Below are 57,500 nucleotides of genomic sequence, written 5' to 3' on the forward strand. Positions count from 1 at the left end.
TCTAAATAGTGTATACAATATCCGTTTTAAGGGGAGGCTAATTGTACGGAGGTGGAGAAGATGGACGAAACAGGTAAACTTAATCATACATGTGTGATTTGTGATCAAGAGAAGAATAGAGGCATTCATCTTTATACGAAATTCATATGCTTAGATTGTGAGAGAAAAGTAATTTCTACATCAACTTCTGATCCTGACTATGCGTTTTACGTAAAAAAACTAAAGAGCATTCATACACCGCCATTATATTCATAGACCTGAAAAGGTCTTTTTTTGTACTCTTAATAATAAAAAGAAGATGAAACTTGTTTAAGGATTGAACGTAGTAGATAATAATATTAAAACTGATTATAGACACAGGAGTCGATTATCTCATGCAGAGATTTTTTCACTTTTTGATGTGGAGTTTAACTAGCAGTGCGACTTTTGTTTTCATAGGAATATTGAGCTTTTTCGGTTTAAACCAGTCGCTTTTTTTATCTATTGTTTATGGGCTTGCTTCTGGAGCAGCCGTATATATAGCTGGCATCTGGAATGCAAGACGGTTATTTCTTAAAAAGCATGAGTTGACAGGAAGAGAGTATGCTTACATTAAGAAAAACTTAGAGGAAGCAAGGCAGAAAATGATCCGTCTTAGGAAAGCCTTGTTTCAGGCTAAAAGCATTCAAATGTTTAAGCAAAATGCAGAAATGCTAAGGATTGTGAGAAGGATTTATCTCCTCACCAAAAAAGAGCCAAAGCGGTTTTATCAGGCAGAACGATTTTTTTATCAAACTCTCGATTCGGTTGTTGAATTGACAGAGAAGTATGCTTTTCTATCATCTCACCCAAAAAAAAGCAAAGAACTGTCGATGTCGTTAAGTGAGACACGTATCACTCTTACTGAATTGAACAAGCGTTTAGAGGAAGATTTAACTCAAGTAATGGGTGATGAAATTGACGAGTTGCAGTTTGAAATAGATGCAGCAAAACATTCATTAAAGAAATAAGGGAAGAGGGTAAGAGCGATGAACCGAGACCAAAGCGACCTTCATATAGATGAATTATTGGCAGATCCTTTTGGTGGTAACATAGAGATACCAGGTTCGGAGGCTGTAAAAGCAGAGAAAGAGCAAGTAAGGCTTGTTGATGTTCTTCCTGAGGGAAACAAGGAAAAAGCAATTCAGCTTGCTGGACAGATTGATCATAAAAATATGCAAAGCATTGTCTTATACGGTTCACAAGCTCAATCTAAACTGCTGAACTTTTCTCATGATATGATTAATCATGTTCAAAAGAAGGATGTCGGGGAGATTGGCGAAATACTTGGAGAGCTGATGAAAAAGCTGGAGCAAGTAAATCCTGATGATCTCCAATCTAAGAAAAAGGGTTTTTTGGCACGCATGTTTGGAAGAGTATCAAGTTCTCTTCAAGAGGTGCTGTCTAAATACCAAAAGACCAGTGTGCAGATAGACAGAATCAGCTTGAAGCTGGAGCACTCTAAAAATGCTTTAATCAGTGACAACAAGCTGTTAGAGCAGTTATATGAAAAAAATAAAGAATATTTTGCCGCGCTGAATGTTTATATTGCTGCAGGAGAACTGAAGCTGGAGGAATTAAAAACGAAAACAATTCCTGAACTGAAGCAACAGGCTGAATCGAGTGATCATAACCAAATGGCCGTTCAAGAGGTGAATGATTTAATTCAATTTGCTGACCGGTTAGATAAAAGGGTGCATGATTTGCTGCTGAGCAGGCAAATTACAATCCAAAGTGCACCGCAAATCAGGCTGATTCAAAATACAAACCAAGCGTTAGCTGAAAAGATTCAGTCATCCATTGTGACAGCGATTCCGCTATGGAAAAATCAAGTTGCCATTGCACTGACGCTTTTAAGGCAGCGCAATGCAGTGGATGCACAACAGAAAGTATCTGATACAACCAATGAGCTTTTGCTGAAAAATGCGGAGCTTTTAAAAACCAATACAATTGAAACTGCACGGGCAAATGAAAGAGGCCTTGTTGATATAGATACCTTGAAGAAGGTGCAGGAAAGCTTAATAAGCACGCTTGAAGAAACACTGACTATACAAGAAGAAGGACGAATCAAACGCCGTCAGGCAGAAGAAGAGCTCATGATGATGGAAGGCGACCTGAAGCAAAAGCTGCTTACAATAAAGGAAAGATAGTTACCAGTAAGTCTGGCTTTAAGTTCTGTCAGAGGCACGATATAATAAGGTGTAAGAAGACACATTCAAAGGATTGTTTTCATGAACACACCTTTATATAAAGCATTAATTCAACATGCGAGAAGAAATTCTCATTCATTTCATGTTCCGGGACATCACAATGGAGATGTCTTTTTTGATGACGCTAAGTCAATATTTGATCCGCTTCTCACCATTGATGTAACTGAACTGGCAGGATTGGATGATCTCCATCATCCTTCCGGGGTGATTAAGGAAGCTCAGGAGCTTGTCAGTCAATTATATGGATCGGCGGAAAGTTTTTTTCTGGTAAATGGTACGACTGTCGGAAACTTAGCGATGATTTTATCTGTTTGTGAACCTGGTGATACAATTCTGGTTCAAAGAAACTGTCATAAATCTGTATTTCATGCTGTTGATTTGGCCGGTGCTGAGCCGGTTTATCTTGCACCTGACGTTGATTCAGCAATGCATGTGCCTACGCATGTTCCGCTTGGAACAATTAAAGAGGCCCTGGCAGCATATCCAGATGCGAAAGGCTTGGTACTGACCAATCCGACATATTACGGACATAGTGCTGATTTGACTGAGATCATTACTGAAGCCCATCATTACGGGATTCCTGTTTTGGTCGATGAAGCGCATGGCGCACATTTTATTTTAGGTGAGCCTTTTCCGGTCTCAGCTTTAAAAATGGGGGCAGATATTGTTGTTCAGTCGGCCCACAAAACGCTGCCTGCCATGACGATGGGTTCTTATTTGCATCTCAACAGCAGCTGCAGGATTAACAGGGATCGGGTGGCAGAGTATTTAAACCGATTACAAAGCAGCAGCCCGTCTTATCCGATTATGGCTTCGTTAGATATTGCCCGCGCTTATGTACAGCATATTATAGAAGAACAAAAGCTTTATGACATTCTGCAGCGGATACAAACACTTAAACAAACGTTTGATTCACTTACAAATGCAGAAGCTGTTAACCCTGCTAATCCACTGATCATCACGGACCCGCTGAAGCTCACAATTCGTTCAAAACGCGGGCATTCTGGCTATACGCTGCAAAGCATATTAGAGCGTGCCAACATATTCACTGAGCTTGCTGATGAAAATCAAGTTCTGCTCGTTCTCCCATTGGGAGGAAAACGGAGAATAAACGCTGAAACCATTAGAAGCATCGATGAAGAGATTGAGAAAACGCCTCCGGATCAGACGTTTGTTTCTGCAGAGTGGGGTGTGCAGCCTGTTACTGTCTTGCCTTATCCAAAAAAGGTCATACATTCGTTTAAGAAAGAATATGTGGACTTTGAGGAAGCAGCTGGCCGGCTGAATGCAGAAGATATCATCCCTTATCCTCCGGGTATCCCGATGATTATGGCGGGAGAAAGAATAACAAAAGAAAGTGTGCAAAAGCTCAGCCGCTTGATCAGCATGAAAACGCATGTTCAAGGGAATATGAAAATCAAAGAGAAACAACTACTTGTTTATATAGAAGAGGAGAAATCATGAGCGGTTTATTTATTACATTCGAAGGTCCTGAAGGTGCAGGAAAAACGACTGTTCTGCAGGAGATCAAAAACATACTGACAGCAGAAGGCCTTCAGGTTATGGCAACTCGAGAGCCAGGCGGAATAGATATTGCAGAACAAATTCGAGAGGTTATTCTGAATGAGAACAATACATTAATGGACCCAAAAACAGAAGCTCTCTTATATGCGGCTGCAAGACGCCAGCATTTAGTTGAAAAAGTAAAACCTGCTTTAGAACAGGGGTTTATCGTTCTTTGCGACAGATTCATAGACAGTTCTCTTGCGTATCAAGGATATGCAAGAGGACTTGGAATTGATGAGGTTCTGTCCATTAATGAATTTGCCATTGGAGATATGATGCCCCATGTAACGGTTTATTTTTCAATTGATCCGGAAGAAGGACTGAAGCGTATTTATGCAAACGGCTCACGGGAGAAAAACAGGCTCGATTTAGAAAAACTGGACTTTCATACAAAAGTACAAGAAGGTTATCAAGAGCTGATGAAGCGATTTCCGGAAAGATTTCATTCAGTTGATGCCGGGCAATCCAAAGACCTCGTCGTTCAGGATGTTCTAAAGGTGATCGATGAAGCGTTGAAAAAAATTCAATTGTGACCTGTTTCCCAATAGTTGATATAATAATGTAAACGAGATCACGTTGTTTCCAATCTAAAGGAGGCCTTCACAGATGAAATTGATAGTGGCAGTTGTACAAGATCAGGACAGCAACAGACTTTTGAAAACCTTAACGGATCACAACTTCAGAGTCACAAAGCTTGCGACGACAGGAGGATTTCTTAAATCAGGCAATACGACGTTTATGATCGGTGTCGAGGATATACGCGTCAATAAAGCGTTGAGTCTCATTAAAGAAAACGGGCAGAAACGTGATCAGATGATTGCCCCTGTATCTCCAATGGGCGGAAATGCTGATTCCTATGTCCCTTATCCAGTCGAAGTTGAAGTTGGCGGAGCGACAGTATTTGTCCTTCCAGTCGATGAATTTCATCAATTTTAAGGATCTGAAACTGTGAAAATTAATAAAGATATACGTACATTTATAGATAATAAGCAGATTCCCTCTGTGAAAACATCTGAGATCACAGCATCGTTTAAAACATCAATGGAAAACCAAAGCAGCAAAATGAAGCTTGATCAGCTTACCAGGCTGTTATCTGATATAGAGGCATTCGGAAAAAGGCTAACGAAATCTCGGAATTTTAAAGACTTAGCGAGATTTAAAGGCCTTGTGAAACGTTTTGTCAAAGAAGCTGTGGACAGCGGCCTTTCACATGAAACATCGAAAAGCTTTGACCTTTACGGGAACAGCAGAACGCTGGGACTTGTGAAAGAAATAGATGACAAATTGATACAGCTTACGGAAGAGATGATGGATCAGGAAAAACCGGCAATTGATTTGCTGGAGCGTATTGGCGAAATAAAAGGTTTATTAATTAACCTTTACACATAGAGAGTGATACAATGGCAATATCCTGGAAGGAAATGAACGAGCTTCAGCCCAGAGTGATGAAGCTTTTATATAATAGTATTGAGAAGGACAGACTATCACACGCTTATTTGTTTGAGGGAAAAAAAGGAACAGGCAAGCTTGATGCCGCGCTGCTTCTTGCAAAAAGCTTCTTTTGTCTGGAGGATGGCGCGGAGCCTTGTGAGAGCTGCCGAAACTGTAAACGGATAGAGTCAGGGAACCATCCTGATCTCCATCTTGTTCAGCCTGATGGCTTATCAATCAAAAAGGCGCAAATTCAAGCGCTCCAAGAAGAGTTTTCTAAAACAGGACTTGAATCGCATAAAAAGCTGTATATTATTTCGCACGCAGATCAAATGACAGCAAATGCGGCGAACAGCCTGCTGAAATTTTTAGAAGAACCGAACAAAGACACAATGGCCGTCCTCATCACTGAGCAGCCCCAAAGGTTATTGGATACCATCATTTCAAGATGCCAAACCCTTCCTTTTCAGCCTTTGCAGCCGAAAGCAATTGAAGACAGACTGATCGAACAGGACGTCTCGCCTTATATGGCAAGGCTTCTGGCCAACATGACCAATAATGTAGCAGATGCAGTCGAATTAAGTCGAAATGATGAGTTTGCAGAGTCTAGAGCGAAAGTGATAAAATTGTATGAAGTCCTACACCAGCGGAAAGGACATGCTTTTTTCTTTATTCAAGATCAATGGATGCCCTTTTTCAAAGAAAAAACCCATCAAGAAATGGGTCTTGATATGCTCTTATTGATATATCGTGATGTGTTGTCCATCCAAATAGGAAATGAAGATAAATTGATTTATCAAGACTTATTCCAATCAATAAAACAGCATGCGCTACAATCAACACAACAAAGCGTTACGAATCAGATACTTGCTGTTTTAGAAGCAAAGAAACGGCTTCATTCCAATGTGAATGTACAAGGATTAATGGAGCACTTGGTGTTAATGTTGCAGGAGGGATAAGCTTGTACAATGTAATTGGTGTCCGCTTTAAGAAAGCGGGTAAAATATATTATTTTGATCCGAATGGATTTCATATAGAACATGACAGCTGCGTAATTGTAGAAACTGTCAGAGGCGTTGAGTACGGCCAGGTCGTAATTGCAAATAAACAGGTGGATGAGCATGATGTGGTGCTTCCCCTTCGAAAAGTGATACGTGTAGCTGACGAGCGCGATCTTCTCATTGTAGAAGAAAATAAACAGGAAGCACTATCAGCATTTGATATCTGCCAAAAGAAAGTGATTGAGCATGGCTTGGATATGAAGCTGGTCGATGTTGAATTCACGTTTGATCGCAATAAAGTCATTTTTTACTTCACTGCTGACGGCCGAGTCGACTTTAGAGAGCTTGTAAAGGATTTGGCTTCTATCTTTAAGACAAGAATTGAGCTGCGCCAAATCGGAGTGAGGGATGAGGCAAAAATGCTCGGAGGAATCGGTCCTTGCGGAAGAATGCTTTGCTGTTCAACGTTTCTTGGAGATTTTGAACCCGTTTCCATTAAAATGGCCAAGGATCAGAACTTGTCTTTAAATCCTACGAAGATTTCGGGTCTTTGCGGACGATTGATGTGCTGTCTAAAATATGAGAACGATGAGTATGAGACGGCAAAAGAACAGCTTCCGGATATAGGAGAAATGATTACGACAGCAAACGGTCCCGCGAAGGTCGTCGGACTAAATATTCTGGAACGGGTGCTTCAGGTGGAACTGATAAACCGTGAAAAAGTGATAGAATATACTTGGGAAGAGCTCTTGGAAGAGGGCGTCGTATCCGCACAAACCACAGATTAACGAGGTGTGGAACCTTGGATAAAAAAGAGTTATTTGATACAGTCATTAACTTAGAAGAACAAATTGGTTCACTGTACCGGCAGCTGGGGGATTTGAAGCAGCATATCGGTGAGATGATTGAGGAAAATCATCATTTACAGCTTGAAAACAAGCATTTGCGCAAACGGCTGGACGATACGACGCAGCAGATTGAAAAGTTCAAAGCTGATAAAAAAGAATCAAAAACACAGAAGACAGAGCAAACTGATATAGGGGAAGGATATGATAATCTGGCACGTCTGTATCAAGAAGGATTTCATATCTGCAATGTCCACTATGGAAGTGTTCGAAAAGAGGATTGTCTTTTCTGTCTGTCATTCTTAAATAAAAAATAGGGAAAAGGCTTCCGCATAAGACGGGAGCCTTTTTCAAAGGTACTGAAAGGATAAGAAGATGGTTTCATTACATGATGATGAAAGATTAGACTATTTGCTGGCAGAGGACATGAAAATCATACAAAGCCCAACAGTGTTTGCTTTTTCGTTGGACGCTGTGCTTCTGTCCAAATTTGCGTACGTTCCGATTCAAAAAGGGAAAATCGTTGATTTATGCACCGGCAATGGTATTGTGCCGCTGCTGCTCAGTACAAGATCAAAAGCAGACATTCTGGGAGTCGAAATACAAGAAAGGCTGCATGATATGGCTATTCGCAGCGTGGAGTATAATAAGCTGGACGATCAGATCGAGATCATACATGATGACCTGAAAAACATGCCGGAGAAACTTGGACATAATCGATATGATGTTGTCACCTGCAATCCGCCGTATTTTAAAACGCCGAAACAAACTGAACAAAATATGAACGAGCATCTCCGAATCGCAAGACATGAAATCCACTGCACGCTGGAGGAGGTCATTTCAGTCAGCAGCAAGCTGCTCAAGCAAGGGGGAAAAGCAGCTCTTGTTCACCGGCCGGGAAGGCTTCTGGAGATTTTTGAACTGATGAAGGCTTATCAAATCGAGCCGAAACGTGTACAATTTGTCTATCCGAAGCAAGGGAAAGAAGCCAATACCATTTTGGTTGAAGGTATCAAAGGCGGGCGCCCGGATTTAAAAATTCTTCCTCCTTTATTCGTTTATGATGATCAAAATGAATATACAAAAGAAATCAGGACCATTTTATATGGAGACAAATAACCATTTCTTCTACGTCGTGAAATGTAAGGACAATAGCTGGTATGCCGGGTATACCAACGATCTTCATAAACGAGTGAAAACACACAATGATGGAAAGGGCGCAAAGTACACAAAAGTAAGACGTCCGGTTGAATTAATTTTTGCCGAGAGCTTTTCAACAAAGCGGGAAGCTATGCAGGCGGAATATTATTTCAAAAAACTAACTCGGAAGAAAAAAGAGCTTTATATAGAAGAAAAGCGAAACAGCAAGGAGGCTGTATATGTTAAGGCGCCAAATGAGCTTTAATGGAAAGTCGGACATGGGGATTCTTTACTTGGTCCCAACCCCAATCGGAAATCTAGAGGATATGACATTCCGGGCGATCGACACGCTGAAATCAGTGGATGCGATTGCTGCGGAAGATACGAGGCAAACGAAAAAGCTTTGTCATGTATATGAAATTGAAACACCGCTCGTCAGCTATCACGAACACAATAAAGAAAGCAGTGGGCACAAAATTATTGAATGGCTGAAATCGGGAAAAAACATTGCTCTTGTCAGTGATGCCGGTCTGCCGACGATTTCTGATCCCGGAGCGGAAATTGTAAAGGATTTTACGGATATAGGCGGTTATGTTGTTCCGTTGCCGGGAGCAAATGCTGCATTAACAGCTCTTATTGCATCAGGTATTGTACCGCAGCCTTTTTTCTTTTACGGTTTTCTCAACAGACAGAAAAAAGAAAAGAAGAAGGAGCTTGAAGCCCTTAAAAAACGGCGGGAAACGATCATTTTTTATGAAGCGCCTCACAGATTGAAGGAAACCTTGTCAGCGATGGCAGAGATATTAGGAGATCGGGAAATTGCTGTAACGCGTGAACTCACTAAGAAATATGAAGAGTTTATCCGAGGAACGATATCCGAGGTCATTGGATGGGCAAACGAGGATCAGATACGCGGCGAGTTTTGTCTTGTTGTAGAAGGAAGTAATAATGAAGAGGTAGATGAGGAAGAACAATGGTGGGAAACCCTCACTGCGAAAGAACATGTCGAGCATTACATCTCGAAAGGCGCTACGTCTAAAGAAGCCATTAAAAAAGCAGCAGTCGATCGCAATGTACCAAAGCGTGAAGTGTACGATGCTTACCATATTAAGCAATAAAAAAACGTTCTTGTGTCATAACAAGAACGTTTTTTGTACAAGAAATGATTATTTAAGGTTTTGAAGCTGGTTTTGGATTTCGCTGATGATTTGCTCAGCGCCTTCTTTACTAAGAACCAATTTACCGCCTGCAAGTTTAAGGTTATCATCAGAAACTTCACCAGTTACTTGGCAAGTCATGTTTGGTTTATATTTTTTAAGGATGATTTTTTCATCATCAACATAGATTTCAAGAGCATCTTTTTCTGCGATTCCAAGAGTACGACGCAGTTCGATAGGAATAACTACACGTCCTAATTCATCAACTTTACGTACAATACCAGTAGATTTCATAAACATTCTCCTCCCAAGAGATACTTATTTGTTTAAATTATATTTTTCTTCGTCATTATTCGACAAAATCCTTACCTTCATAGCATAACAAGGTTTCCAATAATCGTCAATCATTTTGTTTACTATTGATTGTAAGAATTAGTTCTTATAGTCAGTAATGTCTTAGAAACTACCGAAATAACAGCATTTTATAAATATTTAATAAAGCTATTATCCTACTAAAAATCCTTTTAAATCAAGACTTTCGAACCAAAGTTTTTTATTTCATTTGATTATATACGACAAAATTCGACACGAACAGACTTTTTTTATTTTCATTAAAGATTTTTAATTTTAATTATTCTTTTTCAGGGTGTATGTATATATTCTTGATCTTAAAGGCTAAGATGGTATCATAGATAAAGGATAAATATAAATAATATTCATATATGATTTGCACTTATCGCCGCTCTCGTCCTTTGGGCGGGAGCTTTTTGACATTCTGATTAGGAGGTTTCAAGATGCCGCAAGAAAACAATACATTTTACATTACAACACCGATTTATTATCCGAGCGGAAAATTACATATCGGCCATGCATATACGACAGTCGCGGGAGATGCAATGGCACGTTACAAAAGATTAAAAGGGTTCGATGTTCGCTATTTAACGGGAACGGACGAGCATGGACAAAAGATCCAGCAAAAAGCTGAACAGGAAAACATTACACCTCAGGAGTATGTGGATCGCGCAGCGGCAGATATTCAAAAACTGTGGAAGCAGCTTGAAATCTCAAACGACGACTTTATCCGCACGACAGAAAAACGTCATAAAGTTGTCATTGAAAAGGTGTTTCAAAAGCTTCTTGATAACGGGGACATCTATCTTGATGAGTATGAAGGCTGGTACAGCATCCCTGATGAAACGTTCTACACGGAAACTCAGCTCGTTGATATTGAGCGGAATGAAAAGGGAGAGGTCATCGGCGGAAAAAGCCCTGACAGCGGTCACCCAGTTGAATTGATCAAAGAGGAATCTTATTTCTTCCGCATGGGGAAATACGCGGATCGCCTTCTGAAATACTATGAAGAAAACCCGACATTCATTCAGCCAGAATCACGCAAAAACGAAATGATTAATAACTTTATCAAACCTGGACTTGAGGATTTGGCAGTATCACGTACCACTTTTGATTGGGGCGTGAAGGTGCCGGAAAATCCAAAGCATGTTGTATATGTTTGGATTGACGCACTATTTAACTATTTAACGGCACTCGGTTATGATACAGAAAATGATGAACTTTATCAAAAATATTGGCCTGCCGATGTTCATTTAGTCGGTAAGGAGATTGTACGATTCCATACTATTTACTGGCCAATTATGCTGATGGCGCTGGATCTTCCGTTGCCAAAGCAAGTATTCGCGCATGGCTGGCTTTTGATGAAAGACGGAAAAATGTCGAAATCAAAAGGAAACGTTGTAGATCCGGTTACATTAATTGAGCGCTATGGTTTAGACGAGCTTCGCTATTACCTGCTTCGCGAAGTGCCGTTCGGATCTGACGGTGTATTTACGCCGGAAGGATTTGTTGAGCGAATCAACTATGATTTAGCGAATGATTTAGGAAATCTATTGAATCGTACTGTTGCGATGATTAATAAGTATTTTGACGGACAAATCGGTTCTTACAAAGGTGCTGTTACGGAATTTGACCAAACGCTCACTTCTGTTGCTGAAGAAACAGTGAAAGCTTATGAGAAAGCAATGGAAAATATGGAGTTCTCGGTAGCACTTTCGACTTTATGGCAGCTCATCAGCCGCACAAACAAATACATTGATGAGACAGCTCCATGGGTGCTTGCGAAAGATCCGGCAAAAGAAGAAGAATTGCGATCCGTTATGTATCATCTCGCTGAATCATTGCGTATTTCAGCGGTACTGCTTCAGCCATTCTTAACAAAAACACCTGAAAAAATGTTCGAGCAGCTGGGCATTACTGATGAATCTTTAAAAGCTTGGGACAGCATTACAACTTTCGGCCAGCTGAAAGATACAAAAGTACAAAAAGGCGAGCCATTGTTCCCTCGTTTAGAGGCAGAAGAAGAAATTGCTTACATCAAAGGGAAAATGCAAGGTTCAGCACCAGCGAAAGAAGAAACAAAAGAAGAAGAGCCGCAAGAGGTCGATCGTTTACCTGAAATTACGATTGATCAATTCATGGATGTAGAGCTTCGCGTAGCTGAGGTCATTGAGGCAGAGCCAGTGAAAAAAGCAGACCGTTTATTGAAGCTGCAGCTTGATCTTGGTTTTGAAAAGCGCCAAGTGGTATCCGGCATTGCGAAGCATTATACGCCTGAAGAGCTTGTTGGAAAAAAACTCGTTTGTGTAACAAATCTAAAACCGGTTAAACTCAGAGGAGAGCTTTCTCAAGGTATGATCCTTGCAGGAGAAGCAGACGGCGTTTTAAAGGTCGTGTCTATCGATCAGTCGTTACCAAAAGGCACAAGAATTAAATAATGATAAAACAAAAGGTGTTTCACGTGTAACAATTCGTCGAACACCTTTTGTGTTTCGACAAGAAAGGAGTTTTTCACTTATGTTATTTGACACTCACGCGCATTTAAATGCAGAACAATATGATACTGATCTGGATGAGGTTATTGAACGGGCAAAAGCTGAAAAAGTTGAACGAATTGTCGTAGTTGGTTTTGACCGTCCGACGATTACCCGTGCGATGGAAATGATTGAGGAATATGATTTTATTTATGCAGCCATTGGCTGGCACCCTGTTGACGCTATTGACATGACAGAGGAAGACTTAGCGTGGATTAAAGAGCTTTCTGCTCATGAGAAAGTGGTAGCGATAGGGGAAATGGGACTGGATTATCATTGGGATAAATCACCTAAAGATATTCAAAAAGAGGTGTTTAGAAAACAAATCGCCTTAGCGAAAGAGGTCAATTTGCCTATTATCATTCATAACCGTGATGCAACGGAGGATGTCGTGACCATTTTGAAAGAGGAAGGCGCAGAATCTGTGGGCGGAATCATGCACTGCTTTACAGGAAGTGCGGAAGTGGCAAGAGAATGCATGAAAATGAATTTTTATTTATCATTTGGGGGACCGGTGACATTTAAAAATGCGAAGAAACCGAAGGAAGTAGTGAAGGAAATTCCCAATGACCGGCTGCTGATTGAAACGGACTGCCCGTTTCTCACACCGCACCCTTTCCGCGGGAAAAGAAATGAGCCAAGCTATGTGAAATATGTGGCAGAACAAATCGCCGAATTAAAAGAAATGACCTTTGAAGAGATTGCTTCCATCACGACTGAAAATGCGAAAAGACTTTTCCGTATAAACTGACAAAAAACGCTAGCGGGTTTTGTAAGAGCTTGTCCCTTACAGCGTTTTTCTATAAAAGTTCTACATGCTTTCTTCTCCTCATAGGATAGGTTTGTCGACAAGTCTTTCTTCCGTTTCTCAGTGTATTTCAGGATAATGAAGAGGACACTGAGCTTTTGGGAGAAAGAGAAGGGAGGGTTGACAGCCTTTTAGATACTCTATATAATCTCTCCGAGGAGAAGGAGGCGTTTTTCATCACACAAAAAATGAAAAAGCTGTTTTCCGTAAAGCTTAGCAAAAGCAAAGTCATTCTGGTTGCTGCTTGTTTGCTTTTGGCAGGAAGCGGGACTGCGTACGCGGCTCATGAGCTGACGAAACAATCAGTCTCAGTTTCTATCAATGGCAAAAAGAAACATATACGCACACATGCAAATACAGTCGGTGATCTTTTGGAGATGCTTGATATAAAGACAAGAGACGAAGACAAGATCACACCTGCTAAACAGACAAAGATAACAGCAGACATGGACGTTGTGTATGAGGCTGCAAAACCTGTGAAGCTTACAATAAACGGGGAAGAAAAGACGTTATGGTCAACAGCAAAAACGGTCGGTGCATTACTGGACGAACAAGATGTTGATGTGAAAGAACAAGATCAAATTGATCCCGCAATAGATACAGATATTTCGAAAGACATGAAGATTAACATAGAGCCCGCATTTCAGGTTACTGTGAATGATGCAGGGAAACAAAAGAAGATCTGGACGACTTCGACTACGGTCGCTGACTTTTTAAAACAGCAAAAGATGAACATAAAAGACGAAGATAAAATCAAGCCTGCGTTAGATGCAAAGCTGACGAAAGGAAAGGCTGATATTACAATTACTCGTATCGAAAAGGTCACCGATGTAGTTGAAGAGAAGATTGCGTTCGATGTGAAAAAGCAAGAAGACGCTTCTCTTGAAAAAGGGAAAGAAAAGGTCGTCCAAAAAGGAAAAGAAGGCAAGCTAAAAAAACATTTCGAAGTCGTTAAAGAAAACGGCAAAGAAGTGTCCAGAGAGCTTGTAAAAGAAGAAACAGCTGAGCAAAGCAAAGATAAAGTGATTGCTGTCGGCACAAAGCAAAGCAGTCCAAAAGTTGAAACGGTCAGTGCTTCAGGTGATTCAAAAACAGTTGTGTCCCGCAGCAATGAATCAACAGGCAAAGTCATGACTGTATCATCTACGGCTTATACGGCAAGCTGCAGCGGTTGTTCAGGACATACAGCGACAGGCGTCAATTTAAAAAATAATCCGAATGCCAAAGTCATCGCTGTGGATCCAAATGTCATTCCGCTAGGCTCCAAAGTCCACGTGGAAGGCTATGGATATGCCATTGCTGCAGATACCGGTTCAGCGATTAAAGGGAACAAGATAGACGTCTTTTTCCCAGAGAAATCATCGGCGTACCGATGGGGAAATAAAACAGTCAAAATTAAAATCTTAAATTAATATATACTTATGTATTCAGAGGGTTTTGCGCCCTCTGTTTTTTTCGTTATAATAGACAAAGTGCATTTTCTGCTTATTAGACGCTCGATATAAGAAAAAGTTTCATGAATATACAAAAGTTTTTATTTTGTCTTGGAGGAAATAATGAAAATTAAAGAGATCATTGTGGTCGAGGGGCGTGACGATACGGCCCGCATCAAATTGGCTGTTGATGCAGACACAATTGAAACAAATGGTTCAGCCATCGATGATCATGTGATTGACCAAATCCGTTTGGCCCAGAAGACCAGAGGCGTCATTATTTTAACGGATCCGGACTTTCCGGGAGAGAAGATTCGCAAAACCATCTCAGAGGCTGTACCCGGCTGTAAGCATGCATTTTTGCCAAAACATCTTGCCAAACCTAAAAACAAGCGGGGAATTGGTGTGGAGCATGCATCGGTTGAAAGCATTAGGGCATGTTTAGAAAATGTGCATGAGGAGATGGAAGCGCAGCCGAGTGACATTTCAGCTGAGGATTTGATTCATGCCGGACTAATAGGCGGACCTGCGGCCAAACGCCGCCGGGAACGACTGGGTGATCTGTTGAAAATCGGCTATACAAATGGCAAACAGCTTCAAAAACGGCTGCAAATGTTTCAAATTAAAAAAAGTGATTTTATGAGTGCGCTCGATACCGTTATGCGGGAGGAACAGAATGAATAAAGATATTGCGACACCGATTAGAACGAAAGAGATACTGAAGAAATATGGTTTTTCTTTTAAAAAGAGCTTAGGACAGAATTTCTTAATTGATACGAACATTTTAAACAGAATTGTCGATCACGCAGAAGTGACGGAGAAAACAGGTGTCATTGAAATCGGCCCGGGAATCGGGGCTTTAACCGAACAGCTTGCCAAGCGGGCGAAAAAGGTCGTGGCATTTGAGATTGATCAGCGATTATTGCCGATTCTGAAGGATACACTGTCACCTTACGACAATGTCACTGTCATCCATCAGGACGTGTTAAAGGCTGATGTCAAATCAGTCATTGAAGAACAATTTCAAGATTGTGATGAGATCATGGTAGTTGCCAACCTTCCTTATTACGTAACAACACCGATTATCATGAAACTGCTTGAAGAACATCTTCCGCTGAAAGGGATTGTGGTCATGCTGCAAAAAGAAGTAGCTGAGCGCATGGCGGCTGATCCTTCATCTAAGGAGTACGGCTCGCTTTCAATCGCGGTGCAGTTTTATACAGAAGCCAAAACGGTGATGATCGTTCCGAAAACCGTATTTGTTCCTCAGCCTAATGTCGATTCCGCAGTCATCCGGCTGATTCTCCGAGACGGCCCGGCAGTGGACGTGGAAAACGAATCCTTTTTCTTTCAGCTCATTAAGGCAAGCTTTGCACAGCGCCGTAAAACGCTGCTCAATAACTTAGTTAACAACCTTCCTGAAGGAAAAGCACAAAAATCAACGATTGAGCAAGTGCTCGAAGAAACAAATATTGAAGGCAAGCGCCGAGGTGAATCCCTGTCTATTGAGGAATTCGCAGCGCTGTCTAACGGATTGTATAAAGCCCTTTTCTAAAAGGGCTTTTTGTTTTGCGCACCACATGGACTGCCGCTACATAGGCTAGAGAAGGACCTTTCATTCAATGATAAGAAAAACTTGGACTCAGCGAAAAAAGGCGCTTTCTCAAGGCTCTTTCTTTCATGATGAGGCTTAGTCTATGTGTGGAGTGAGGAACGTGCAATTTCAAATAGGGGATATGGTAGCCAGAAAATCCTATCAGATGGATGTTTTGTTTCGAATTATAAGAATAGAGCAAACAAGCAAAGGAAATTCAATTGCTATTTTGCATGGAGATGAAGTCAGGCTGATTGCTGATTCGGATTTTTCTGATCTGGTAGCAGTGAAAAAAGATGAGCAGATGATGCGGAAAAAGAAAGATGAGAGCAGAATGAATGAGTCGCTCGAATTACTCCGCCAGGATTATAAACTGCTCAGAGAAAAGCAGGAGTACTATGCGACAAGCCAATATCAGCATCAGGAGCATTATTTCCATATGCCGGGCAAAGTGCTTCATCTGGATGGTGACGAAGCATATCTGAAAAAATGCCTGAATGTCTATAAAAAAATTGGAGTGCCGGTCTATGGCATCCATTGCCATGAAAAGAAAATGTCTGCTTCTATTGAAGAATTGCTCGACAAATATCGACCTGATATCCTGGTGATCACAGGGCATGATGCGTATTCGAAGCAAAAGGGCGGTATTGATGATTTGAATGCGTACAGACATTCTAAGCACTTTGTTGAAACAGTTCAAACAGCCCGAAAAAAGATCCCTCACTTAGATCAGCTTGTTATTTTTGCGGGGGCCTGCCAATCCCATTTTGAATCACTCATCAGAGCGGGTGCGAATTTTGCGAGTTCACCGTCAAGAGTCAATATTCATGCGCTTGATCCGGTATATATCGTCGCGAAGATCAGCTTTACGCCGTTTATGGAACGGATTAATGTATGGGAAGTGCTCCGTAATACGCTGACAAGAGAGAAAGGGCTTGGAGGTATTGAAACAAGAGGAGTTCTGAGAATTGGTATGCCTTATAAGTCCAATTAACAGTTGAAAACCTGCATAGGAGAGCTATGCGGGTTTTTTATTTTACATAATGATACATAATTTACCGAAACTTGCGGAACATAATTGAGGAATCATAGAATTTTGTCAAAATAATTTTATTGACAACGTCTTGTTAACGTTGATATAATTTAAATTTTATTTGACAAAAATGGGCTCGTGTTGTACAATAAATGTAGTGAGGTGGATGCAATGGCGAAGACGTTGTCCGATATTAAAAGATCGCTTGATGGGAATTTAGGTAAAAGGCTGACGTTAAAAGCAAACGGTGGCCGCCGAAAAACGATTGAGCGTTCGGGCATTTTAGCTGAGACGTACCCTTCTGTTTTTGTGATACAACTAGATCAAGACGAGAACTCGTTTGAAAGAGTTTCATACAGTTATGCTGATATTTTGACTGAGACTGTTGAGCTGACATTTAATGATGACGCCGCAAGCTCAGTGGCATTTTAACGGGCAGTGAACCTTTTGTTTACTGCTTTTTGTTTTGCCCTTTTTTGGTTTCCAATAATTTTAACGAAAGTTCCATCTGATTTAACAAAAGATAAAACAGTCACATATTATCGTGACGTGCACGAATGGCTATCACTTCTAAAAAAGGGGTTGTTTCGTTTGGGCAGACGTCGTGGAGTTATGTCAGATGAGTTTAAATATGAGCTGGCTAAAGACCTTGGTTTTTATGACACAGTAAAAAATGGCGGCTGGGGCGAAATTCGGGCTCGCGATGCCGGTAACATGGTGAAGCGTGCTATTGAAATCGCCGAACAGCAAATGGCTCAGAATCAGAATAACCGATAAGGATGTGACCCGGGGGACGTGCTGTTCCCTGGTTTTTTTATTTTGGATATAAATACATAATGGGCTGAATATGGATATGTTCATCCTGTACTTCAAATGTGATACAATGTTCATACTTATGTTTAGATGGAGAAGTAGGTGAAAGCTATGCGTATTTTAGAAAAAGCGCCAGCTAAGATCAATCTGTCACTTGACGTCACCCGAAAACGCCCGGATGGCTATCATGAAGTCGAAATGATCATGACGACAATTGATTTAGCTGATCGAATTGAATTGACGGAGCTTGCAGAGGATGAAGTGAGGGTTTCCTCCCACAACCGATTTGTGCCTGATGACCAAAGAAACTTAGCTTATCAGGCTGCCAAGCTGATCAAGGACAGATACAACGTGAAAAAGGGAGTTTCCATCATGATTACGAAGGTAATTCCGGTGGCTGCCGGTCTTGCCGGCGGAAGCAGTGATGCGGCGGCGACGCTCAGAGGGCTGAACAGACTGTGGAATTTAAATCTGTCTGCGGAAACGCTTGCTGAGCTTGGAGCGGAAATTGGCTCCGACGTTTCATTTTGTGTCTATGGCGGAACTGCATTAGCAACAGGGCGCGGCGAGAAAATTAAACATATCAGCACGCCTCCGCACTGCTGGGTCATTTTAGCGAAGCCGACAATCGGTGTTTCAACTGCTGAAGTGTACAGAGCGCTGAAACTGGATGGTATAGAGCATCCCGATGTACAAGGCATGATCGAGGCGATAGAAGAAAAGAGTTTTCAGAAGATGTGCAGCCGGTTAGGCAATGTGCTTGAATCTGTTACACTCGATATGCATCCTGAAGTTGCGATGATCAAAAACCAGATGAAACGCTTTGGTGCAGATGCCGTGTTAATGAGCGGGAGCGGCCCGACAGTATTTGGACTGGTTCAGTATGAGTCGAAGGTGCAGAGAATTTATAACGGGTTAAGAGGCTTCTGCGATCAAGTTTATGCGGTGAGAATGATCGGCGAACAGAACGCTCTTGATTAAATCCGTATGTTAAGTTATATTGATCTTAAAATATTCGGATTTTGGGGGTAAGTTCATGAAGTTTCGTCGCAGCGGCAGATTGGTGGACTTAACAAATTATTTGTTAACCCATCCGCACGAGTTAATACCGCTAACCTTTTTCTCTGAGCGGTATGAATCTGCAAAATCATCGATCAGTGAAGATTTAACAATTATTAAACAAACCTTTGAACAGCAGGGGATTGGTACTTTGCTTACTGTTCCCGGGGCTGCCGGAGGCGTTAAATATATTCCGAAAATGAAGCAGGCTGAAGCTGAAGAGTTTGTGCAGACACTTGGACAGTCGCTGGCAAATCCTGAGCGTATCCTTCCGGGCGGTTATGTATATTTAACGGATATCTTAGGAAAGCCATCTGTACTCTCCAAGGTAGGGAAGCTGTTTGCTTCCGTGTTTGCAGAGCGCGAAATTGATGTTGTCATGACCGTTGCCACAAAAGGCATCCCTCTTGCGTATGCAGCTGCAAGCTATTTGAATGTGCCTGTTGTGATCGTTCGTAAAGACAATAAGGTAACAGAGGGCTCCACAGTCAGCATTAATTACGTTTCAGGCTCCTCAAACCGCATTCAAACAATGTCACTTGCGAAAAGAAGCATGAAAACGGGTTCAAACGTACTCATTATTGATGACTTTATGAAAGCAGGCGGCACCATTAATGGTATGATTAACCTGTTGGATGAGTTTAACGCAAATGTGGCGGGAATCGGCGTCTTAGTTGAAGCCGAAGGAGTAGATGAACGTCTTGTTGACGAATATATGTCACTTCTTACTCTTTCAACCATCAACATGAAAGAGAAGTCCATTGAAATTCAGAATGGCAATTTTCTGCGTTTTTTTAAAGACAATCTTTTAAAGAATGGAGAGACAGAATCATGACAAAAGCAGTCCACACAAAACATGCCCCAGCGGCAATCGGTCCTTATTCACAAGGGATTATCGTCAACAATATGTTTTACAGCTCAGGTCAAATCCCTTTGACTCCTTCAGGCGAAATGGTGAACGGCGATATTAAGGAGCAGACTCATCAAGTATTCAGCAATTTAAAGGCGGTTCTGGAAGAAGCGGGTGCTTCTTTTGAAACAGTTGTAAAAGCAACTGTATTTATCGCGGATATGGAACAATTTGCAGAAGTAAACGAAGTGTACGGACAATACTTTGACACTCACAAACCGGCGAGATCTTGTGTTGAAGTTGCGAGACTCCCGAAGGATGCGTTAGTCGAGATTGAAGTTATTGCACTGGTGAAATAATAAGAAAAGTGATTCTGGGAGAGCCCGGGATCACTTTTTTATTTACCTTATGCCCGAAATGAAAGCTTTATGTCCTAATTGTGTAACTATATCCTATTTTTTCAAAAAATATTTTAAAAACGAGCAGGATTTCAGAAAAAATCGTGGAATTGATACACTAATGCTTTTATATAGGGAAAAGGTGGTGAACTACTGTGGAAGTTACTGACGTAAGATTACGCCGCGTGAATACCGATGGTCGCATGAGAGCGATTGCATCCATCACGCTGGATCACGAATTTGTTGTACATGATATTCGTGTGATTGATGGAAACAATGGTCTTTTCGTTGCGATGCCGAGTAAACGCACCCCTGATGGAGAGTTCCGCGATATTGCTCATCCTATTAATTCAAGCACGCGAGGAAAGATTCAAGATGCCGTGTTAAATGAGTATCATCGTCTGGGTGACACTGAAGCATTAGAATTCGAAGAAGCTGGAGCTTCTTAAAAAATAACCAAAAAGCAAGGACTGCTGAAAGGGCTGACATAAGCCTTTTGCCGGCGGTCCTTTTTTAATTCTGATTTTTCAAACTTAGCTGCACTCAATAGAAAATTCTTGCACTTCATGAAGTCTCCTTGAAATCAGAAGATATTTAGGATATATTTTTCTATGGATAAAAGGGATATTGGAGGCCAATAAATGGATAAGCGGTTTGCAGTTGTTTTAGCGGCTGGACAAGGAACGAGAATGAAATCGAAGCTTTATAAAGTCCTTCATCCAGTTTGCGGTAAGCCTATGGTAGAGCACGTCGTGGACGAAGCCTTAAAATTATCTTTATCAAAGCTTGTCACGATTGTCGGACATGGTGCGGAAGAAGTGAAAAAGCAGCTTGGTGATAAAAGCGAGTACGCGCTTCAAGCAGAACAGCTTGGCACTGCTCATGCTGTAAAACAGGCACAGCCATTTCTTGCTGACGAAAAAGGCGTCACAATTGTCATTTGCGGAGATACGCCGCTTTTGACAGCAGAGACGATGGAACAGATGCTGAAAGAACATACACAAAGAGAAGCGAAAGCTACGATTTTAACTGCGGTTGCAGAAGATCCAACTGGATACGGCCGCATTATTCGCAGCGAAAACGGAGCGGTTCAAAAAATCGTTGAGCATAAGGACGCCTCTGAAGAAGAACGTCTTGTAACTGAGATCAACACCGGTACGTATTGTTTTGACAATGAAGCGCTATTTCGGGCTATTGATCTGGTGTCTAATGATAATGCCCAAGGCGAGTATTATTTGCCGGATGTCATAGAGATTCTTAAAAATGAAGGCGAAACTGTTGCCGCTTACCAGACTGGTAATTTCCAAGAAACGCTCGGAGTTAATGATAGAGTTGCTCTTTCTCAGGCAGAACAATTTATGAAAGAGCGCATTAATAAACGGCATATGCAAAATGGCGTGACGTTGATCGACCCGATGAATACGTATATTTCTCCTGACGCTGTTATCGGAAGCGATACTGTGATTTACCCTGGAACTGTGATTAAAGGTGAGGTGCAAATCGGAGAAGATACGATTATTGGCCCTCATACGGAGATTATGAATAGTGCCATTGGCAGCCGTACGGTGATTAAACAATCGGTAGTCAATCACAGTAAAGTGGGGAATGATGTAAACATAGGACCTTTTGCTCACATCAGACCTGATTCTGTCATCGGGAATGAAGTGAAGATCGGGAATTTTGTAGAAATTAAAAAGACTCAATTCGGAGACCGAAGCAAGGCATCTCATCTAAGCTATGTCGGCGATGCTGAGGTAGGCACTGATGTAAACCTGGGCTGCGGTTCTATTACTGTCAATTATGATGGAAAGAATAAGTATTTGACAAAAATTGAAGATGGCGCGTTTATCGGCTGCAATTCCAACTTGGTTGCCCCTGTCACAGTCGGAGAAGGCGCTTATGTGGCGGCAGGTTCAACTGTTACGGAAGATGTACCTGGAAAAGCACTTGCTATTGCCAGAGCGAGACAAGTAAATAAAGACGATTATGTGAAAAATATTCATAAAAAATAATCCTAAATTCGGAGGTTTATCCATGTCTAATCAATACGGAGATAAGAATTTAAAGATTTTTTCTTTGAATTCGAATCCAGAGCTTGCAAAAGAAATCGCAGATATAGTTGGAGTTCAATTAGGGAAATGTTCTGTCACAAGATTTAGTGACGGGGAAGTCCAAATTAATATCGAAGAAAGTATTCGCGGATGTGATTGTTACATCATCCAGTCTACAAGTGACCCCGTTAACGAGCATATTATGGAACTGCTGATTATGGTAGATGCGTTAAAACGCGCTTCTGCAAAAACGATTAACATTGTTATTCCTTATTACGGTTATGCGCGTCAAGACAGAAAAGCAAGATCCCGTGAGCCAATCACAGCTAAACTTTTCGCTAACCTGCTTGAAACAGCCGGTGCGACTCGTGTGATTGCACTTGACCTGCATGCGCCGCAAATTCAAGGATTCTTTGATATACCGATTGACCACTTAATGGGTGTTCCGATTTTAGGAGAATATTTTGAAGGCAAAAATCTTGAAGATATCGTCATTGTTTCACCAGACCATGGCGGTGTGACACGTGCCCGCAAACTGGCTGACCGACTAAAAGCGCCAATTGCGATTATCGATAAACGCCGTCCGCGTCCAAATGTGGCGGAAGTCATGAATATTGTAGGTAACATCGAAGGTAAGACTGCTATCCTCATCGATGACATTATTGATACTGCAGGTACGATTACACTTGCTGCTAATGCGCTCGTTGAAAACGGAGCGAAAGAAGTATATGCATGCTGTACACACCCTGTACTATCAGGCCCTGCGGTAGAACGGATTAATAATTCAACAATTAAAGAGCTTGTTGTGACAAACAGCATCAAGCTTCCTGAAGAAAAGAAAATTGAACGCTTTAAGCAGCTTTCAGTCGGACCGCTTCTGGCAGAAGCAATTATTCGCGTTCATGAGCAGCAATCAGTCAGCTATCTGTTCAGCTAAACCATTTTTCGAGGTTTAAATCCTTATCGTTATGGGTATTGTTTGTAATAGGACAACTAAAACGACAATAGGATGGTGCTGAATATGGCAACTTTAACGGCAAAAGAAAGAACGGACTTTACTCGTTCGTCTCTTCGGAATATCCGTACTTCAGGACATGTTCCAGGTATCATATATGGGAAGGATACGGGTAACAAACCTGTGTCATTAGACAGTGTGGAGCTCATCAAAACGCTGAGGGACGAAGGCAAAAATGCAGTCATTACGCTTGAGGTCAGCGGAGAAAAGCACTCAGTCATGGTAACAGACCTGCAGACGGATCCGCTGAAAAATGAAATCACTCATGCTGATTTTCAAGTAGTTAATATGAGTGAGGACATTGAAGTGGAAGTTCCGATTCATCTGACCGGAGAAGCCATTGGAGTGAAAAACGGAGGCGTACTGCAGCAGCCGTTATATGCACTTACTGTAAAGGCCAAGCCAAAAGCCATTCCGCAAACGATTGAGGCTGATATTTCAAGCCTCGATGTAAATGAAGTACTGACGATTGCGGATTTGTCTGCTGGCGGTGACTACTCCTTTAATCATGAATCAGATGAGGTTGTGGCTTCAATCCTTCCTCCGCAGCAGCAGGAAGCAGCTGAGGTCGATGAAGAGGAATCTGCCGATGCTCAGCCAGAAGGTGAAAACGAACAATAATAGCTTAAGGCGTAACCCTCCCGCGGTTACGTCTTTTGTGCTAGAATGAGAAGAATTATAGCCCGTTTATGAAGACGGGAGTTATGTGACTAAGGGAGGATTCGCCATGCTTGTGATTGCCGGTCTCGGAAACCCGGGGAAGAACTATGAAAATACACGGCATAATGTCGGATTTATGGTGATAGATCAGCTTGCAAAGGAATGGAATATAGAGCTGAATCAAAATAAATTTAACGGATTATACGGAACCGGATTTGTTTCCGGCAAAAAGGTTCTACTTGTTAAACCGCTTACATATATGAATTTATCAGGAGAATGTTTGCGGCCTTTAATGGACTACTATGATGTCGATAACGAAGATTTGACAGTCATTTACGACGACCTTGACCTTCCGACTGGCAAGATCCGTTTAAGAACGAAAGGAAGCGCCGGAGGGCACAATGGCATCAAATCACTGATCCAGCATCTTGGAACGTCCGAGTTTGACCGTATCCGCATCGGAATCGGCCGGCCTGTAAACGGCATGAAGGTCGTTGATTATGTGTTAGGCTCCTTTACCAAGGAGGAGGCACCTGAGATCGAAGAAGCGGTTGATAAATCTGTGAAGGCTTGTGAGGCTTCTTTGAGTAAACCGTTTTTAGAAGTCATGAACGAATTTAACGCAAAGGTATAAAATGTAACAACAAAGTCCATACTACACCAAAATGACTTTTTCATCAGGAGGTCCCTTGTATGGCTTTGCATTATTATTGTCGTCATTGCGGAGTGAAAGTAGGCAGTCTCGAATCTTCAACGGTATCGACAGACTCACTTGGATTTCAGCACTTAACAAATGAGGAAAGAAACGATATGATTTCTTATAAAGAAAATGGAGATGTCCATGTTTCGACGATATGTGAAGACTGCCAAGAGGCGCTTGACCGAAATCCGCATTACCACGAATATCACACATTTATTCAATAAAAAGCTTTGGTGTAGACACTAGACCAAAGCGTTTTTCTGTTCTCACAGGAAACAGAGAGGAGGGGCCATATGGACAACATTCAAACCTTTATAAAAGAAAGCGATGACTTTAAATCCATCATCAACGGTTTACACGAGGGCCTGAAGGAACAGCTGCTCGCCGGTCTGTCGGGTTCCGCGCGTTCTGTTTTTACTTCTGCTCTGGCTAATGAAACGAATAAGCCTATCTTTTTAATCACCCATAACTTATATCAAGCCCAGAAAGTTACAGATGATCTGACTTCACTTCTAGAGGATCGGTCTGTCCTTTTGTACCCCGTCAATGAACTCATTTCATCAGAAATCGCAGTTGCAAGCCCTGAATTGCGGGCGCAGCGATTAGATGTCATTAATAGACTAACGAATGGAGAAGCGCCAATTGTCGTTGCTCCGGTAGCGGCAATCAGAAGAATGCTGCCGCCTGTAGAGGTGTGGAAAAGCAGCCAGATGCTCATTCAGGTAGGCCATGATATCGAACCTGACCAGCTTGCCTCACGGCTGGTAGAGGTAGGGTATGAGCGGTCTGATATGGTTTCTGCGCCTGGGGAATTCAGTATTCGCGGGGGAATCATTGACATTTATCCGCTGACTTCAGAGAATCCGGTGAGAATTGAACTTTTTGACACCGAGGTGGATTCAATCCGCAGCTTTAATTCAGATGATCAGCGGTCAATTGAGACCCTTACCTCGATCAATATCGGTCCCGCGAAGGAATTAATTATCAGACCGGAAGAAAAAGCGCGGGCGATGGAGAAAATCGATAGTGGTCTTGCCGCGAGCCTGAAAAAATTAAAGGCTGACAAACAAAAAGAAATACTTCATGCGAATATTTCTCACGATAAAGAACGTTTGTCTGAAGGCCAGACAGATCAGGAGCTCGTGAAGTATCTCTCATATTTCTATGAAAAGCCTGCTAGTTTACTAGATTATACACCTGATAATACACTTCTGATTTTGGATGAAGTCAGTCGGATTCATGAGATGGAAGAACAGCTTCAAAAAGAAGAAGCGGAGTTTATCACAAATCTTCTTGAGGAAGGGAAGATTTTGCATGACATTCGTTTGTCATTCAGCTTCCAGAAAATAGTAGCTGAGCAAAAACGGCCTCTGCTGTACTACTCTTTATTTTTGCGGCATGTACACCATACGAGCCCGCAAAATATCGTCAATGTGTCAGGCCGGCAAATGCAGAGTTTCCATGGCCAAATGAACGTGCTTGCGGGCGAAATGGAGCGTTTTAAAAAATCAAATTTCACTGTTGTGTTCTTAGGAGCAAACAAGGAACGTACACAGAAATTATCATCTGTTTTGGCTGATTATGATATCGAGGCCGCCGTGACAGACAGCAAAAAAGCGCTTGTTCAGGGACAGGTCTATATCATGGAAGGCGAGCTCCAATCGGGATTTGAGCTGCCGTTAATGAAGCTTGCCGTTATCACGGAAGAAGAACTGTTCAAAAACCGTGTAAAGAAGAAGCCGCGAAAACAGAAGCTTACCAATGCAGAGCGCATCAAAAGCTATTCTGAGCTTCAAATTGGAGATTATGTCGTTCATATTAATCACGGGATCGGAAAATACCTGGGGATCGAAACTCTTGAAATCAACGGCATTCATAAAGACTATTTAAATATACATTATCAGGGCAGTGACAAGCTTTACGTCCCTGTAGAACAAATTGATCAGGTCCAAAAATATGTCGGCTCCGAAGGAAAAGAGCCAAAGCTGTATAAATTAGGCGGAAGTGAATGGAAGCGGGTCAAGAAAAAAGTAGAGACATCCGTTCAGGATATTGCTGACGACTTAATTAAGCTGTATGCCGAAAGAGAAGCGAGCAAGGGCTATGCGTTTTCTCCTGACCATGAGATGCAGCGTGAATTCGAATCGGCTTTCCCTTATCAAGAGACTGATGATCAGCTCCGTTCGATTCACGAAATCAAAAAAGACATGGAAAGAGAACGTCCGATGGACCGCTTGCTGTGCGGAGATGTGGGCTACGGTAAAACAGAGGTTGCCATACGTGCCGCGTTTAAGGCGATCGGTGACGGAAAGCAGGTAGCTCTGCTCGTTCCGACAACCATTTTGGCACAGCAGCATTATGAAACCATAAAAGAGCGCTTCCAGGACTATCCGATTAATATCGGCCTTCTCAGCAGGTTCAGAACGAGAAAAGAAGCAAACGAAACAATCAAAGGGCTGAAAAACGGAACGGTTGATATCGTCATCGGGACGCATCGGCTTTTATCAAAGGATGTCGTGTATAAAGATTTAGGGCTCCTCATCATTGATGAAGAGCAGCGTTTCGGTGTAACCCATAAAGAAAAGATCAAGCAAATAAAAGCTAATGTTGATGTATTAACGTTAACAGCAACACCGATTCCGCGTACGTTGCATATGTCTATGCTTGGCGTAAGGGATCTTTCAGTCATCGAGACTCCACCGGAAAATCGCTTCCCCGTACAGACGTATGTTGTGGAATATAACGGCGCTCTTGTCAGAGAGGCGATTGAACGTGAGCTTGCACGCGGAGGCCAGGTCTATTTCTTGTACAACCGGGTAGAGGACATTGAGCGGAAAGCGGATGAAATTTCAATGCTAGTCCCTGACGCGAAGGTAGCATATGCGCATGGGAAAATGACAGAAAATGAATTAGAAACCGTTATGCTAAGTTTTCTTGAAGGAGAATCAGACGTTCTCGTCAGCACAACCATTATCGAAACTGGCGTGGACATCCCGAACGTCAATACGCTGATCGTATTTGACGCCGACAAGATGGGACTTTCTCAGCTTTACCAGCTGCGGGGGCGTGTCGGCCGTTCTAACCGTGTGGCGTATGCGTACTTCACGTATCGCCGGGATAAAGTGCTGACAGAAGTGGCTGAAAAAAGGCTGCAGGCTATTAAAGAATTCACAGAGCTAGGTTCCGGTTTTAAAATCGCAATGCGTGACTTAACGATTCGCGGAGCCGGGAATCTTCTTGGTGCCCAGCAGCATGGCTTCATCGATTCGGTCGGATTTGACCTCTATTCACAAATGCTGAAGGAGGCCATTGAGGAGCGCAAAGGAGACACAGCGAAGACAGAGCAGTTTGAAACAGAAATTGATGTCGAGCTTGATGCGTATATTCCGGAAACTTATATTCAAGACGGCAAACAGAAAATTGATATGTATAAACGCTTCAGGTCTGTGGCGACAATCGAAGAGAAGAATGAGCTTCAAGATGAAATGATCGACCGCTTTGGAAACTATCCAAAAGAAGTCGAATACTTGTTTACTGTTGCAGAAATGAAAGTCTATGCGAGACAGGAACGTGTCGAGCTGATTAAGCAGGATAAAGATGCTGTCAGATTGACGATTTCTGAAGAAGCAAGTGCTGAAATTGACGGGCAGAAGCTGTTTGAGCTTGGCAATCAATATGGCAGACAAATCGGACTGGGAATGGAAGGGAAAAAACTCAAAATCTCCATACAGACGAAAGGCCGTAGTGCTGATGTATGGCTCGACACCGTGCTGGGCATGCTGAAGGGCTTAAAAGATGTGAAAAAGCAAACCATTTCATCAACGTAAATTTTGTTACTCTCTGGTGTATATTACATTTGATGTGACGGATACTAATTTCAAGCGAGGCGGAAGGTACATAAAGTAACTGCTTTAGGTCTTTCCCACATGTATATACCATCAAATGAAAGAGAGGCACCAGAGATGAAAGCAACCGGTATCGTACGTCGTATTGATGACTTAGGTCGGGTCGTGATTCCTAAAGAAATTCGAAGAACTCTGAGAATCAGGGAAGGCGATCCGCTTGAGATTTTTGTAGATCGTGACGGAGAAGTGATTTTGAAAAAGTACTCTCCGATTAGTGAGCTTGGAGACTTTGCAAAGGAGTATGCAGACGCGCTTTACGACAGCCTCGGCCATTCAGTGCTGATTTGTGATCGTGATGTATATATTGCCGTGTCCGGCAGCTCCAAAAAAGATTACTTAAACAAGTCAATCAGCGAAATGCTGGAAAGAACAATGGATCAGCGCAGCTCCGTGCTTGAGAGTGATGCGAAATCAGTACAGCTTGTGAATGGAATTGATGAGGACATGAATTCTTATACTGTCGGCCCAATTGTGGCGAACGGTGATCCGATAGGTGCTGTGGTGATCTTTTCAAAAGATCAGACAATGGGCGAAGTAGAGCATAAAGCCGTTGAAACAGCAGCTGGATTTTTGGCTCGTCAAATGGAACAGTAGGTCTTATTCCTTTCTTCGAAAATAGGTATGTAAAGAACAGCTCTCCTTGGGACGCTGTTCTTTTTCATGCGTGCCGAAAAAGGAATCCAAGGGTTGGGATGTGGTATAATAACCTCGTTTTTATTTGTGCCGCGGTAATACGTGAACCGTATTGCCCCTGACGTTGGGAAGGAGCTTTTGGATGGACGATTCAATAGGCGTTAAACGGCATTGGATTTGGCAGGGGGCTTTTGTTTTAATTCTGGCAGGCGTCATCACAAAAATTTTAAGCGCTGTTTACAGAGTCCCGTTTCAAAACATTGTCGGCGATGTTGGATTTTATATATATCAGCAGGTATATCCCTTTCTTGGTATTGCGGTCATGCTGTCCACATCAGGATTTCCAGTCATTATTTCAAAGTTGATGAATGATTATAGTGAAAAAAATCATCACACCATATTAAAAATATCAGCGTTATTTTTGTCTTTAATCGGTATTTTATTATTTCTTTGTTTATATCTGGGTGCTGTTCCTATTGCACTCTTTATGGGGGATTCGCATCTAGCCGTGTTAATTCAAGTGGCCGCGTACGCGTTTCTGCTGTTCCCATTTGTCGCATTGCTTAGAGGCGGTTTTCAGGGGCGGCACGAAATGCTCCCTTCAGCCTTATCACAGATGACAGAGCAGTTTCTGCGTGTTGCGGTGCTCTTGGGTTTATCATTTTGGCTCGTGAAAAAGGGAGCCTCGCTTTATACTGCGGGAGCGGCAGCCGCTTCAGGCTCTCTTGCCGGAAGTTTGGTTGCATTGATAATACTGGGGTTTTTTTGGTTCAAAACGAAAAGAGACAACCAAACGGATAGGCAAAACGAAAATGTCATCACAACAAAAGAATTGACGAAAAAACTGCTTTTATATTCGGTTACAATTTGTGTAAGCAGTTTGCTGCTTTTGTTTATCCAGCTTGTTGATGCTTTGAATTTATATGCATTGCTTTCGGGTGGTGAGGCAAGCGAAGAAGCAAAACGCCTAAAGGGGATCTATGATCGGGGGCAACCCTTGCTGCAGCTCGGCTCAGTTTTTGCCGTAAGCATTGCGACGTCACTCGTTCCGTATATTTCTATGGCTGTAAAAAACAAAGAGCTGAAGATCATGAAAGAAAAAATTACGTCATCTTTGAAACTATGCCTTGTGCTCGGTACAGGCGCATCGGTTGGGTTGATTTGCATTCTAAAGCCGGTAAATATCATGCTGTTTCAAAATGGAGAAGGGACAGGTGCGTTACAAGTATTTAGCTGCTCCATTTTATTTGCATCCTTGGCGGTAACGGCAGCGGCAGTCTTACAGGGAGCGGGATACACAGTTTTTCCTGCGATAGCGGTGGGCGCGGGTGTTGCAGTGAAATGGGTGTTAAACACACTTTTGGTTCCGCGCTATGGGATTGAAGGCGCATCGCTTGCGACAGCGGCTTCCTTTGCGGCTGTCGCCGGCCTTAACTTGTATCAGCTTCGGCAAAAGGAATGGCTCGATAAGCTTAGCGGCGTTTTGATTCCGATTATTGGATCTGCTCTTTTGATGTCAGCTGTTTTGCTTGCGTATACGCGTCTATGGACTTTCTTGTTTCCTGCAACAGGAAGAGGAGTTGCTGTGATTGAGAGTCTTTCTGCTGTTGCAATTGGTGGCGCGGTGTTTATTTATTGTATGATGAGATTGGGAATATTTACAGATGAAGAGCTGAACAGTGTGCCATTCGGCAGCAAGTTAAGCAAATTCATGAGAAGGAGAGAACAAAATGGCGTGTGAAATTACAGTCGTGGGACTTGGTGCCGGAGACATGGACCAGTTGACAATTGGTATATACAAGCTGCTGACGAAGGCAGATACGCTGTATGTCAGAACCAAGGATCATCCTTTAATTGAGGAGCTTGAAAAAGAAACGAAGAACATCCGTTTCTTTGATGATATATATGAGAAACATGATCAGTTCGAGGCGGTATATGAAGAAATTGCTGATATCCTCTTTGAAGCGGCGCGGCGTGAGGACGTGGTTTATGCTGTGCCGGGACACCCTTTTGTCGCAGAAAAAACAGTTCAGCTGCTGACGGAGCGGCAGGAAAAGGAAAACGTTCAAGTGAAAGTTGCGGGTGGACAAAGTTTCCTTGATGCCACATTCAATGCCTTGCAAATTGACCCGATTGAAGGTTTTCAATTTGTGGATGCCGGCACATTGTCTGCGGATGAGCTTGAGCTCAGACATCATCTGATCATATGTCAGGTTTACGACCAAATGACGGCTTCTGAAGTCAAGCTGACATTGATGGAGAAGCTGCCTGATGATTATGAGGTCGTCATTGTGACTGCAGCAGGCAGCCGTGGCGAGGAGATCAAGACAGTGCCATTATTTGAGCTGGACCGCAATGTCGCCTTGAACAACTTAACAAGTGTGTATATTCCGCCGATTAAAGAAGAGAAGCTGCTTTATCACGAATTCTCCACGTTCCGAAGCATCATCAGAGAGCTTCGCGGACCTAATGGATGTCCGTGGGATAAAAAGCAGACGCATCAGTCATTAAAACAGTACATGATTGAAGAATGTTATGAGCTTCTCGAAGCTATTGACGAAGAAGACACAGACCATATGATCGAAGAGCTTGGCGACGTTTTGCTTCAGGTCTTGCTTCACGCGCAAATTGGTGAAGATGAAGGTTATTTCACAATTGATGATGTCATAAAAGGAATCAGTGAAAAAATGATCCGAAGACATCCCCATGTGTTTAAAGATGTTAAGGTTCAGGATGAAAACGATGTTTTGGCCAATTGGGAAGACATAAAAAAAGCCGAAAAAAACACATCCGAATCATCCTTATTAGACAGCGTGCCGAAAACTCTTCCAGCTCTTTCGAAAGCCGCTAAACTGCAGAAAAAAGCAGCGAAGGTCGGTTTTGACTGGGAAGATGTCAGCGATATTTGGGAAAAGGTAAGTGAGGAAATGAAGGAATTTTCTTCTGAGGTTTCTGAAGCTCCTCACGAACACAATCTTAAAGCCGAGTTTGGCGACATTTTGTTCGCGCTGGTGAATGTAGCCCGCTTCTACAAAATAGAGCCGGAGGAAGCGCTGGCCATGACCAATGACAAATTCCGGAGACGGTTCTCATATATTGAGACGTCAGCGAAGGAAAAGGGAATCGAACTGGCTGATATGTCTCTTGAGGACATGGACAAACTGTGGAATGAAGCAAAAGAAACTGAGAGGAGATCATAAATATGAGACTAGATAAATTTTTGAAAGTATCACGGCTGATCAAACGGCGTACACTAGCAAAGGAAGTAGCCGACCAAGGCCGCATCTCTATTAACGGAAACCAAGCTAAAGCAAGCTCAGACGTAAAACCGGGAGATGAACTAACGGTCCGCTTCGGCCAAAAGCTTGTAACGGTTCAAGTTAATGAATTGAAAGACACGACGAAAAAAGAAGAAGCTGCAAACATGTACACGATTCTAAAAGAAGAAAAACTCGGCGAATAGGCTTGTTCTAAAAAAATCCCCCACCTCATACAATGCAGTAATAATGCTAAAAGTATCGAGGATATGGGGGCTGAATAGATGAATTCATATTATGATCAAAAAGGTTCTTCGTCTGTTCCGGAACAGCATGATGTGACAATGAAAGGCCGGAAGCATTTAGATATTTCTGGGGTTAAGCATGTGGAGAGTTTTGATAACGAAGAATTCCTGCTGGAAACGGTGATGGGAATGCTCTCCGTCAGAGGCCAAAACCTGCAGATGAAAAATCTTGATGTGGAAAAAGGGATTGTTTCGATAAAAGGCAGGGTATTTGATTTAGTGTACTTAGACGAACAACAAGGGGATAAAGCTAAAGGGTTTTTTAGCAAGTTGTTTAAATGACGCTGACGACACAATTCTATACAATGCTGGCGATGTCCGGTATGGGTCTCTGGCTTGGTGCTTCGCTTGATACATACCGGCTCTTTGTCATTCGTCCCAAAACAGCCAGATGGCTATTATTTATTCATGATATTCTTTTCTGGATTGTGCAAGGACTGCTTTTCTTTTATGTCTTGCTTCATGTAAATGAGGGAGAATTCAGGATTTACATCTTTTTAGCGGTTCTGCTGGGCGTTGCGACGTATCAGAGCCTTTGCAAACGAATCTATATAAAAATACTGAAATTCTTCATTTACCTTGTTGTTTCTGTTTATCAATTCTTCAAAAAACTCATTCAGCACGTGTTATTTCGTCCTATTGTGTGGACATGCGGAGCGATCATCTGGCTGGCGGCATTTTTATTCAAGAAAACATACAGCCTGATTGGTTTTCTCCTGCTGTGTCTATATAAAATAGTCATGGTTCTGTGTTTTCCGATCCGTTTTATCGCGAAACAATGTTTGAAACTTCTTCCTGTGAAAATGCGTCTAACTTTTAGACGTTATTTTGAAAAAGGTGCAGGATTTCTCAAAAAGAAGAAGAAACTATTGATAACCATAAGAACGACCATTACACGGTTTTTGAAGAAATGAAAGGAGGACCGTCTGGTTTGAATTTTTCCAGGGAACGAACGATAACTGAAATACAAAACGACTATAAAGAACAAGTAGAACGGCAAAATCAGCTGAAGAAACGAAGACGCAAAGGGCTGTACAGACGGTTAACTGTATTCGGCGCCCTAGTATTCCTGACGGCAATTGTGCTGGCAAGCTCTGTCTGGTCCCAAACATCTTCCCTTAGTGCAAAAGAAGAAAAGAAAGAACAGCTTGAAAAAGAACTGAAAAGTTTAAAGACAAAACAAACGGATTTAAAAGAAGAAATATCCAAATTGAAGGATGAGGATTACGTCACAGAGCTTGCCAGAAGGGACTTATTCATGTCTGGAGACGGAGAAATTATTTTCAATGTGGAGAAGAAGAGCAAGTAGCCTTGTTGACACTTAAATTTTTATTTAGGTATAATTAAGCAAACGATCTTTTTATAAGCCTAAGGAGGAGCACTTTTTTTATGTCGATTGAAGTTGGCAGCAAGTTGCAAGGGAAAATTACAGGTATTACAAATTTTGGAGCGTTTGTTGAATTGCCTGGAGGCTCAACCGGTCTCGTTCACATTAGTGAGGTAGCTGATAATTATGTCAAAGACATTAACGACCACTTAAAAGTCGGCGACCAAGTTGAAGTGAAAGTCATCAACGTTGAAAAAGACGGGAAAATTGGTTTATCTATTAAAAAAGCTAAAGACCGTCCGCAAGCCAGACCTAGAAATGATTTCCGTCCGAAAGAATCTTTTGAACAGAAAATGAATAAGTTTTTAAAAGACAGCGAAGATCGCTTGTCATCTTTAAAACGCAATACGGAATCAAAACGTGGAGGGCGCGGAGCAAGAAGAGGATAACTTGCTGCTTTCTATAAAATAAATGAAGCATCCGTTCATCCCGACGGATGCTTTTTTATTATCCTCACCCTCATTAATAGTCAGAAAATTATAACATTAAAGTTTCTGTTGACGAAAGAGACAAACCTTTGTATTATATAACTTGTGCTTAGAAGCACAAAACAATATGGCGGTGTAGCTCAGCTGGCTAGAGCGTACGGTTCATACCCGTGAGGTCGGGGGTTCGATCCCCTCCGCCGCTACCATATTTGTTTGGCCCGTTGGTCAAGCGGTTAAGACACCGCCCTTTCACGGCGGTAACACGGGTTCGAATCCCGTACGGGTCATCCTAAAAAATCGGTTTCTCTTGCAGAAGCCGATTTTTTTCATTTTTAGACAACATTCCGGAAATTCTTTTCATAAACGAATATCAAGGCAGAAACCGTCGAAGATTTCTTTGGTATTGTTACCTTCTTTTGACAAAATCCTATCTGTGCTTTCGCTATAATGACAGGCAACGAATATAACAGGTGGGAGATGAGAGGAATGGAAAAAGCAGAAAGAAGAGTGAACGGGCCAATGGCGGGACAAGCTTTGGAAAAACTCCAATCGTTTTTTAACAGGGGCACGAAGCTGGTGACTCATCATTTGCATTCACTGTTTTTCTATAAAGGATTCATTTATGTTGTCATCGGATTTTTGCTTGGACGGGCTTTCATATTATCCGAGGTGCTTCCTTTCGCACTTCCTTTCTTTGGAGCGATGCTTCTTATCAGAAGAGACAAAGCGTTTTATGCGGTTTTGGCTGTGCTTGCAGGTGCGCTGACCATATCTCCAAAGCACTCATTGCTCATACTGGCGGCATTGCTGGCATTCTTCGTATTTTCTAAAGTGGCTGCCTTCATTACCGACGATCGTGTAAAAGCACTCCCGATTGTCGTGTTCTTCTCGATGGCTGCAGCAAGAGCCGGGTTTGTTTATGCCCAGAATGGTGTATTTACAACCTATGATTATGTAATGGCTATCGTTGAGGCTGGACTGTCGTTTATCTTAACACTGATTTTCCTTCAGAGCCTTCCGATTTTTACTGTGAAAAAAGTGAAACAATCATTAAAAATAGAGGAAATCATTTGCTTTATGATTCTTATTGCCTCTGTTTTAACGGGGCTGGCCGGCTTGTCCTACCAAGGGATGCAGGCAGAACATATATTGGCTCGTTATGTTGTATTGAGTTTTTCCTTTATTGGCGGAGCAAGCATCGGCTGTACGGTTGGTGTTGTGACCGGCCTGATTCTTGGCTTGGCGAATATCGGAAACCTATATCAAATGAGTCTGCTTGCTTTTTCCGGTTTATTGGGAGGTTTGCTGAAGGAAGGAAAAAAAGCGGGTGCAGCAATCGGTCTTATCGTTGGTTCACTTCTTATATCTTTATATGGTGAAGGCTCTGCCGGTCTGATGACAACGCTCTATGAGTCATTAATCGCAGTCGGCCTGTTTTTGCTCACACCTCAATCTATTACAAGGAAAGTGGCGAGATATATTCCGGGAACTGTCGAGCATCTTCAAGAGCAACAGCAATACGCTAGAAAAATCCGTGATGTCACTGCTCAGAAGGTAGACCAGTTCTCCAATGTATTTCACGCGCTGTCTGAAAGCTTTGCAACCTTTTATCAAGCATCAGACGAACAGACAGATGACAGCGAAGTTGATCTGTTCTTAAGCAAAATCACGGAGCATTCCTGCCAGACGTGCTACAAGAAAAACAGGTGCTGGGTACAGAACTTTGATAAAACATATGACTTAATGAAACAAGTTATGCTTGAAACAGAGGAAAAAGAATATGCATCAAACCGAAGGCTGAAAAAAGAGTTTCAACAGTATTGTTCTAAATCCAAGCAGGTTGAAGAGCTGATTGAGGATGAGCTCGCACATCATCATGCCCATTTGACACTCAAGAAAAAAGTCCAAGACAGCAGGCGCCTTGTTGCTGAACAGCTTTTAGGCGTTTCTGAGGTTATGGCCGACTTTTCTCGGGAAATAAAAAGAGAGCGAGAACAGCACTTTCTACAGGAAGAGCAAATCATAGAAGCGCTTCAGCATTTCGGAATTGAGATTCAGCATGTCGAGATCTATAGTCTTGAACAAGGAAATATCGATATTGAAATGACCATTCCGTTCAGCGGACATGGAGAAAGCGAAAAAATCATTGCTCCTATGCTTTCTGACATTCTGGAAGAACAAATTCTTGTGAAAGCCGAACAGCACTCTCCGCATCCGAATGGATACAGCCATGTCGCCTTTGGATCAACAAAATCATACAGGGTGTCCACAGGAGCTGCTCACGCTGCGAAGGGCGGCGGCCTTGTCTCCGGCGACAGCTACAGCATGATGGAGCTTGGAGCCAGAAAATATGCTGCAGCAATCAGTGACGGAATGGGCAATGGCGCAAGAGCGCACTTTGAAAGCAATGAAACGATCAAGCTTCTTGAAAAAATCCTTGAATCGGGAATTGATGAAAAAATAGCAATTAAAACGATAAACAGCATACTGTCTCTAAGGACAACTGACGAAATATATTCCACGCTTGACCTATCTATTATCGATCTTCAAGATGCCAGTTGTAAATTTTTGAAGGTTGGATCGACGCCTAGCTTTATTAAACGGGGTGACCAGGTCATGAAAGTTCAAGCGAGCAATCTGCCAATCGGTATTATTAATGAATTCGATGTGGAGGTTGTGAGTGAACAGCTGAAAGCGGGTGACCTCTTAATTATGATGAGTGATGGCATTTTTGAGGGGCCTAAGCATGTGGAAAATCACGACTTATGGATGAAGCGTAAAATGAAAGGGTTGAAAACAAATGACCCGCAGGAGATTGCCGATTTGCTTATGGAAGAAGTCATCCGCACAAGGTCCGGCCAAATTGAGGACGATATGACTGTTGTTGTCGTCCGGATTGATCACAATACACCGAAGTGGGCATCCATTCCTGTTCCGGCAATCTTTCAAAACAAACAAGAAATTTCATAACGCTTCCGTATAAATCAAATTTCTTCTGGCGAAGATGGGAATATATGAATCTGAGAATCCTCGTATTCTCCAGGAGGAATGAATGTGAACAACGGACATTTAAATCAAATTTTGCTGATAACGGATGGCTGCTCAAACCATGGGGAAGACCCGCTTGCAATGGCTGCTTTTGCTAAAGAGCAGGGGATTACGGTAAATGTCATTGGTATAATGGAAGAAAATCAAATTGACCCTGAGGCAATGAAGGAAGTCGAAGGGATTGCACTTGCCGGAGGAGGCGTGCACCAAGTCGTTTATGCATCTCAGCTTTCACAAACTGTTCAAATGGTAACAAAAAAAGCGATGACGCAAACCTTACAAGGTGTAGTCAATCAAGAACTGAAACAGATTCTCGGAAAGAATGTGGAAATGGAAGAGCTTTCTCCGGAAAAACGCGGAGAAGTCATGGAAGTGGTAGACGAGCTTGGAGAAACGGTGCATCTTCAGGTTTTGGTTCTTGTTGATACAAGTGCAAGTATGGCGCCAAAGCTTCCAACAGTAAAAGAGGCGCTGATTGATTTGTCTGTAAGCCTCAATTCCCGAATTGGGAATAACGAATTTGCGATGTGTATATTTCCCGGGAAAAAACAAGAGGTCGAGCTTGTGCTGAACTGGACACCGAAGCTGCAATCTCTTTCCACACTCTTTGCAAAGCTTTCGACAGGCGGCATCACGCCGACAGGTCCGGCGATTCGTGAAGCGACACTGCAGTTTGAAAAAATACGCTCAAGAAGGGGCATGCTGGCAGATGATGAACGACGCTTTGACGAGTTTAGCATGTAGCCTCAAGCCGGGTACGACAATCAAAGGCAAGTGGAATGGAAACACTTATACATTGCGTAAACAGCTTGGTAAAGGGGCCAATGGAATTGTGTATTTGGCAGAAGCATCAGATGGACATGTTGCCTTAAAGGTGAGTGATGACAGCCTGTCTATTACTTCTGAAGTGAATGTCTTGAAATCTTTCTCAAAGGCCCAGTCCGTTACGATGGGGCCTTCTTTTTTTGATACGGATGATGCCTATATTCCCAGTGCCAATACGAAAGTTTCATTTTATGCAATGGAATACATAAAAGGGCCGCTGCTTTTGAAGTATGTCAGTGATAAAGGAACAGAGTGGATACCGGTATTAATGATTCAGCTGTTATCCAGCTTATCGGTGCTTCACCAGCAAGGATGGATATTCGGCGATCTTAAACCTGATAATCTGATCGTAACTGGTCCGCCCGCAAGGATCCGCTACATTGATGTAGGTGGCACGACAAAGGAAGGCCGGGCGATAAAAGAGTATACGGAGTTTTATGACAGAGGCTATTGGGGGTATGGAACAAGAAAGGCAGAGCCATCCTATGATCTGTTCGCAGTTGCCATGATTATGATCAACAGTGTGCATAAAAAAGAATTTAAGAAAACGAACCAGCCCAAAGAACAGCTTAGGTCTCTCATCGAAGGAAACCCGCTGCTTCAAAAGTATAAAAAAGTGCTTTTTTCAGCCTTGAACGGAGATTATCAATCCGCAGATGAAATGAAAAAGGATATGCTAGACGCGGGGCAAAAAGCAGCACAAAGAAAACAGCCTATAAAAGCATCACCGCAGCCTGCCACACGACAAAGACAGCAAATACCGCGCCAAGGAAAAATAACGAAGACGCGATATACCCCAAAACAGAAACCGGCTAAGTCGGGGGGGTTATTTGAAACAACGCTTATCGTGATCAGTGTTTTAGCGCTTTATTTCGCCTATATTATCTTTTTCTTAATCTGAAAGGCGCAAACTGCAGAGCCTATGCTTCTTCTTTGCTTGGAGGGGTTGAAAGTGTTAGGATATGAATATCTTTAAAATACCTGCTCATTGTGAGGAGGACATTGTGAAAAGTGTCAAAGATTTTTTAAACAAACACAATCTTACGTTAAAAGGGGCGACAATCATTGTAGGCGTTTCCGGCGGTCCGGACTCAATGGCTCTTCTTCACGCGTTGCATACGTTATGCGGCCGTTCAGCGAATGTTATTGCAGCTCACGTTGACCATCGTTTCAGAGGTGCGGAATCCGAGGAGGACATGCGTTTTGTCCAAGCTTATTGTAAAGCTGAACAGCTCGTGTGCGAAACGGCTCAAATCAATGTAACCGCATATGCACAGGAAAAAGGACTCAATAAGCAGGCTGCAGCACGCGATTGCCGCTACCAGTTTTTTGAGGAAATCATGTCGAAGCACCAAGCGGACTATCTGGCTCTTGCGCATCATGGTGATGACCAGGTTGAAACAATGCTTATGAAACTGGCTAAGGGTACGCTTGGAACGGGACTTGCGGGAATGCAGCCGGTTAGACGTTTTGGGACGGGGCGGATCATCAGGCCGTTCTTACCCATTACAAAGGAAGAGATCCTTCACTATTGCCGTGAAAACGGCTTGAGCTACCGGACGGATGAAAGCAACGCCAAAGATGACTACACAAGAAACAGATTCAGAAAAACAGTGCTCCCGTTTTTGAAGCAGGAATCTCCGGATGTGCATAAAAGGTTTCAGAAAGTGAGTGAAGCACTGACGGAAGATGAGCAATTCTTACAGTCATTAACGAAAGATGAAATGAATAAAGTAATCACAAGCCAGTCTAATACATCAGTTGAAATCAATTCCTCTCAATTGCTTGCCCTCCCGATGCCTTTACAAAGAAGAGGAGTTCAACTAATATTAAACTATCTTTATGAAAACGTTCCATCATCCTTTTCGGCCCATCACATTCAGCAATTTCTCGATTGGGCGGAAAATGGCGGTCCTTCAGGAGTACTGGACTTTCCGAAAGGGCTGAAGGTGGTCAAATCATATCAGACATGTTTGTTTACATTTGAACAATGGCAGTGCAAAAATGTTCCCTTTGAATACCAAATTAGCGGAGCTTCTGATGAAACGGCAGTGCTCCCTAATGGATATCTGATAGAGGCAAAGCATTATGCGGACTCGCCTGAAGAACATGGGAATGCTGTTTTTATCACAAGTGAAAAAAAGGTGCGATTTCCCTTAACAATCCGGACGAGAAAAGCTGGAGACCGGATCAAACTAAAAGGGATGAACGGATCAAAAAAGGTAAAGGATATATTTATTGATAAGAAACTGCCTCTCCAAGAAAGAGACAACTGGCCGATTGTGACGGACGCAAGCGGTGAAATTATCTGGATACCTGGCTTGAAAAAATCAATTTTTGAAGATCTTGTGATTCCAAACAGCGACCGCATTGTATTACAATATAGACAGCATGAAAAGTGTAGGGGGCAAGCAAAATCATGATGAAACATGATATCGAGAAAGTACTGATCTCAGAGGAAGAGATACAAAAGAAAGTAAAAGAGTTAGGTGCAGAATTAACGAGCGAGTATCAAGATACTTTTCCGTTGGCAATCGGTGTGTTAAAAGGAGCACTTCCTTTTATGGCGGATCTTATCAAGCATATTGATACATATTTGGAAATGGATTTCATGGATGTATCAAGCTACGGAAATTCTACGGTTTCTTCTGGAGAAGTAAAAATCATTAAAGATTTGGATACATCTGTAGAGGGCCGGGACATCTTAATTATTGAAGATATCATCGACAGTGGGTTAACCTTAAGTTATCTCGTAGAGCTCTTCCGATACCGTAAAGCAAAATCAATTAAGATTGTTACCCTTTTGGATAAACCGAGCGGAAGAAAAGCGGACATCAAAGCAGACTTTGTCGGTTTTGAAGTTCCTGACGCGTTTGTAGTGGGTTACGGACTTGATTATGCTGAGCGCTATCGCAATCTGCCTTATATCGGAGTGTTAAAACCGGCAGTTTATGAAAGCTGATCGGCAGCCTGCTTCCGAGATGGTTATTGTTTGTATTGGAATGATTTTCTATGGTACTATTGAACATAGTTGTGCTTACTGTGGGAGGAGGTAAGGAATGAATCGGGTCTTCCGTAATACCATTTTTTATTTACTTATTTTATTAGTAGTAATCGGGGTTGTGAGCTACTTCCAGACCTCAAATCCGAAAACAGAAAATATGTCGTACAGTACGTTCATCAAAAACCTGGATGACGGGAAAGTTGATAGCGTATCGGTTCAGCCTGTCAGAGGTGTTTATGAGGTAAAAGGGCAGCTGAAAAACTACGACAAAGATCAATACTTTTTGACTCATGTTCCTGAAGGAAAGGGAGCAGACCAGATATTTAACGCTTTGAAAAAGACAGACGTAAAGGTTGAGCCCGCGCAAGAAACAAGCGGATGGGTGACGTTCCTGACGACCATCATCCCATTTGTCATTATCTTTATTCTGTTTTTCTTCCTGCTCAATCAGGCTCAAGGCGGCGGCAGCCGTGTCATGAACTTTGGCAAGAGTAAAGCGAAGCTGTATACAGAGGAAAAGAAACGCGTCAAATTTAAAGACGTTGCAGGGGCTGACGAAGAAAAGCAAGAACTTGTTGAAGTTGTTGAGTTTCTGAAGGATCCCCGCAAGTTTGCCGAGCTTGGCGCCAGAATACCGAAAGGCGTGCTTTTAGTCGGACCTCCGGGTACCGGTAAAACATTGCTTGCTAAGGCTTGTGCAGGTGAAGCCGGCGTACCTTTCTTCAGCATCAGCGGATCTGATTTCGTTGAAATGTTTGTAGGGGTCGGTGCTTCCCGTGTGCGTGACTTGTTTGAAAATGCGAAAAAGAATGCGCCTTGTTTGATCTTCATTGATGAAATTGACGCAGTCGGACGCCAGCGTGGCGCTGGTCTCGGCGGTGGACACGATGAACGTGAACAGACGCTAAACCAATTGCTTGTTGAAATGGACGGATTCAGCGCTAATGAAGGAATTATCATCATTGCTGCGACGAACCGTGCGGACATCTTGGACCCAGCCTTACTTCGTCCGGGACGTTTTGACCGTCAAATCACAGTGGACCGCCCAGATGTCATTGGCCGTGAAGCTGTATTGAAAGTCCATGCGAGAAACAAACCGCTGGATGAAACGGTTAACCTAAAATCAATTGCCATGAGAACACCAGGCTTCTCAGGCGCTGACTTAGAAAACCTCTTGAATGAAGCTGCGCTTGTAGCGGCTCGTCAAAACAAGAAAAAAATCGATGCGCGTGATATTGACGAAGCGACGGACCGTGTAATTGCCGGACCCGCTAAGAAGAGCCGCGTTATCTCCAAGAAAGAACGCAATATCGTGGCTTATCACGAAGGCGGACACACCGTTATCGGTCTTGTTTTAGATGAGGCAGATATGGTTCATAAAGTAACGATTGTTCCTCGGGGCCAGGCTGGCGGTTATGCTGTTATGCTGCCAAGAGAAGACCGTTATTTCCAAACAAAGCCGGAGCTGCTTGATAAAATTGTCGGCCTCTTGGGCGGACGTGTTGCTGAAGAGATTATCTTCGGTGAAGTCAGCACAGGGGCGCACAATGACTTCCAGCGTGCGACGAATATTGCAAGACGAATGGTTACGGAATTCGGTATGTCAGAAAAACTGGGACCGTTGCAATTTGGACAGTCTCAGGGTGGCCAGGTATTCTTAGGCCGTGATTTCAACAACGAACAGAATTACAGTGATCAAATCGCTTACGAAATTGATCAGGAAATTCAGCGCATCATCAAAGAATGTTATGAGCGTGCGAAACAAATCCTGACTGAAAATCGTGACAAGCTTGAATTGATTGCCCAAACGCTTCTGAAAGTTGAAACGCTTGACGCTGAACAGATCAAACACCTTATCGATCATGGAACATTACCTGAGCGTAATTTCTCAGATGATGAAAAGAACGATGATGTGAAAGTAAACATTCTGACAAAAACAGAAGAAAAGAAAGACGATACGAAAGAGTAATTCGCTTTCTTTCTAAAAAAACTGCCGGCTGACGCTGGCAGTTTTTTTATGTAAATGATGGGCTCAGGTGCGGCTTTTACAATCATCCAATTCTGGTATCGATTTGTTTACAAATGAGCCGCTGATCGTGTATGGTATTGTAGAATGTTTGTAAAAAGTAAAGTAGAGAAACTATTCAAAAGTGGTGATAGAGGTTGTTACTGGTTATCGATGTGGGGAACACCAATACTGTACTTGGTGTATATCATGATGGAAAATTAGAATATCACTGGCGTATAGAAACAAGCAGACATAAAACAGAAGATGAGTTTGGGATGATTTTGCGCTCCTTATTTGATCACTCAGGGCTTATGTTTGAACAGATAGATGGCATTATTATTTCGTCAGTAGTGCCGCCAATCATGTTTGCGTTAGAAAGAATGTGCACAAAATACTTTCATATCGAGCCGCAAATTGTTGGTCCAGGTATGAAAACCGGTTTAAATATAAAATATGACAATCCGAAAGAAGTGGGGGCAGACAGAATCGTAAATGCTGTCGCTGCGATACACTTATACGGCAATCCATTAATTGTTGTCGATTTCGGAACCGCCACAACGTACTGCTATATTGATGAAAACAAACAATACATGGGCGGGGCGATTGCCCCTGGGATTACGATTTCGACAGAGGCGCTTTACTCGCGTGCAGCAAAGCTTCCGCGTATCGAAATCACCCGGCCCGACAATATTATCGGAAAAAACACTGTTAGCGCGATGCAATCTGGGATTTTATTTGGCTATGTCGGCCAAGTGGAAGGAATCGTTAAGCGAATGAAATGGCAGGCAAAACAGGAACCAAAGGTCATTGCGACGGGAGGCCTGGCGCCGCTCATTGCGAACGAATCAGATTGTATAGACATCGTTGATCCATTCTTAACCCTAAAAGGGCTGGAATTGATTTATGAAAGAAACCGCGTAGGAAGTGTATAGGAGGTTTTGTAATGGATTATTTAGTAAAAGCACTTGCGTATGACGGAAAAGTTCGGGCTTATGCAGCGAGAACGACTGATATGGTAAATGAAGGACAGAGACGCCATGGTACGTGGCCGACAGCATCCGCTGCATTAGGGCGCACAATGACAGCTTCACTTATGCTCGGCGCTATGCTGAAGGGCGAAGATAAGCTGACTGTGAAAGTCGAGGGCGGAGGTCCGATCGGAGCTATTGTAGCTGATGCCAATGCCAAAGGAGAAGTCAGAGCCTATGTCTCTAACCCGCAAGTTCATTTTGATTTAAATGAACAAGGCAAGCTTGATGTCAGACGTGCGGTTGGAACAAACGGAACGTTAAGTGTCGTAAAAGATTTAGGTTTGCGCGAGTTCTTCACAGGACAAGTAGAAATCGTTTCAGGAGAATTAGGAGATGATTTCACTTACTATCTTGTATCATCTGAGCAGGTTCCTTCATCAGTGGGCGTAGGTGTGCTCGTAAATCCTGACAATACCATTCTTGCGGCAGGGGGCTTTATTATTCAGCTGATGCCGGGAACAGATGATGAAACAATCACAAAAATTGAACAGCGTCTATCTCAAGTAGAGCCGATTTCTAAGCTCATCCAAAAGGGGCTGACACCAGAAGAAATTTTAGAAGAAGTCCTAGGCGAGAAACCTGAGATTTTGGAAACGATGCCTGTCAGATTCCATTGCCCTTGTTCAAAAGAACGGTTCGAAACAGCCATTTTAGGACTAGGCAAAAAAGAAATTCAAGATATGATAGAAGAAGATGGACAAGCCGAAGCAGTATGCCATTTTTGTAATGAAAAGTACTTATTTACAAAAGAAGAGCTGGAAGGGCTTCGTGACCAAACTACCCGCTAAGCTCTTTAGCGGGTTTTTAAATTGAGAAAAGGGGCTGAAAGCAGGTTTGAAATCAAGAACAATCTGGACCATTATTTTAGGGGCGCTGTTGGTTTGCTGTATTGCTGTTGCATATACGCTGACGAAATCCCAAGCCGGCGCATCGTCATCCGGTGAGTCTATTGCGACTATCGGAGGCAAGAGTGTGACAAGAGAAGAATGGCTGAAAGAAATGGAAGACCAGTATGGTAAGTCAACGCTTGAAGATATGATCAATGTCCGAGTTGTTGAGCAGCTGGCTAAAAAGAACAACCTTAAAATATCCAAAAGCGAAGTTGATCGTGAGTTTTTGCTGATTAAAGCGGTCAATAATTCCTTTTACGAAGATGAACATACGACGGAGAAAGAGTGGAAAGACCAAATTCGTTATAATATCCTCCTTGAGGAATTGTTAACAAGGGATATTGATATCTCAAACAAAGAACTGGAATCATTCTATAATAAAAATAAGGAACTATATCAGTTTGATGATTCGTATCGAATTCGGCACATTGTTGTAAAAGATGAAGAAGAAGCGAGAGAAGTCCTGAAAGAACTGAAAGGCGGATCAAGCTTTGAAGCTGTCGCTGCCGAAAGGTCCACTGACAGATATACATCACCATACGGCGGAGATTTAGGTTTTGTCACAGAGGCATCAGACAACATTCCATCAGCATACATTGAAGAGGCGAAAACACTCAAAGAGGATGAATGGTCTCAGGAACCAATAAAGGTCAGCAATGGATATGCCATTATCCAGCTGAAAGAAAAACTAAAGGCAAGAACGTTCTCATTTGATGAAGTAAAAGACCAGATCAGACGGCAAATCGCAATGGATCAGCTAGGCGATAAAGCGACAGTTAAGACACTTTGGAAAGAAGCCGATGTATCTTGGTTTTATGGGGAAAAAAGTACTAAGTGATTGACAAAAAATTTTGAAATTGATAGATTATATACATAATACCAATACAAATAGTCGGAAATTGAGGTGTCGAGAATGGTACGTGTAGCAAACTCCATTACTGAATTAATTGGGAATACGCCAATCGTTAAATTAAATCGCCTTGCAGATGAAAACAGTGCGGATGTATATCTAAAACTTGAATACATGAACCCTGGAAGCAGTGTAAAAGACCGTATCGGTTTAGCCATGATTGAAGCGGCTGAAAAAGAAGGAAAATTAAAAGCCGGTGATACAATCATTGAACCGACAAGCGGAAATACTGGAATCGGGCTTGCAATGGTTGCTGCTGCTAAAGGATTAAAAGCCATTTTGGTTATGCCTGATACAATGAGCATGGAGCGCCGCAACCTTCTTCGCGCATACGGTGCTGAGCTTGTGCTGACTCCTGGTGCGGAAGGCATGAAAGGTGCCATTAAGAAAGCTGAAGAGCTTGCTGAAAAGCACGGATACTTTGTGCCGCAGCAGTTTAACAACCCTTCTAACCCAGAAATTCACCGCCAAACAACAGGTAAAGAAATCGTTGAGCAATTCGGTGATGACCAGCTTGATGCATTTGTAGCCGGAATCGGAACGGGCGGAACGATTACGGGAGCGGGTGAAGTGCTGAAGGAAGCATACCCTTCCATCAAGATTTACGCTGTTGAACCGTCAGATTCCCCAGTGCTTTCAGGAGGAAAACCAGGCCCCCACAAAATTCAGGGAATCGGAGCTGGATTCGTGCCGGACATCTTAAACACTGAAGTATATGATGAAATCTTCCCTGTGAAGAATGAAGAAGCATTCGAATATGCCCGCAGAGCTGCACGTGAAGAAGGAATTCTCGGAGGCATCTCATCAGGTGCGGCAATTTATGCTGCTCTTCAAGTAGCAAAAAAACTCGGAAAAGGCAAAAAAGTATTGGCCATCATTCCAAGTAACGGCGAACGTTATCTAAGCACGCCGCTGTATCAATTCGATTAAAAAAAGCCAAAACTCCCGGTCCGCCGGGAGTTTTTTTATATTTCGTGCATCAAATATGCCATGTCTGCGACGAATGTTATTCTTGGAAGAGAAATTCACTTTTTTCACTAACAACATTGCTTTACAATTAAAAACAAGTAAAAAAGAAAATAGAGGAATGATACAAATGGCACAACGCAGACCGGCAGGCATAAAAGTACCTTTTCAAAAAGACTCATTCTTACAACAATTTGAGAAACTTGCGCAATCCCGGAAACATCATGTACTTCTCGAAAGTGCAAGAGGCGGCAGATATAGTATAGCCGGTCTTGATCCAATTGCGACTGTGAAAGGAAAAGACGGAATAACTACAATTAAGCATGGTGATGAGATGCTGTTTAAAGAAGGTGATCCGTTACGGGCCTTCCACAGCTGGTTTAAAACGCTGGAAACAGAAACAAATCATGAGTTCCCTGACTTTCAAGGCGGGGCAATCGGGTTTCTCAGCTATGATTACGCACGGTACATTGAAAATTTTAAGATGCTCTCGTTAGATGATCTAGAAACACCAGATATTTATTTTCTTGTTTTTGATGATATAGCAGTTTATGACCATCAAGAAGAGTCTCTATGGCTGATTACTCATGTTAATGGTTCTGATCAGGAAACAGCGGATGTGAAGCTATCTGAGTTAGAGCAGATGTGGCTGACTGAGCTTCCCGCTGTCTCTTCGCGAGAGATGAACCCTGAAACAGATGGTTCTTTCGCGGCGCCATTTACCGAGGATGGGTTCTCACAAGCTGTAGAGAAAATCAAACAATACATTGCCAGCGGAGATGTGTTTCAAGTCAATCTATCAATAAGGCAGTCACAGTCACTGTCTGCCCACCCATATCAAATTTACAAAACCTTGAGAGAAGTAAATCCTTCTCCTTATATGGCGTATTTAGAAACACCTGATTTCCAAATCATTTGCGGATCGCCTGAACTGCTTGTCAGCAAAAAGGGCAAGCTATTAGAGACGAGACCGATTGCGGGCACCCGTTCCAGAGGGAAAACAAATGAAGAAGACGAGGCGCTAGCAAACGAATTGATACACAATGAAAAAGAACGCGCGGAACATGTCATGCTGGTTGATCTTGAGCGAAATGACCTGGGAAGAGTATCACGTTATGGGTCTGTGCGCGTAAATGAATTCATGGCAATTGAAAAATACTCGCATGTGATGCACATTGTGTCTAATGTCCAAGGTGAACTGCAGGATGGGTATGATGCTGTAGATATTATTCATGCTGTGTTTCCCGGAGGAACCATTACTGGTGCACCGAAAGTAAGAACGATGGAAATTATAGAAGAACTTGAGCCGACACGCCGAGGGCTTTATACTGGATCTATAGGATGGTTTGGATATAATCACGATCTGCAGTTTAATATCGTCATTCGAACCATTTATGCAACCGGAGGGCAGGCATTTATGCAGTCCGGCGCAGGAGTTGTGATTGATTCTGTTCCGAAGCACGAATACAAGGAATCATTCAAAAAAGCTTTTGCGATGCAAAGAGCATTAGAGCTGAGCAAAGAAGAGACAAAAATTAGATGAGGTGAGCGGAGAAATGATTTTAATGATTGATAACTACGATTCATTCACGTACAACTTGGTACAGTATTTGGGCGAGCTTGGGGAAGAGCTGGTTGTGAAACGCAATGACAGCATCACAATCGAAAAAATTGAAGAACTGTCTCCGGACTTTCTGATGATATCTCCCGGACCGTGCAGCCCTGATGAGGCGGGAATCAGCCTCGAAGCAATTAAACATTTCGCAGGGAAAATTCCTATTTTCGGTGTATGTCTCGGACATCAGTCCATCGCACAAGTGTTCGGCGGTGATGTTGTTAGGGCAGAACGGCTTATGCACGGGAAAACCTCGGATATCGAGCATGACGGCAAAACCATTTTTGAAGGGTTGAAAAACCCCCTTGTTGCGACGCGATACCACTCGCTGATCGTAAAACCTGAGACGCTGCCAAACTGTTTTACAGTAACAGCACAAACGAAAGAAGGAGAAATCATGGCTATTCGCCACAATGACCTCCCGATAGAGGGCGTGCAATTTCACCCAGAGTCTATTATGACCTCCTTTGGGAAAGAAATGCTCAGAAATTTTATTGAGACATATCGCAAGGAAGTTATTGCGTGATGATATATGTGAACGGCCGGTATATGGAGGAGAAAGATGCAGTTCTTTCTCCTTTTGACCATGGGTTTTTATATGGGATCGGTGTTTTCGAAACCTTCAGGCTCTACGAAGGCTGCCCGTTTCTGCTTGATTGGCATATAGAACGGCTTGAACGCGCACTTAAGGATCTGCAAATCGAATATACTGTTTCAAAGCATGAGATCCTTGAGATGCTGGACAAGCTGCTTAAGCTAAATGATATCAAGGATGGCAATGCCCGCGTCAGACTGAACATATCAGCGGGGATCAGCGATAAAGGTTTTGTCGCCCAGACGTACGATAAGCCGACCGTTTTATGCTTTGTGAATCAGCTGAAACCAGAAAGGCTTCCTTTGCAAAAAGAAGGGAAGGTTTTATCGATACGGAGAAACACTCCAGAGGGATCGTTCCGGTTAAAATCACATCATTATTTAAATAATATGTATGCGAAACGTGAAATTGGAAATGATCCGCGTGTCGAGGGAATTTTCTTAACGGAGGATGGAGTTGTTGCAGAGGGTATCATATCTAATGTCTTCTGGAGAAAAGGTCGCTGTATCTATACGCCATCGCTTGATACCGGTATTCTGGACGGCGTCACGAGACGTTTTATCATAGAAAATGCAAAGAATATCGGCCTGGAGCTCAAAACGGGCCGATATGAGTTAGAAGCTCTCTTGACAGCTGACGAAGCGTGGATGACGAACTCAGTTCTTGAAATCATCCCGTTTACTAAAATAGAAGAAGTAAACTATGGAAGCCAAAGCGGAGAAGCAACCTCCGCTCTTCAATTGTTATACAAAAAAGAAATAAAGAACATGATTCATGAAAAGGGAGGAAGAGCATGGCGCAGCACACAATAGATCAAACACAAGTAATCCACACTAAGCCCAGCGCTTTATCATATAAAGAGAAGACGCTGGTGATGGGAATTTTAAACGTAACGCCTGACTCTTTCTCGGACGGCGGAAAATATGACAGCTTGGACAAGGCGCTGCTGCACGCGGAAGAGATGATCAATGATGGTGCCCATATCATTGATATCGGAGGGGAATCGACAAGGCCTGGCGCTGAGTGCGTATCTGAGGATGAGGAGATGTCCAGAGTCATTCCGGTGATTGAGCGGATTACGAAAGAGCTTGGTGTTCCTATTTCTGTAGATACGTACAAGGCTTCTGTCGCAGATGAAGCTGTGAAAGCCGGCGCATCCATTATCAATGATATTTGGGGAGCCAAACATGATCCGAAGATGGCTTCCGTTGCAGCTGAACACAATGTTCCAATTGTTCTCATGCATAACCGCCCAGAAAGAAACTACAATGACTTATTGCCGGATATGCTGTCGGACTTAATGGAGAGTGTAAAAATTGCTGTTGAGGCCGGAGTAGACGAGAAGAACATTATTCTTGATCCCGGTATCGGTTTCGCGAAAACCTATCACGATAACTTGGCAGTGATGAACAAACTAGAGATTTTCAGCGGGTTGGGATATCCGGTTCTTCTGGCAACCTCCCGAAAAAGATTCATCGGACGTGTTCTGGATCTTCCGCCTGAGGAGCGGGCTGAGGGCACAGGCGCGACTGTGTGTCTCGGCATTCAAAAAGGCTGTGACATTGTCAGGGTCCATGATGTAAAGCAAATTGCCAGAATGGCGAAAATGATGGACGCGATGCTGAATAAGGGAGGGGTGCACCATGGATAAAGTTTATGTAGAAGGTATGGAGTTTTACGGATATCACGGTGTGTTCAAAGAAGAAAACAAACTTGGCCAGCGGTTTAAAGTCGATTTAACCGCTGAGCTGGATTTAAGCAAAGCTGGACAAACAGACGACCTTGAGCAAACGATCAACTATGCTGAACTCTATCACGTATGTAAAGATATCGTGGAAGGGGAGCCTGTAAAATTGGTAGAAACGCTGGCGGAACGTATTGCTGGCACTGTTCTCGAAAAATTTCAGCCTGTTCAGCAATGTACGGTGAAAGTGATTAAGCCAGACCCGCCAATTCCCGGACACTATAAATCAGTAGCAATTGAAATTACGAGAAAAAAGTCATGAACAACATAGCTTATATTGCACTTGGATCTAATATTGGAGATAGAGAAACGTATTTAAGGCAAGCAGTGGCTTTACTGCATCAGCATGTTGCGGTGACAGTCACTAAAGTGTCGTCTATTTACGAAACTGACCCGGTCGGATACGAAGATCAAGCTCAATTTTTGAATATGGCTGTTGAAATCAAGACATCACTGAACCCTTTTGAACTACTTGAACTGACGCAGCAGATAGAAAATGAATTAGGCAGAACAAGGGAAGTAAGATGGGGGCCGCGGACGGCAGACCTTGACATTTTGTTATTTAATCGTGAAAATATTGAAACAGAGCAACTAATTGTTCCGCATCCGAGAATGTATGAGCGTTTGTTTGTCCTTGCGCCGCTTGCGGAAATTTGCCAGCAGGTTGAAAAAGAGGCTACAAGCGCCGAAACAGACCAAGAAGGTGTAAGAGTATGGAAGCAGAAATCTGGGGTAGACGAATTCGTGCATTCAGAAAGCTGAAAGGTTATACTCAAGAAGGATTTGCAAAAGCATTAGGTATATCAGTTTCTATTCTCGGCGAAATTGAACGCGGAAACCGATTGCCGTCAGCTGCCATCATTCAAGATGCAGCAGATGTTTTAAATATAAGTGCGGACGAATTGGCGCCGCCAGAAAAATAGAACAAATGAAAGGAGGAGAAAAATTGTTCAAAATCGGAGATATTCAATTGAAAAACCGGGTTGTGCTCGCACCTATGGCTGGTGTCTGCAACTCTGCGTTCAGATTGACTGTAAAGGAATTCGGAGCCGGATTGGTATGCGCTGAAATGGTCAGTGACAAAGCGATCCTTTACAACAATGCAAGAACAATGGGTATGCTTTATATTGATGAACGTGAGAAACCACTGAGCCTTCAAATTTTCGGAGGGAAAAAGGAAACCCTTGTGGAAGCGGCGAAGTTTGTAGACCAAAACACAACTGCTGATATCATTGACATTAACATGGGATGTCCCGTGCCGAAGATTACAAAATGCGATGCGGGAGCCAAATGGCTTCTCGACCCTGATAAGATTTACGAAATGGTTTCTGCAGTAGTGGATGCTGTTAATAAACCAGTTACAGTGAAAATGAGAATGGGCTGGGATGAAGACCACATTTTCGCAGTGAAAAATGCACAGGCTGTAGAACGTGCGGGCGGTAAAGCAGTGGCGCTTCACGGCCGTACGAGAGTGCAGATGTACGAAGGAACGGCAAACTGGGATATCATCAAAGAAGTAAAACAATCAGTATCGATTCCGGTTATCGGAAACGGCGATGTTAAGACACCGCAGGATGCTAAGCGTATGCTCGATGAGACAGGAGTAGACGGGGTCATGATCGGACGCGCTGCATTGGGCAACCCGTGGATGATTTACCGTACGGTTCAGTATCTTGAAACAGGTGAATTAAAAGAAGAGCCGCAAGTACGCGAAAAAATGGCCGTATGCAAACTGCATCTTGACCGCCTGATTGACTTAAAAGGTGAAAACGTAGCGGTAAGAGAAATGAGAAAGCATGCTGCATGGTATCTGAAAGGCGTGAAAGGCAATGCGAACGTTCGTAATGAAATCAATCATTGCGAGACGAGAGAAGAGTTTGTACAGCTTTTAGATGCATTTACGGTTGAAGTTGAGGCAAAAGAGCTTCAAAATGCAAAAGTAGGATAATACTCACCTCTATTTGCTGCTCACTGCTAGTTTTACGCTGGCAGTTTTTCTGCTTTTTTCATGAAACAATATCTGTAATGGAGTGATAACAATGAGTCAAGAAGAGCATAACCATGAAGAATTGAACGATCAGCTGCAAGTCAGACGCGATAAAATGAATCAGCTGAGAGATAACGGCATCGATCCATTCGGCGCACGTTTTGAAAGAACTCATCAGTCTCAAGAAGTTATTTCGGCATATCAAGATCTAACCAAAGAAGAGTTAGAAGAAAAAGCGATTGAAGTTACAATCGCAGGCCGCATGATGACAAAACGCGGCAAAGGAAAAGCCGGCTTTGCCCATCTTCAGGATTTAGAAGGCCAAATCCAAATCTACGTAAGAAAAGACAGTGTCGGTGACGACCAATATGAAATCTTCAAGTCTTCTGACCTCGGTGATCTTATCGGCGTAACCGGAAAAGTCTTCAAAACAAATGTAGGCGAATTGTCTGTTAAAGCAACTTCCTTTGAATTGCTGACAAAAGCTCTTCGTCCGCTTCCTGACAAATACCATGGTTTAAAAGACGTTGAGCAGCGCTACCGTCAGCGCTACCTGGATCTTATCGTAAACCCAGACAGCAAACATACGTTCATTACACGAAGCAAGATCATTCAAACTATGAGAAGATACCTTGATGATCATGGATACTTAGAAGTAGAAACACCTACAATGCACAGCATTCCTGGGGGAGCTTCTGCACGTCCGTTTATCACTCACCACAACGCGTTAGATATTCCACTCTATATGCGTATTGCTATCGAACTGCACCTAAAACGTCTAATTGTCGGCGGTTTAGAAAAAGTATATGAAATCGGCCGTGTTTTCCGTAACGAAGGTGTCTCTACACGCCATAACCCTGAATTTACAATGATTGAGTTATATGAAGCATATGCGGACTATAAAGATATCATGAGCTTAACTGAAAACCTTGTCGCTCATATCGCCCAAGAAGTGCTTGGCACAACTACGATTCAATACGGGGAAGAGCAAATCGACCTTAAACCGGAGTGGAAAAGAATCCATATGGTTGACGCAGTCAAAGAAGCGACCGGCGTTGATTTCTGGGAAGAGGTTACTGTTGAGCAGGCGCGTGAATATGCAAAAGAACATGGTGTAGAAATTAAAGATTCTATGACAGTAGGGCATATCATCAACGAATTCTTCGAACAAAAAATTGAAGAAACGCTTATTCAGCCAACGTTTATTTACGGGCATCCTGTAGAAATTTCTCCTCTTGCTAAGAAAAACCCTGAGGACCCGCGTTTTACAGACCGTTTTGAGCTGTTTATCGTTGGCCGTGAACATGCCAACGCGTTTACAGAGCTGAATGATCCTATTGATCAAAGAGAACGCTTTGAAGCGCAATTAAAAGAGCGTGAAGCCGGTAATGATGAAGCTCATTTAATGGATGAAGACTTTGTTGAAGCTCTGGAATACGGTATGCCGCCAACAGGAGGTTTAGGCATCGGTATCGACCGTCTGGTTATGCTGCTGACGAATGCCCCTTCTATTCGCGATGTGCTGTTATTTCCGCAAATGAGACAACGCTAATAAAGAAGAGCGGTATCCTCCATAGAGAAAGGATGCCGCTCTTTTTAAATTCCTTAGTATTTCTTCAAAAAAACTATTGCACTATTATTTACTAGGTGGTATATTATTATTCGTTGCCGCTAAACAAGGCGATAACGAAAAAATAACTTAAAAAAAGTTATTGACTTCACTGAGTCAACGAGTTATAATAATAAAGTCGCTTGAATGAAGTGGACAAAATGATCTTTGAAAACTAAACAAGACAAAACGTACCTGTTAATTCAGTTTTTTAAAAATCGCACAGCGATGTGCGTAGTCAGTCAAACTACTTTATCGGAGAGTTTGATCCTGGCTCAGGACGAACGCTGGCGGCGTGCCTAATACATGCAAGTCGAGCGGACAGATGGGAGCTTGCTCCCTGATGTTAGCGGCGGACGGGTGAGTAACACGTGGGTAACCTGCCTGTAAGACTGGGATAACTCCGGGAAACCGGGGCTAATACCGGATGGTTGTTTGAACCGCATGGTTCAAACATAAAAGGTGGCTTCGGCTACCACTTACAGATGGACCCGCGGCGCATTAGCTAGTTGGTGAGGTAATGGCTCACCAAGGCAACGATGCGTAGCCGACCTGAGAGGGTGATCGGCCACACTGGGACTGAGACACGGCCCAGACTCCTACGGGAGGCAGCAGTAGGGAATCTTCCGCAATGGACGAAAGTCTGACGGAGCAACGCCGCGTGAGTGATGAAGGTTTTCGGATCGTAAAGCTCTGTTGTTAGGGAAGAACAAGTACCGTTCGAATAGGGCGGTACCTTGACGGTACCTAACCAGAAAGCCACGGCTAACTACGTGCCAGCAGCCGCGGTAATACGTAGGTGGCAAGCGTTGTCCGGAATTATTGGGCGTAAAGGGCTCGCAGGCGGTTTCTTAAGTCTGATGTGAAAGCCCCCGGCTCAACCGGGGAGGGTCATTGGAAACTGGGGAACTTGAGTGCAGAAGAGGAGAGTGGAATTCCACGTGTAGCGGTGAAATGCGTAGAGATGTGGAGGAACACCAGTGGCGAAGGCGACTCTCTGGTCTGTAACTGACGCTGAGGAGCGAAAGCGTGGGGAGCGAACAGGATTAGATACCCTGGTAGTCCACGCCGTAAACGATGAGTGCTAAGTGTTAGGGGGTTTCCGCCCCTTAGTGCTGCAGCTAACGCATTAAGCACTCCGCCTGGGGAGTACGGTCGCAAGACTGAAACTCAAAGGAATTGACGGGGGCCCGCACAAGCGGTGGAGCATGTGGTTTAATTCGAAGCAACGCGAAGAACCTTACCAGGTCTTGACATCCTCTGACAATCCTAGAGATAGGACGTCCCCTTCGGGGGCAGAGTGACAGGTGGTGCATGGTTGTCGTCAGCTCGTGTCGTGAGATGTTGGGTTAAGTCCCGCAACGAGCGCAACCCTTGATCTTAGTTGCCAGCATTCAGTTGGGCACTCTAAGGTGACTGCCGGTGACAAACCGGAGGAAGGTGGGGATGACGTCAAATCATCATGCCCCTTATGACCTGGGCTACACACGTGCTACAATGGACAGAACAAAGGGCAGCGAAACCGCGAGGTTAAGCCAATCCCACAAATCTGTTCTCAGTTCGGATCGCAGTCTGCAACTCGACTGCGTGAAGCTGGAATCGCTAGTAATCGCGGATCAGCATGCCGCGGTGAATACGTTCCCGGGCCTTGTACACACCGCCCGTCACACCACGAGAGTTTGTAACACCCGAAGTCGGTGAGGTAACCTTTTAGGAGCCAGCCGCCGAAGGTGGGACAGATGATTGGGGTGAAGTCGTAACAAGGTAGCCGTATCGGAAGGTGCGGCTGGATCACCTCCTTTCTAAGGATATTATACGGAATATAAGACCTTGGGTCTTATAAACAGAACGTTCCCTGTCTTGTTTAGTTTTGAAGGATCATTCCTTCGAAACGTGTTCTTTGAAAACTAGATAACAGTAGACATCACATTCAATTAGTAATACAAGATATCACATAGTGATTCTTTTTAACGGTTAAGTTAGAAAGGGCGCACGGTGGATGCCTTGGCACTAGGAGCCGATGAAGGACGGGACGAACACCGATATGCTTCGGGGAGCTGTAAGCAAGCTTTGATCCGGAGATTTCCGAATGGGGAAACCCACCACTCGTAATGGAGTGGTATCCATATCTGAATTCATAGGATATGAGAAGGCAGACCCGGGGAACTGAAACATCTAAGTACCCGGAGGAAGAGAAAGCAAATGCGATTCCCTGAGTAGCGGCGAGCGAAACGGGATCAGCCCAAACCAAGAGGCTTGCCTCTTGGGGTTGTAGGACACTCTGTACGGAGTTACAAAGGAACGAGGTAGATGAAGAGGTCTGGAAAGGCCCGCCATAGGAGGTAACAGCCCTGTAGTCAAAACTTCGTTCTCTCCTGAGTGGATCCTGAGTACGGCGGAACACGTGAAATTCCGTCGGAATCCGGGAGGACCATCTCCCAAGGCTAAATACTCCCTAGTGACCGATAGTGAACCAGTACCGTGAGGGAAAGGTGAAAAGCACCCCGGAAGGGGAGTGAAAGAGATCCTGAAACCGTGTGCCTACAAGTAGTCAGAGCCCGTTAACGGGTGATGGCGTGCCTTTTGTAGAATGAACCGGCGAGTTACGATCCCGTGCAAGGTTAAGCAGAAGATGCGGAGCCGCAGCGAAAGCGAGTCTGAATAGGGCGCATGAGTACGTGGTCGT

At 43.1% G+C, this 57,500-nt stretch carries 59 protein-coding genes, 2 tRNA genes and 2 rRNA genes (1 of these 63 only partly in view); 62 read left to right on the forward strand and 1 reads right to left on the reverse strand.

The window, feature by feature from the left end; all coding sequences use genetic code 11:
- Positions 1 to 60: 60 nt before the first annotated feature.
- The 13 genes from csfB to rsmI all read left to right on the forward strand — a co-directional run bounded on the left by csfB (position 61) and on the right by rsmI (position 9,329).
- Positions 61 to 255 carry an anti-sigma-G factor gene (gene csfB, locus NYE53_RS00180; RefSeq protein WP_015482686.1) on the forward strand — a complete coding sequence of 65 codons (195 nt, stop codon included), beginning with the start codon at positions 61 to 63 and terminating at the stop codon, positions 253 to 255.
- 119 nt (positions 256 to 374) lie between these two features.
- Complete coding sequence (locus NYE53_RS00185; RefSeq protein ID WP_339246681.1) at positions 375 to 989, forward strand: 5-bromo-4-chloroindolyl phosphate hydrolysis family protein; 615 nt, start codon at positions 375 to 377, stop codon at positions 987 to 989.
- A gap of 18 nt (positions 990 to 1,007) precedes the next feature.
- Positions 1,008 to 2,168: a toxic anion resistance protein gene (locus NYE53_RS00190; RefSeq protein WP_339246684.1), complete on the forward strand. Its 1,161-nt coding sequence runs from the start codon at positions 1,008 to 1,010 to the stop codon at positions 2,166 to 2,168.
- Positions 2,169 to 2,249: 81 nt separating this feature from the next.
- Entirely contained in the window at positions 2,250 to 3,692 is a 1,443-nt protein-coding gene (locus tag NYE53_RS00195; protein ID WP_339246685.1) for an aminotransferase class I/II-fold pyridoxal phosphate-dependent enzyme, read from the forward strand.
- Entirely contained in the window at positions 3,689 to 4,327 is a 639-nt protein-coding gene (gene tmk / locus NYE53_RS00200) for a dTMP kinase (protein WP_015253015.1), read from the forward strand. Before NYE53_RS00195 ends, tmk begins: the two co-directional genes overlap by 4 nt.
- 73 nt (positions 4,328 to 4,400) lie before the next feature.
- Positions 4,401 to 4,730 carry a cyclic di-AMP receptor DarA gene (darA, locus tag NYE53_RS00205; protein WP_003242755.1) on the forward strand — a complete coding sequence of 110 codons (330 nt, stop codon included), beginning with the start codon at positions 4,401 to 4,403 and terminating at the stop codon, positions 4,728 to 4,730.
- Positions 4,731 to 4,742: 12 nt separating this feature from the next.
- Entirely contained in the window at positions 4,743 to 5,183 is a 441-nt protein-coding gene (locus NYE53_RS00210) for a YaaR family protein (protein WP_009966249.1), read from the forward strand.
- Between the two features lie 11 nt (positions 5,184 to 5,194).
- Complete coding sequence (holB, locus tag NYE53_RS00215; protein WP_339246688.1) at positions 5,195 to 6,184, forward strand: DNA polymerase III subunit delta'; 990 nt, start codon at positions 5,195 to 5,197, stop codon at positions 6,182 to 6,184.
- 2 nt (positions 6,185 to 6,186) lie between these two features.
- On the forward strand, positions 6,187 to 7,014 hold the full coding sequence (gene ricT, locus NYE53_RS00220) for a competence/sporulation regulator complex protein RicT (RefSeq protein ID WP_003226767.1): 828 nt from the start codon (positions 6,187 to 6,189) through the stop codon (positions 7,012 to 7,014).
- Between the two features lie 14 nt (positions 7,015 to 7,028).
- Positions 7,029 to 7,388: a replication initiation-control protein YabA gene (gene yabA, locus NYE53_RS00225; RefSeq protein ID WP_003218308.1), complete on the forward strand. Its 360-nt coding sequence runs from the start codon at positions 7,029 to 7,031 to the stop codon at positions 7,386 to 7,388.
- 58 nt (positions 7,389 to 7,446) lie between these two features.
- Positions 7,447 to 8,190, forward strand: a complete 744-nt coding sequence (locus NYE53_RS00230; protein ID WP_213420508.1) for a tRNA1(Val) (adenine(37)-N6)-methyltransferase — start codon at positions 7,447 to 7,449, stop codon at positions 8,188 to 8,190.
- Positions 8,177 to 8,476, forward strand: a complete 300-nt coding sequence (locus NYE53_RS00235) for a GIY-YIG nuclease family protein (RefSeq protein WP_003242983.1) — start codon at positions 8,177 to 8,179, stop codon at positions 8,474 to 8,476. The genes NYE53_RS00230 and NYE53_RS00235 overlap by 14 nt, the downstream gene beginning before the upstream one ends.
- The gene (gene rsmI, locus NYE53_RS00240; protein ID WP_019712967.1) at positions 8,451 to 9,329 is read left to right on the forward strand and encodes a 16S rRNA (cytidine(1402)-2'-O)-methyltransferase; all 879 of its coding nucleotides are present in this window, start codon (positions 8,451 to 8,453) and stop codon (positions 9,327 to 9,329) included. The genes NYE53_RS00235 and rsmI overlap by 26 nt, the downstream gene beginning before the upstream one ends.
- A gap of 48 nt (positions 9,330 to 9,377) precedes the next feature.
- Here rsmI and abrB read toward each other — a convergent pair whose 3' ends face one another.
- Positions 9,378 to 9,668, reverse strand: coding sequence for a transition state genes transcriptional regulator AbrB (abrB, locus tag NYE53_RS00245; RefSeq protein WP_003226760.1), 291 nt, complete (start codon positions 9,666 to 9,668; stop codon positions 9,378 to 9,380).
- A 494-nt stretch (positions 9,669 to 10,162) separates the two neighbouring features.
- Here abrB and metG point away from each other — a divergent pair, with 494 nt between their 5' ends.
- The 49 genes from metG to NYE53_RS00490 all read left to right on the forward strand — a co-directional run.
- Positions 10,163 to 12,157: a methionine--tRNA ligase gene (gene metG / locus NYE53_RS00250; RefSeq protein WP_015382561.1), complete on the forward strand. Its 1,995-nt coding sequence runs from the start codon at positions 10,163 to 10,165 to the stop codon at positions 12,155 to 12,157.
- A 79-nt stretch (positions 12,158 to 12,236) separates the two neighbouring features.
- Entirely contained in the window at positions 12,237 to 13,004 is a 768-nt protein-coding gene (locus tag NYE53_RS00255; RefSeq protein WP_339246691.1) for a TatD family hydrolase, read from the forward strand.
- A 155-nt stretch (positions 13,005 to 13,159) separates the two neighbouring features.
- Positions 13,160 to 14,473 (forward strand): ubiquitin-like domain-containing protein, encoded by a 1,314-nt coding sequence (locus NYE53_RS00260; protein ID WP_339246693.1) that lies wholly within the window; start codon positions 13,160 to 13,162, stop codon positions 14,471 to 14,473.
- A gap of 144 nt (positions 14,474 to 14,617) precedes the next feature.
- Entirely contained in the window at positions 14,618 to 15,178 is a 561-nt protein-coding gene (gene rnmV, locus NYE53_RS00265) for a ribonuclease M5 (RefSeq protein ID WP_015253010.1), read from the forward strand.
- A complete protein-coding gene (rsmA, locus tag NYE53_RS00270) occupies positions 15,171 to 16,049 on the forward strand; it encodes a 16S rRNA (adenine(1518)-N(6)/adenine(1519)-N(6))-dimethyltransferase RsmA (RefSeq protein ID WP_336156444.1) in 879 nt (292 codons plus the stop codon). Before rnmV ends, rsmA begins: the two co-directional genes overlap by 8 nt.
- Positions 16,050 to 16,209: 160 nt before the next feature.
- On the forward strand, positions 16,210 to 17,082 hold the full coding sequence (gene prtG / locus NYE53_RS00275; protein ID WP_015382563.1) for a sporulation-specific protease PrtG: 873 nt from the start codon (positions 16,210 to 16,212) through the stop codon (positions 17,080 to 17,082).
- 210 nt (positions 17,083 to 17,292) lie between these two features.
- Entirely contained in the window at positions 17,293 to 17,553 is a 261-nt protein-coding gene (locus NYE53_RS00280; RefSeq protein WP_003218330.1) for a Veg family protein, read from the forward strand.
- A 159-nt stretch (positions 17,554 to 17,712) separates the two neighbouring features.
- Entirely contained in the window at positions 17,713 to 17,898 is a 186-nt protein-coding gene (locus NYE53_RS00285; protein WP_003218333.1) for a small, acid-soluble spore protein, alpha/beta type, read from the forward strand.
- A 147-nt stretch (positions 17,899 to 18,045) separates the two neighbouring features.
- Positions 18,046 to 18,915: a 4-(cytidine 5'-diphospho)-2-C-methyl-D-erythritol kinase gene (gene ispE / locus NYE53_RS00290; protein WP_003226742.1), complete on the forward strand. Its 870-nt coding sequence runs from the start codon at positions 18,046 to 18,048 to the stop codon at positions 18,913 to 18,915.
- A 55-nt stretch (positions 18,916 to 18,970) separates the two neighbouring features.
- Entirely contained in the window at positions 18,971 to 19,828 is an 858-nt protein-coding gene (purR, locus tag NYE53_RS00295; protein WP_003218342.1) for a pur operon repressor, read from the forward strand.
- Entirely contained in the window at positions 19,825 to 20,202 is a 378-nt protein-coding gene (gene ridA, locus NYE53_RS00300) for a 2-iminobutanoate/2-iminopropanoate deaminase (RefSeq protein ID WP_003226738.1), read from the forward strand. The genes purR and ridA overlap by 4 nt, the downstream gene beginning before the upstream one ends.
- Before the next feature lie 194 nt (positions 20,203 to 20,396).
- Entirely contained in the window at positions 20,397 to 20,690 is a 294-nt protein-coding gene (gene spoVG / locus NYE53_RS00305) for a septation regulator SpoVG (protein WP_003218346.1), read from the forward strand.
- A gap of 192 nt (positions 20,691 to 20,882) precedes the next feature.
- Positions 20,883 to 22,253, forward strand: coding sequence for a bifunctional UDP-N-acetylglucosamine diphosphorylase/glucosamine-1-phosphate N-acetyltransferase GlmU (gene glmU / locus NYE53_RS00310; RefSeq protein WP_017696375.1), 1,371 nt, complete (start codon positions 20,883 to 20,885; stop codon positions 22,251 to 22,253).
- A 22-nt stretch (positions 22,254 to 22,275) separates the two neighbouring features.
- Positions 22,276 to 23,229 carry a ribose-phosphate diphosphokinase gene (locus NYE53_RS00315; protein ID WP_003218353.1) on the forward strand — a complete coding sequence of 318 codons (954 nt, stop codon included), beginning with the start codon at positions 22,276 to 22,278 and terminating at the stop codon, positions 23,227 to 23,229.
- 84 nt (positions 23,230 to 23,313) lie between these two features.
- A complete protein-coding gene (locus tag NYE53_RS00320; RefSeq protein WP_339246695.1) occupies positions 23,314 to 23,928 on the forward strand; it encodes a 50S ribosomal protein L25/general stress protein Ctc in 615 nt (204 codons plus the stop codon).
- 106 nt (positions 23,929 to 24,034) lie between these two features.
- Complete coding sequence (gene pth / locus NYE53_RS00325; protein ID WP_003226727.1) at positions 24,035 to 24,601, forward strand: aminoacyl-tRNA hydrolase; 567 nt, start codon at positions 24,035 to 24,037, stop codon at positions 24,599 to 24,601.
- 59 nt (positions 24,602 to 24,660) lie between these two features.
- The gene (fin, locus tag NYE53_RS00330) at positions 24,661 to 24,891 is read left to right on the forward strand and encodes an anti-sigma-F factor Fin (RefSeq protein WP_339246698.1); all 231 of its coding nucleotides are present in this window, start codon (positions 24,661 to 24,663) and stop codon (positions 24,889 to 24,891) included.
- Between the two features lie 69 nt (positions 24,892 to 24,960).
- Positions 24,961 to 28,494 (forward strand): transcription-repair coupling factor, encoded by a 3,534-nt coding sequence (gene mfd, locus NYE53_RS00335; RefSeq protein WP_339246701.1) that lies wholly within the window; start codon positions 24,961 to 24,963, stop codon positions 28,492 to 28,494.
- Between the two features lie 135 nt (positions 28,495 to 28,629).
- A complete protein-coding gene (gene spoVT, locus NYE53_RS00340) occupies positions 28,630 to 29,166 on the forward strand; it encodes a stage V sporulation protein T (protein ID WP_003218365.1) in 537 nt (178 codons plus the stop codon).
- A gap of 181 nt (positions 29,167 to 29,347) precedes the next feature.
- The gene (locus NYE53_RS00345) at positions 29,348 to 30,946 is read left to right on the forward strand and encodes a polysaccharide biosynthesis protein (protein ID WP_339246704.1); all 1,599 of its coding nucleotides are present in this window, start codon (positions 29,348 to 29,350) and stop codon (positions 30,944 to 30,946) included.
- Positions 30,936 to 32,405 (forward strand): nucleoside triphosphate pyrophosphohydrolase, encoded by a 1,470-nt coding sequence (gene mazG, locus NYE53_RS00350; protein WP_339246706.1) that lies wholly within the window; start codon positions 30,936 to 30,938, stop codon positions 32,403 to 32,405. Before NYE53_RS00345 ends, mazG begins: the two co-directional genes overlap by 11 nt.
- 2 nt (positions 32,406 to 32,407) lie before the next feature.
- Entirely contained in the window at positions 32,408 to 32,668 is a 261-nt protein-coding gene (locus NYE53_RS00355; RefSeq protein WP_003226716.1) for a S4 domain-containing protein, read from the forward strand.
- A 78-nt stretch (positions 32,669 to 32,746) separates the two neighbouring features.
- Positions 32,747 to 33,049 (forward strand): sporulation protein YabP, encoded by a 303-nt coding sequence (yabP, locus tag NYE53_RS00360; RefSeq protein ID WP_003226714.1) that lies wholly within the window; start codon positions 32,747 to 32,749, stop codon positions 33,047 to 33,049.
- Entirely contained in the window at positions 33,046 to 33,681 is a 636-nt protein-coding gene (yabQ, locus tag NYE53_RS00365) for a spore cortex biosynthesis protein YabQ (RefSeq protein ID WP_339246709.1), read from the forward strand. The genes yabP and yabQ overlap by 4 nt, the downstream gene beginning before the upstream one ends.
- Before the next feature lie 17 nt (positions 33,682 to 33,698).
- Complete coding sequence (gene divIC, locus NYE53_RS00370) at positions 33,699 to 34,076, forward strand: cell division protein DivIC (protein ID WP_003243211.1); 378 nt, start codon at positions 33,699 to 33,701, stop codon at positions 34,074 to 34,076.
- Positions 34,077 to 34,156: 80 nt separating this feature from the next.
- Positions 34,157 to 34,543, forward strand: a complete 387-nt coding sequence (locus tag NYE53_RS00375) for a S1 domain-containing RNA-binding protein (RefSeq protein WP_003218379.1) — start codon at positions 34,157 to 34,159, stop codon at positions 34,541 to 34,543.
- Positions 34,544 to 34,711: 168 nt separating this feature from the next.
- Positions 34,712 to 34,788 (forward strand) — tRNA-Met (locus NYE53_RS00380).
- 9 nt (positions 34,789 to 34,797) lie between these two features.
- Positions 34,798 to 34,869: transfer RNA gene (locus NYE53_RS00385), tRNA-Glu, on the forward strand.
- Between the two features lie 199 nt (positions 34,870 to 35,068).
- Positions 35,069 to 37,552 carry a stage II sporulation protein E gene (gene spoIIE / locus NYE53_RS00390; protein ID WP_015253002.1) on the forward strand — a complete coding sequence of 828 codons (2,484 nt, stop codon included), beginning with the start codon at positions 35,069 to 35,071 and terminating at the stop codon, positions 37,550 to 37,552.
- Positions 37,553 to 37,636: 84 nt separating this feature from the next.
- A complete protein-coding gene (locus NYE53_RS00395) occupies positions 37,637 to 38,374 on the forward strand; it encodes a VWA domain-containing protein (RefSeq protein ID WP_133954639.1) in 738 nt (245 codons plus the stop codon).
- Positions 38,340 to 39,356 carry a serine/threonine protein kinase PrkT gene (gene prkT / locus NYE53_RS00400; protein ID WP_339246713.1) on the forward strand — a complete coding sequence of 339 codons (1,017 nt, stop codon included), beginning with the start codon at positions 38,340 to 38,342 and terminating at the stop codon, positions 39,354 to 39,356. The genes NYE53_RS00395 and prkT overlap by 35 nt, the downstream gene beginning before the upstream one ends.
- Positions 39,357 to 39,459: 103 nt before the next feature.
- Positions 39,460 to 40,878, forward strand: a complete 1,419-nt coding sequence (gene tilS / locus NYE53_RS00405) for a tRNA lysidine(34) synthetase TilS (protein ID WP_327829737.1) — start codon at positions 39,460 to 39,462, stop codon at positions 40,876 to 40,878.
- Positions 40,875 to 41,417 (forward strand): hypoxanthine phosphoribosyltransferase, encoded by a 543-nt coding sequence (gene hpt, locus NYE53_RS00410; RefSeq protein ID WP_003226700.1) that lies wholly within the window; start codon positions 40,875 to 40,877, stop codon positions 41,415 to 41,417. Before tilS ends, hpt begins: the two co-directional genes overlap by 4 nt.
- Before the next feature lie 97 nt (positions 41,418 to 41,514).
- Complete coding sequence (gene ftsH / locus NYE53_RS00415) at positions 41,515 to 43,428, forward strand: ATP-dependent zinc metalloprotease FtsH (RefSeq protein ID WP_003243881.1); 1,914 nt, start codon at positions 41,515 to 41,517, stop codon at positions 43,426 to 43,428.
- Positions 43,429 to 43,622: 194 nt separating this feature from the next.
- The gene (locus NYE53_RS00420) at positions 43,623 to 44,399 is read left to right on the forward strand and encodes a type III pantothenate kinase (RefSeq protein ID WP_010886388.1); all 777 of its coding nucleotides are present in this window, start codon (positions 43,623 to 43,625) and stop codon (positions 44,397 to 44,399) included.
- A gap of 11 nt (positions 44,400 to 44,410) precedes the next feature.
- Entirely contained in the window at positions 44,411 to 45,286 is an 876-nt protein-coding gene (gene hslO / locus NYE53_RS00425) for a redox-regulated molecular chaperone HslO (protein ID WP_251188459.1), read from the forward strand.
- Between the two features lie 46 nt (positions 45,287 to 45,332).
- Complete coding sequence (locus NYE53_RS00430; RefSeq protein ID WP_024571698.1) at positions 45,333 to 46,226, forward strand: peptidyl-prolyl cis-trans isomerase; 894 nt, start codon at positions 45,333 to 45,335, stop codon at positions 46,224 to 46,226.
- A gap of 75 nt (positions 46,227 to 46,301) precedes the next feature.
- The gene (gene cysK, locus NYE53_RS00435; protein WP_003218399.1) at positions 46,302 to 47,228 is read left to right on the forward strand and encodes a cysteine synthase A; all 927 of its coding nucleotides are present in this window, start codon (positions 46,302 to 46,304) and stop codon (positions 47,226 to 47,228) included.
- Positions 47,229 to 47,394: 166 nt separating this feature from the next.
- Entirely contained in the window at positions 47,395 to 48,807 is a 1,413-nt protein-coding gene (locus NYE53_RS00440) for an anthranilate synthase component I family protein (protein ID WP_327829735.1), read from the forward strand.
- Positions 48,808 to 48,820: 13 nt separating this feature from the next.
- Positions 48,821 to 49,405: an aminodeoxychorismate/anthranilate synthase component II gene (gene pabA / locus NYE53_RS00445; RefSeq protein WP_254491475.1), complete on the forward strand. Its 585-nt coding sequence runs from the start codon at positions 48,821 to 48,823 to the stop codon at positions 49,403 to 49,405.
- Positions 49,405 to 50,286, forward strand: a complete 882-nt coding sequence (pabC, locus tag NYE53_RS00450) for an aminodeoxychorismate lyase (protein WP_327829746.1) — start codon at positions 49,405 to 49,407, stop codon at positions 50,284 to 50,286. The genes pabA and pabC overlap by 1 nt, the downstream gene beginning before the upstream one ends.
- Complete coding sequence (gene folP, locus NYE53_RS00455; protein WP_015715113.1) at positions 50,268 to 51,125, forward strand: dihydropteroate synthase; 858 nt, start codon at positions 50,268 to 50,270, stop codon at positions 51,123 to 51,125. Before pabC ends, folP begins: the two co-directional genes overlap by 19 nt.
- Positions 51,118 to 51,480 (forward strand): dihydroneopterin aldolase, encoded by a 363-nt coding sequence (folB, locus tag NYE53_RS00460; protein WP_014478613.1) that lies wholly within the window; start codon positions 51,118 to 51,120, stop codon positions 51,478 to 51,480. Before folP ends, folB begins: the two co-directional genes overlap by 8 nt.
- Positions 51,477 to 51,980 (forward strand): 2-amino-4-hydroxy-6-hydroxymethyldihydropteridine diphosphokinase, encoded by a 504-nt coding sequence (gene folK / locus NYE53_RS00465; protein WP_327829733.1) that lies wholly within the window; start codon positions 51,477 to 51,479, stop codon positions 51,978 to 51,980. Before folB ends, folK begins: the two co-directional genes overlap by 4 nt.
- Positions 51,932 to 52,141, forward strand: coding sequence for a helix-turn-helix transcriptional regulator (locus tag NYE53_RS00470; RefSeq protein ID WP_003226678.1), 210 nt, complete (start codon positions 51,932 to 51,934; stop codon positions 52,139 to 52,141). Before folK ends, NYE53_RS00470 begins: the two co-directional genes overlap by 49 nt.
- A 23-nt stretch (positions 52,142 to 52,164) precedes the next feature.
- Positions 52,165 to 53,166, forward strand: coding sequence for a tRNA dihydrouridine synthase DusB (dusB, locus tag NYE53_RS00475; RefSeq protein WP_014475588.1), 1,002 nt, complete (start codon positions 52,165 to 52,167; stop codon positions 53,164 to 53,166).
- Positions 53,167 to 53,257: 91 nt separating this feature from the next.
- Positions 53,258 to 54,757 (forward strand): lysine--tRNA ligase, encoded by a 1,500-nt coding sequence (gene lysS, locus NYE53_RS00480; RefSeq protein ID WP_103330279.1) that lies wholly within the window; start codon positions 53,258 to 53,260, stop codon positions 54,755 to 54,757.
- Between the two features lie 309 nt (positions 54,758 to 55,066).
- Positions 55,067 to 56,616 (forward strand): 16S ribosomal RNA (locus tag NYE53_RS00485).
- Between the two features lie 170 nt (positions 56,617 to 56,786).
- Positions 56,787 to 57,500, forward strand: a 23S ribosomal RNA gene (locus NYE53_RS00490) (it continues 2,214 nt past the right edge of the window).
- The 16S and 23S rRNA genes sit together here, the layout of an rRNA operon.

This window comes from Bacillus sp. FSL R5-0523 (assembly GCF_037975295.1).
In the GTDB taxonomy this organism is placed as follows: Bacteria; Bacillota; Bacilli; order Bacillales; family Bacillaceae; genus Bacillus; species Bacillus subtilis.

Excerpts from the sequence above, each read along its gene's own strand:
- purR (WP_003218342.1), top strand. The coding sequence starts at position 18,971 with ATGAAGTTTCGTCGCAGCGGCAGATTGGTGGACTTAACAAATTATTTG.
- NYE53_RS00185 (WP_339246681.1), top strand. The coding sequence starts at position 375 with ATGCAGAGATTTTTTCACTTTTTGATGTGGAGTTTAACTAGCAGTGCG.
- NYE53_RS00190 (WP_339246684.1), top strand. The coding sequence starts at position 1,008 with ATGAACCGAGACCAAAGCGACCTTCATATAGATGAATTATTGGCAGAT.
- ftsH (WP_003243881.1), top strand. The coding sequence starts at position 41,515 with ATGAATCGGGTCTTCCGTAATACCATTTTTTATTTACTTATTTTATTA.
- lysS (WP_103330279.1), top strand. The coding sequence starts at position 53,258 with ATGAGTCAAGAAGAGCATAACCATGAAGAATTGAACGATCAGCTGCAA.
- rnmV (WP_015253010.1), top strand. The coding sequence starts at position 14,618 with ATGAAAATTAAAGAGATCATTGTGGTCGAGGGGCGTGACGATACGGCC.
- spoVT (WP_003218365.1), top strand. The coding sequence starts at position 28,630 with ATGAAAGCAACCGGTATCGTACGTCGTATTGATGACTTAGGTCGGGTC.
- folP (WP_015715113.1), top strand. The coding sequence starts at position 50,268 with ATGGCGCAGCACACAATAGATCAAACACAAGTAATCCACACTAAGCCC.
- holB (WP_339246688.1), top strand. The coding sequence starts at position 5,195 with ATGGCAATATCCTGGAAGGAAATGAACGAGCTTCAGCCCAGAGTGATG.
- ispE (WP_003226742.1), top strand. The coding sequence starts at position 18,046 with ATGCGTATTTTAGAAAAAGCGCCAGCTAAGATCAATCTGTCACTTGAC.
- spoIIE (WP_015253002.1), top strand. The coding sequence starts at position 35,069 with ATGGAAAAAGCAGAAAGAAGAGTGAACGGGCCAATGGCGGGACAAGCT.
- fin (WP_339246698.1), top strand. The coding sequence starts at position 24,661 with ATGGCTTTGCATTATTATTGTCGTCATTGCGGAGTGAAAGTAGGCAGT.
- NYE53_RS00195 (WP_339246685.1), top strand. The coding sequence starts at position 2,250 with ATGAACACACCTTTATATAAAGCATTAATTCAACATGCGAGAAGAAAT.
- NYE53_RS00255 (WP_339246691.1), top strand. The coding sequence starts at position 12,237 with ATGTTATTTGACACTCACGCGCATTTAAATGCAGAACAATATGATACT.
- metG (WP_015382561.1), top strand. The coding sequence starts at position 10,163 with ATGCCGCAAGAAAACAATACATTTTACATTACAACACCGATTTATTAT.
- prkT (WP_339246713.1), top strand. The coding sequence starts at position 38,340 with ATGATGAACGACGCTTTGACGAGTTTAGCATGTAGCCTCAAGCCGGGT.
- pth (WP_003226727.1), top strand. The coding sequence starts at position 24,035 with ATGCTTGTGATTGCCGGTCTCGGAAACCCGGGGAAGAACTATGAAAAT.
- hslO (WP_251188459.1), top strand. The coding sequence starts at position 44,411 with ATGGATTATTTAGTAAAAGCACTTGCGTATGACGGAAAAGTTCGGGCT.
- NYE53_RS00470 (WP_003226678.1), top strand. The coding sequence starts at position 51,932 with ATGGAAGCAGAAATCTGGGGTAGACGAATTCGTGCATTCAGAAAGCTG.
- rsmI (WP_019712967.1), top strand. The coding sequence starts at position 8,451 with ATGTTAAGGCGCCAAATGAGCTTTAATGGAAAGTCGGACATGGGGATT.
- glmU (WP_017696375.1), top strand. The coding sequence starts at position 20,883 with ATGGATAAGCGGTTTGCAGTTGTTTTAGCGGCTGGACAAGGAACGAGA.
- NYE53_RS00230 (WP_213420508.1), top strand. The coding sequence starts at position 7,447 with ATGGTTTCATTACATGATGATGAAAGATTAGACTATTTGCTGGCAGAG.
- csfB (WP_015482686.1), top strand. The coding sequence starts at position 61 with ATGGACGAAACAGGTAAACTTAATCATACATGTGTGATTTGTGATCAA.
- ridA (WP_003226738.1), top strand. The coding sequence starts at position 19,825 with ATGACAAAAGCAGTCCACACAAAACATGCCCCAGCGGCAATCGGTCCT.
- pabA (WP_254491475.1), top strand. The coding sequence starts at position 48,821 with ATGATTTTAATGATTGATAACTACGATTCATTCACGTACAACTTGGTA.
- pabC (WP_327829746.1), top strand. The coding sequence starts at position 49,405 with ATGATATATGTGAACGGCCGGTATATGGAGGAGAAAGATGCAGTTCTT.
- NYE53_RS00235 (WP_003242983.1), top strand. The coding sequence starts at position 8,177 with ATGGAGACAAATAACCATTTCTTCTACGTCGTGAAATGTAAGGACAAT.
- NYE53_RS00345 (WP_339246704.1), top strand. The coding sequence starts at position 29,348 with ATGGACGATTCAATAGGCGTTAAACGGCATTGGATTTGGCAGGGGGCT.
- NYE53_RS00320 (WP_339246695.1), top strand. The coding sequence starts at position 23,314 with ATGGCAACTTTAACGGCAAAAGAAAGAACGGACTTTACTCGTTCGTCT.
- NYE53_RS00280 (WP_003218330.1), top strand. The coding sequence starts at position 17,293 with ATGGCGAAGACGTTGTCCGATATTAAAAGATCGCTTGATGGGAATTTA.
- tmk (WP_015253015.1), top strand. The coding sequence starts at position 3,689 with ATGAGCGGTTTATTTATTACATTCGAAGGTCCTGAAGGTGCAGGAAAA.
- hpt (WP_003226700.1), top strand. The coding sequence starts at position 40,875 with ATGATGAAACATGATATCGAGAAAGTACTGATCTCAGAGGAAGAGATA.
- rsmA (WP_336156444.1), top strand. The coding sequence starts at position 15,171 with ATGAATAAAGATATTGCGACACCGATTAGAACGAAAGAGATACTGAAG.
- cysK (WP_003218399.1), top strand. The coding sequence starts at position 46,302 with ATGGTACGTGTAGCAAACTCCATTACTGAATTAATTGGGAATACGCCA.
- yabQ (WP_339246709.1), top strand. The coding sequence starts at position 33,046 with ATGACGCTGACGACACAATTCTATACAATGCTGGCGATGTCCGGTATG.
- NYE53_RS00355 (WP_003226716.1), top strand. The coding sequence starts at position 32,408 with ATGAGACTAGATAAATTTTTGAAAGTATCACGGCTGATCAAACGGCGT.
- folK (WP_327829733.1), top strand. The coding sequence starts at position 51,477 with ATGAACAACATAGCTTATATTGCACTTGGATCTAATATTGGAGATAGA.
- yabP (WP_003226714.1), top strand. The coding sequence starts at position 32,747 with ATGAATTCATATTATGATCAAAAAGGTTCTTCGTCTGTTCCGGAACAG.
- NYE53_RS00440 (WP_327829735.1), top strand. The coding sequence starts at position 47,395 with ATGGCACAACGCAGACCGGCAGGCATAAAAGTACCTTTTCAAAAAGAC.
- abrB (WP_003226760.1), bottom strand. The coding sequence starts at position 9,668 with ATGTTTATGAAATCTACTGGTATTGTACGTAAAGTTGATGAATTAGGA.
- mfd (WP_339246701.1), top strand. The coding sequence starts at position 24,961 with ATGGACAACATTCAAACCTTTATAAAAGAAAGCGATGACTTTAAATCC.
- folB (WP_014478613.1), top strand. The coding sequence starts at position 51,118 with ATGGATAAAGTTTATGTAGAAGGTATGGAGTTTTACGGATATCACGGT.
- mazG (WP_339246706.1), top strand. The coding sequence starts at position 30,936 with ATGGCGTGTGAAATTACAGTCGTGGGACTTGGTGCCGGAGACATGGAC.
- NYE53_RS00375 (WP_003218379.1), top strand. The coding sequence starts at position 34,157 with ATGTCGATTGAAGTTGGCAGCAAGTTGCAAGGGAAAATTACAGGTATT.
- NYE53_RS00315 (WP_003218353.1), top strand. The coding sequence starts at position 22,276 with ATGTCTAATCAATACGGAGATAAGAATTTAAAGATTTTTTCTTTGAAT.
- darA (WP_003242755.1), top strand. The coding sequence starts at position 4,401 with ATGAAATTGATAGTGGCAGTTGTACAAGATCAGGACAGCAACAGACTT.